40 protein-coding genes and 1 pseudogene are annotated in these 42465 nt (G+C 70.7%); 23 read left to right on the forward strand and 18 right to left on the reverse strand.

Annotated features, from left to right (window positions below; translation table 11 throughout):
• Window positions 1-243: 243 nt before the first annotated feature.
• The 3 genes from serB to D455_RS0122265 form a co-directional block, all read right to left on the reverse strand.
• Entirely contained in the window at window positions 244-1479 is a 1236-nt protein-coding gene (gene serB / locus D455_RS0122255) for a phosphoserine phosphatase SerB (RefSeq protein ID WP_026122880.1), read from the reverse strand.
• A 101-nt stretch (window positions 1480-1580) separates the two neighbouring features.
• The gene (locus tag D455_RS0122260) at window positions 1581-2234 is read right to left on the reverse strand and encodes a DUF1707 SHOCT-like domain-containing protein (protein WP_017572896.1); all 654 of its coding nucleotides are present in this window, start codon (window positions 2232-2234) and stop codon (window positions 1581-1583) included.
• Window positions 2235-2714: 480 nt separating this feature from the next.
• Window positions 2715-3491: a hypothetical protein gene (locus D455_RS0122265; RefSeq protein WP_017572897.1), complete on the reverse strand. Its 777-nt coding sequence runs from the start codon at window positions 3489-3491 to the stop codon at window positions 2715-2717.
• A gap of 56 nt (window positions 3492-3547) precedes the next feature.
• Between D455_RS0122265 and D455_RS0122270 the strand changes: the two genes are divergently transcribed.
• The 3 genes from D455_RS0122270 to D455_RS0122280 all read left to right on the forward strand — a co-directional run bounded on the left by D455_RS0122270 (window position 3548) and on the right by D455_RS0122280 (window position 6477).
• Window positions 3548-4333 (forward strand): ABC transporter ATP-binding protein, encoded by a 786-nt coding sequence (locus D455_RS0122270; protein WP_017572898.1) that lies wholly within the window; start codon window positions 3548-3550, stop codon window positions 4331-4333.
• 312 nt (window positions 4334-4645) lie between these two features.
• Entirely contained in the window at window positions 4646-5569 is a 924-nt protein-coding gene (locus D455_RS0122275) for an SPFH domain-containing protein (RefSeq protein WP_017572899.1), read from the forward strand.
• 149 nt (window positions 5570-5718) lie between these two features.
• Window positions 5719-6477, forward strand: coding sequence for a sulfite exporter TauE/SafE family protein (locus tag D455_RS0122280; RefSeq protein ID WP_017572900.1), 759 nt, complete (start codon window positions 5719-5721; stop codon window positions 6475-6477).
• Window positions 6478-6530: 53 nt separating this feature from the next.
• Here the strand turns inward: D455_RS0122280 and D455_RS0122285 are convergent, their stop codons facing one another.
• The 3 genes from D455_RS0122285 to D455_RS0122295 form a co-directional block, all read right to left on the reverse strand.
• Window positions 6531-7154 carry an HD domain-containing protein gene (locus D455_RS0122285; RefSeq protein ID WP_017572901.1) on the reverse strand — a complete coding sequence of 208 codons (624 nt, stop codon included), beginning with the start codon at window positions 7152-7154 and terminating at the stop codon, window positions 6531-6533.
• Window positions 7155-7371: 217 nt separating this feature from the next.
• Window positions 7372-8238, reverse strand: a complete 867-nt coding sequence (locus tag D455_RS0122290) for an alpha/beta hydrolase family protein (RefSeq protein WP_017572902.1) — start codon at window positions 8236-8238, stop codon at window positions 7372-7374.
• On the reverse strand, window positions 8232-8822 hold the full coding sequence (locus D455_RS0122295) for a TetR/AcrR family transcriptional regulator (protein ID WP_017572903.1): 591 nt from the start codon (window positions 8820-8822) through the stop codon (window positions 8232-8234). Before D455_RS0122295 ends, D455_RS0122290 begins: the two co-directional genes overlap by 7 nt.
• Window positions 8823-9214: 392 nt before the next feature.
• Here D455_RS0122295 and D455_RS0122300 point away from each other — a divergent pair, with 392 nt between their 5' ends.
• Window positions 9215-10666: an aldehyde dehydrogenase (NADP(+)) gene (locus D455_RS0122300; RefSeq protein WP_017572904.1), complete on the forward strand. Its 1452-nt coding sequence runs from the start codon at window positions 9215-9217 to the stop codon at window positions 10664-10666.
• Between the two features lie 381 nt (window positions 10667-11047).
• Here the strand turns inward: D455_RS0122300 and D455_RS0122305 are convergent, their stop codons facing one another.
• Window positions 11048-11647 (reverse strand): hypothetical protein, encoded by a 600-nt coding sequence (locus D455_RS0122305; RefSeq protein ID WP_241480322.1) that lies wholly within the window; start codon window positions 11645-11647, stop codon window positions 11048-11050.
• Between the two features lie 164 nt (window positions 11648-11811).
• Between D455_RS0122305 and add the strand changes: the two genes are divergently transcribed.
• Complete coding sequence (gene add, locus D455_RS0122310; protein ID WP_017572906.1) at window positions 11812-12870, forward strand: adenosine deaminase; 1059 nt, start codon at window positions 11812-11814, stop codon at window positions 12868-12870.
• 55 nt (window positions 12871-12925) lie between these two features.
• Here add and D455_RS0122315 read toward each other — a convergent pair whose 3' ends face one another.
• Entirely contained in the window at window positions 12926-14050 is a 1125-nt protein-coding gene (locus D455_RS0122315) for a CapA family protein (protein WP_017572907.1), read from the reverse strand.
• 970 nt (window positions 14051-15020) lie between these two features.
• Between D455_RS0122315 and D455_RS0122320 the strand changes: the two genes are divergently transcribed.
• From D455_RS0122320 to D455_RS0122330, 3 genes are all read left to right on the forward strand, one after another.
• A complete protein-coding gene (locus D455_RS0122320; protein ID WP_017572908.1) occupies window positions 15021-16046 on the forward strand; it encodes a chaplin in 1026 nt (341 codons plus the stop codon).
• A 114-nt stretch (window positions 16047-16160) separates the two neighbouring features.
• Entirely contained in the window at window positions 16161-17063 is a 903-nt protein-coding gene (locus tag D455_RS31355) for an SURF1 family cytochrome oxidase biogenesis protein (protein WP_040685059.1), read from the forward strand.
• A gap of 49 nt (window positions 17064-17112) precedes the next feature.
• Window positions 17113-17943, forward strand: coding sequence for a class I SAM-dependent methyltransferase (locus D455_RS0122330; protein WP_017572910.1), 831 nt, complete (start codon window positions 17113-17115; stop codon window positions 17941-17943).
• Between the two features lie 167 nt (window positions 17944-18110).
• On the opposite strand, the gene D455_RS0122335 is transcribed toward D455_RS0122330, so the two are convergent.
• Entirely contained in the window at window positions 18111-18659 is a 549-nt protein-coding gene (locus D455_RS0122335) for an RNA 2'-phosphotransferase (protein ID WP_017572911.1), read from the reverse strand.
• A 136-nt stretch (window positions 18660-18795) separates the two neighbouring features.
• Here D455_RS0122335 and D455_RS0122340 point away from each other — a divergent pair, with 136 nt between their 5' ends.
• The 9 genes and pseudogenes from D455_RS0122340 to D455_RS33200 all read left to right on the forward strand — a co-directional run.
• Window positions 18796-19602 (forward strand): TIGR02452 family protein, encoded by an 807-nt coding sequence (locus D455_RS0122340; RefSeq protein WP_026122881.1) that lies wholly within the window; start codon window positions 18796-18798, stop codon window positions 19600-19602.
• A 326-nt stretch (window positions 19603-19928) separates the two neighbouring features.
• The gene (locus D455_RS0122345) at window positions 19929-20384 is read left to right on the forward strand and encodes a GNAT family N-acetyltransferase (protein WP_017572913.1); all 456 of its coding nucleotides are present in this window, start codon (window positions 19929-19931) and stop codon (window positions 20382-20384) included.
• Between the two features lie 111 nt (window positions 20385-20495).
• Entirely contained in the window at window positions 20496-20747 is a 252-nt protein-coding gene (locus tag D455_RS0122350; RefSeq protein WP_017572914.1) for a Smr/MutS family protein, read from the forward strand.
• Between the two features lie 49 nt (window positions 20748-20796).
• A complete protein-coding gene (locus D455_RS0122355) occupies window positions 20797-21075 on the forward strand; it encodes a type II toxin-antitoxin system prevent-host-death family antitoxin (RefSeq protein WP_017572915.1) in 279 nt (92 codons plus the stop codon).
• Between the two features lie 29 nt (window positions 21076-21104).
• A complete protein-coding gene (locus tag D455_RS33195; protein ID WP_241480326.1) occupies window positions 21105-21383 on the forward strand; it encodes a type II toxin-antitoxin system RelE family toxin in 279 nt (92 codons plus the stop codon).
• A gap of 99 nt (window positions 21384-21482) precedes the next feature.
• The gene (locus D455_RS0122360; RefSeq protein ID WP_026122882.1) at window positions 21483-21812 is read left to right on the forward strand and encodes a plasmid mobilization protein; all 330 of its coding nucleotides are present in this window, start codon (window positions 21483-21485) and stop codon (window positions 21810-21812) included.
• Window positions 21809-22294, forward strand: coding sequence for a hypothetical protein (locus D455_RS0122365; protein WP_017572917.1), 486 nt, complete (start codon window positions 21809-21811; stop codon window positions 22292-22294). Before D455_RS0122360 ends, D455_RS0122365 begins: the two co-directional genes overlap by 4 nt.
• A gap of 169 nt (window positions 22295-22463) precedes the next feature.
• Window positions 22464-23258 (forward strand): VOC family protein, encoded by a 795-nt coding sequence (locus D455_RS0122370; RefSeq protein WP_017572918.1) that lies wholly within the window; start codon window positions 22464-22466, stop codon window positions 23256-23258.
• A gap of 152 nt (window positions 23259-23410) precedes the next feature.
• A pseudogene (locus D455_RS33200) lies at window positions 23411-23828 on the forward strand (pyridoxamine 5'-phosphate oxidase family protein); the annotation flags it as partial.
• 303 nt (window positions 23829-24131) lie between these two features.
• On the opposite strand, the gene D455_RS0122380 reads toward D455_RS33200, so the two are convergent.
• The 3 genes from D455_RS0122380 to D455_RS31365 form a co-directional block, all read right to left on the reverse strand.
• A complete protein-coding gene (locus D455_RS0122380; RefSeq protein WP_017572920.1) occupies window positions 24132-25703 on the reverse strand; it encodes a long-chain-fatty-acid--CoA ligase in 1572 nt (523 codons plus the stop codon).
• 252 nt (window positions 25704-25955) lie between these two features.
• Complete coding sequence (locus tag D455_RS0122385) at window positions 25956-26795, reverse strand: EamA family transporter (protein ID WP_017572921.1); 840 nt, start codon at window positions 26793-26795, stop codon at window positions 25956-25958.
• Between the two features lie 628 nt (window positions 26796-27423).
• The gene (locus tag D455_RS31365) at window positions 27424-27909 is read right to left on the reverse strand and encodes an Lrp/AsnC family transcriptional regulator (RefSeq protein ID WP_026122883.1); all 486 of its coding nucleotides are present in this window, start codon (window positions 27907-27909) and stop codon (window positions 27424-27426) included.
• A gap of 203 nt (window positions 27910-28112) precedes the next feature.
• On the opposite strand from D455_RS31365, the gene D455_RS0122395 reads away from it, so the two are divergent.
• The 4 genes from D455_RS0122395 to D455_RS0122410 all read left to right on the forward strand — a co-directional run bounded on the left by D455_RS0122395 (window position 28113) and on the right by D455_RS0122410 (window position 32445).
• On the forward strand, window positions 28113-29357 hold the full coding sequence (locus D455_RS0122395; protein ID WP_017572923.1) for an MFS transporter: 1245 nt from the start codon (window positions 28113-28115) through the stop codon (window positions 29355-29357).
• A gap of 116 nt (window positions 29358-29473) precedes the next feature.
• Window positions 29474-29965, forward strand: a complete 492-nt coding sequence (locus D455_RS0122400; RefSeq protein ID WP_017572924.1) for a VOC family protein — start codon at window positions 29474-29476, stop codon at window positions 29963-29965.
• A 20-nt stretch (window positions 29966-29985) separates the two neighbouring features.
• Window positions 29986-30744: a MerR family transcriptional regulator gene (locus tag D455_RS0122405; protein ID WP_017572925.1), complete on the forward strand. Its 759-nt coding sequence runs from the start codon at window positions 29986-29988 to the stop codon at window positions 30742-30744.
• Window positions 30745-31161: 417 nt separating this feature from the next.
• Window positions 31162-32445: an MFS transporter gene (locus D455_RS0122410; RefSeq protein WP_017572926.1), complete on the forward strand. Its 1284-nt coding sequence runs from the start codon at window positions 31162-31164 to the stop codon at window positions 32443-32445.
• Between the two features lie 224 nt (window positions 32446-32669).
• On the opposite strand, the gene D455_RS32320 is transcribed toward D455_RS0122410, so the two are convergent.
• Window positions 32670-32894 (reverse strand): fasciclin domain-containing protein, encoded by a 225-nt coding sequence (locus tag D455_RS32320; RefSeq protein ID WP_017572927.1) that lies wholly within the window; start codon window positions 32892-32894, stop codon window positions 32670-32672.
• 184 nt (window positions 32895-33078) lie between these two features.
• On the opposite strand from D455_RS32320, the gene D455_RS0122420 reads away from it, so the two are divergent.
• Window positions 33079-34683 (forward strand): OmpA family protein, encoded by a 1605-nt coding sequence (locus tag D455_RS0122420; protein WP_017572928.1) that lies wholly within the window; start codon window positions 33079-33081, stop codon window positions 34681-34683.
• Between the two features lie 202 nt (window positions 34684-34885).
• Here the strand turns inward: D455_RS0122420 and D455_RS0122425 are convergent, their stop codons facing one another.
• The 5 genes from D455_RS0122425 to D455_RS0122445 form a co-directional block, all read right to left on the reverse strand.
• Window positions 34886-35581 (reverse strand): hypothetical protein, encoded by a 696-nt coding sequence (locus D455_RS0122425; protein WP_017572929.1) that lies wholly within the window; start codon window positions 35579-35581, stop codon window positions 34886-34888.
• A gap of 226 nt (window positions 35582-35807) precedes the next feature.
• Entirely contained in the window at window positions 35808-37208 is a 1401-nt protein-coding gene (gene lpdA / locus D455_RS0122430) for a dihydrolipoyl dehydrogenase (protein ID WP_017572930.1), read from the reverse strand.
• Between the two features lie 237 nt (window positions 37209-37445).
• A complete protein-coding gene (locus D455_RS0122435) occupies window positions 37446-38288 on the reverse strand; it encodes a DedA family protein (RefSeq protein ID WP_017572931.1) in 843 nt (280 codons plus the stop codon).
• Window positions 38289-38432: 144 nt separating this feature from the next.
• Window positions 38433-40319: a hypothetical protein gene (locus tag D455_RS0122440; RefSeq protein WP_017572932.1), complete on the reverse strand. Its 1887-nt coding sequence runs from the start codon at window positions 40317-40319 to the stop codon at window positions 38433-38435.
• A gap of 177 nt (window positions 40320-40496) precedes the next feature.
• Entirely contained in the window at window positions 40497-41612 is a 1116-nt protein-coding gene (locus D455_RS0122445) for a winged helix DNA-binding domain-containing protein (RefSeq protein ID WP_017572933.1), read from the reverse strand.
• A gap of 176 nt (window positions 41613-41788) precedes the next feature.
• Between D455_RS0122445 and D455_RS0122450 the strand changes: the two genes are divergently transcribed.
• Window positions 41789-42385, forward strand: coding sequence for a GNAT family N-acetyltransferase (locus tag D455_RS0122450; RefSeq protein WP_017572934.1), 597 nt, complete (start codon window positions 41789-41791; stop codon window positions 42383-42385).
• Window positions 42386-42465 lie beyond the last annotated feature (80 nt).

Consider the following 42465-nt stretch of genomic DNA (forward strand, 5'->3'; position numbering starts at 1 on the left):
GGGTGGTTTGTGCGTTTGTGCACTGGGGTGGTTCCCAGGTGTGGGTGGTTCTTGGTCGCGCGGACGCCCTCCCAGGGGTGGGGAGAGTGGTGTTCTCTTTTCTTTGGGTTTCTTTTTCCTGGTGTGGGTTGGGTCTCGTGGGTGCACGGCGGAGTTCGGGGTGGACCATCACCACCCGCCCCACGGGAGCCTGATCCCACGGGAGCTTCGTCGCCGACACCGGTGTGCCGGAGGCTCGGTGGGTCAGACGATCGAAAAGGGCTCGGTCTGCCCGTGCAGGTCCGCGGCCTCGATCTCCTCGCGGGTGATCCCGAGGATGAACGCGATGGTGTCCAGATAGGGCACGTTCACCGACGTGTCGGCCTGCTGCCGCACGACCGGCTTGGCGTTGAACGCCACTCCCAGGCCCGCTACCTGGAGCATGTCCAGGTCGTTCGCGCCGTCGCCGACGGCGACGGTCTGCTCCAGGGGGACACCGGCCTCCTCGGCGAACCGCTCCAGTGTCGTCGCCTTGCCCTTGCGGTCGACGACCGGTCCCACCAGCTCACCGGTCAGCTTGCCGTCGACGATCTCCAGAGTGTTCGCGGCGGCGTAGTCCAGGCCCAGGCGCTCCACGAGCACATCGGTGATCTGTGTGAAGCCGCCGCTGACGATGCCGCAGGCGTAGCCCAGGCGTCGGAGGGTGCGTATCAGCGTCCGGGCACCCGGGGTCAGCTGGATCTCCTCGCACACCCTCTGGATGGCGGAGGCGTCCAGGCCCTTCAGTAGTGCGACCCGGCGACGCAGTGACTCCTCGAAGTCCAGCTCGCCACGCATGGCCTCCTCGGTGACCCGGGCGACCTCGTCCGCGCAGCCCGCGTGTGCGGCGAGCAGCTCGATCACCTCGCCCTGGATCAGGGTGGAGTCGACGTCCATGACGATGAGGTGCTTGCCCCGCCGGTGCAGACCGCTCGACTGCACGGCCACGTCCACACCCTGGGTGGACGCCTCCATGGCCAGTTCGGCGCGCAGCTGGTCGGCGTTACCACCGGAGATCTCCATCTCCACGGACGTCACCGGGTAGCTGGACAACCGCTCGATCCGGTCGATGTTCGCTCCGGCGCGCGCCACACACGACGTGAGGGCGCCGAGAGCGCCGGGGCGCAGCGGATCGGCCAGGACGGTCACGTGCAGGCGGCCGGGTCCGACCGCGTTCACACGGCCGTTGCCCTCCCCGTAACCGACCTCCATGTCGAGGTCGATGGCGGTCTTGTCGAGCGCGCCGCGGACCTCCTCGAAGACCCGCGTGGGGCTCACCCCGGGAGCGACCCGCTCGTCCACCTCCAGGACCGCGCCCAGAACGAGGCGTCCGGCGAGGACCACCTGTTCCAGGTCGACGACGGTCACCGGGAAGACGGACAGGGTGCTCAGAAGACGCGCACTGATGCCCGGACGATCGTGTCCGGTCACCGTCACCAACAGCGTGGATTTCTCATTCATGGCGTCATCCACGGTACTCCGCCGCTCCGGGACACCGTCGCGCAGGGCGGGCTCTTTTCCCAGCTAGTTCACTATGTGGACAACTGGGAGGGCGACGCACGTCACCTGTTCTTCCTGCTCTTCTTCTTCCGCTTGGGCCCCTTGGCCTTGATGTCCACCCCGCCCAGCATGCAGGTTCCCGTCAACCTGACGGTCGGTGCGTTCAGGTCCGTGACCTGGTCGGTTCCGTGCACGTCGGTGCCCCCCAGGATCGCCGACGTGTTGTTGATCACTCTGACCCCGTGCGGCACGGTGATGTCCACCCCGCCCATGATCACCGCGACCTGGATGGTCACCTCGTGCTGGCTGAGGACCGCCTCGCGCAGGTCCAGTTCCACCCCGCCGCACAGCACGGACACGTTCGTCCGGGGTTCGACCAGCCAGCGGCCCTTGCGCTCACAGCCGCCGAACACCGCGACCAGGTTCTCCGAGCCCTTGCTCTGCCCGGCCAGGTCGCGCGCCTCACTGCCCAGGATCTCCATGCCGCTGGGTGCGTCCGACCGCCGTTCCATGGCCGCGTAGTCGTACCCGCGCCCGGGAGAGGGCAGGTCCTCCACGATGGGGCTGAGTTCGCCCATGGTCTTGGCCCTGTAGAGGGTGTCCAACCGCTCCTCGTGCTCCACGGGAGTGAGACGTCCCTCGGCCAGGGCCTCCCGCAGCCGCTCGGCGACCTTGTCCCGGTCCGCGTCGGAGGCTCGGATGTGCTCGGGCTGCATGATGACGGATCTCCTCGTTCCATCCGTGGGACCAGGGTCCCGGACTGCCACACTTCCAGTATCGGCGTTTAGGGGTCAACGGGGATCAGGTATCTCCCCTGGCCCAACCCCGAGAATCCGTCCCCATGCCCCAGGGTGGGCGACCCCGCGCTGGACCCACCGCAGGTGTCCCCTGGGGCGGGCACCAGCGTGCCAGCGGCGTGGCGCGGTGTCCGGCGTGCGGATGACCGGGCCCGTGCGCGTGGGGACCGACCCCGGCGGGCCGCGTCGGTGCGCCTCCTGACCTACGCCGCGCCCCCTCTGCCGCTCGTCACCCTGCACGAGGTGATCGGGTGGCTGTACCGAGGAAGGGACGTGGCGTGGTTCCGGGTGCCCCATCTCTTCACGTCGCTGTGGGTGGTGCTCGTCGCGGTCGCGCCCTGGCCTGCGTGGTGGTCGTCCCGGCCCGCACCGTCCGCCTCGTGGCGCCCCGGGCCTGACTCAGGGCCTCGGCGGTCCGGGGTCGGGCAGGGCGATCGCCGCGTGCGCCGCCACCAGGGCCCGGCGCGCCGCCGCGTCGAGCCGCCGCAGCGCCTCGGACCGGGCCGTCGCCTGCTGGGCGGTCATCCCCCGCCCGGACGACGGCTCGGCGAGCTCGACCACCTTCGCCAGCCGTTCGGCCTGTGCGGCCACCCNGCGCGGCGGGTACCCGTGCGCCAGTGACGGTGAACTCCGGCCGTCCAGCTCACCCAGCTGGCGGTGTACGCCCGACGCGAACGACGTGACGTCGTCCACGCCCTCCATCAGTTCGGCGACCTCGATGAGGGTGAGTTTCAGCGACTGCTCCGCCTCGGGTAGGCCGGGTACCTGGGGCGGAGCGTCGTTCGCCGGATACGGTGTCAACGAAACGCCCACATAGGATGAACCACGCCGGTCGGCGGAGGGCACCAGGCCCACCTGCCGGTCGGCGAGCCGCACCAGTACCCCCTCCTGAGCCTCGACCGCGGCCTGGTTGAGTTCCTTCGGCCCCACCAGACCGAGAGGGTCTCCCCAGGTGGGCAGCGCCAACCGGAACGCGGACAATCCCAGGGGACGGAGCCGCGCCAGGGCGACCCGCAGCGGTACGCCGCTGTCGAAGGGCAGGTCCGTTGCCGGTACTGTCCCGATCAGGTGGGGGCCACCGCGCCGTTCGACGGCGTCGACGGCGTCGTCGAGCCCGACGTGTCCGGACAGCCAGGCGTTGCCCCAGGCGACGAGTGGTGCGGCCGAGAGATGCATTGCTTCAGGGTAGGGCGGCCCGTGCACCGGCGTGGGACGTGATGTGAGGGAGGACGATGGACGGGCGTGTTCTGGGCCTGAGCGGGGTCACGGTGCGGAGGGGCGACGCCCATCTGCTGGACGGCGTGGACTGGACGGTGCTGGAGGGCGAGCGCTGGGTGGTCCTGGGCCCCAACGGCGCGGGGAAGACCACGATGCTCAACGTGGCCTACAGCCAGACGCATCCGACCGGGGGCGAGGTCGAGATCCTTGGTGAGCGGCTGGGCCGGGTGGACGTGTTCGAGCTGCGGCCGCTCATCGGCTACGCGGGTGCCTCCGTGGCGTCGCGGATCGAGGAGGGCACCGAGGTGCTCGACGTCGTGATGAGCGCCGCCTACGGCTACGTGGGCCGCTTCCGCGAGGAGTACGACAACCCGGACTACGGCCGTGCCCGAGCCCTGTTGGGCCACTGGGGGGTCGGCGATCTGGCCGACCGCCGGTTCCACACCCTGTCCGAGGGCGAGCGCAAGCGTGTGCTGATCGCCCGGGCGCTGATGTCCGATCCGGAGCTGCTGCTCCTGGACGAGCCCGCCGCCGGGCTGGACCTGGGCGGGCGTGAGGACCTGCTGCGCCGACTGGGGAACCTGGCCCGCAACGAGGCCGCTCCCGCGCTGGTGATCGTGTCCCACCACGTGGAGGAGATCCCCGCCGGGACCACGCACGCGCTGCTGCTGCGCGGGGGCTCGGTGGTGCAGGCCGGTCCGGTCGACGGTGTGCTGACCGCGGAGAACCTGTCGGAGACCTTCGGGCTGCCGCTGAAGGTGGAGAGGGACGGCGAGCGCTGGAGCGCGCGGGCCGTCTGATCCGCGCGGCGGTCACAGCGGCGTCAACGATCTCCGCGGTCTCTCCTGGCTCTCTTTTATCGGATTGCGATAACGGCATAAACGTATTGACCATAAATAGTATTTCTGTCTGGATGTGGTCGCCCCGGCGCATATGGGGTAGCGTCAGCGAACGGTGAGCGGATCGCTCCATTTCGGCGCGCTTTATGATCTTCGGGTGGGCGGGGCCGCCGGGCGTGGTCCGTGCCCGCCTGTCACCCCCGTCAGGAGATCCGGAGCTGCCCAGATGCCGATGCCGAACGCCTCCCCCCGCCCGGAAACCGGGGTGGGCCCATGACCATGATCATCATCGTGGCGCTTTTCGTCGCGGTTCTGTTGATCGTCTTCTGGCGGAGCGTGCGTATCGTTCCGCACTCGATGGAGGACGTCGTCGAGCGTTTCGGTAAGTTCCACCGGACGTTGAGCTCGGGTTTCAACATCGTCGTCCCCGGTGTGGACCACGTGCGCGAACGCATCGACCGCCGCGTCCAGGTCGTGAGCTTCCCACCGCAGTCGGCCATCACCGAGGACAACCTCGCGGTCGAGGTCGACTCGGCGGTCTACGTCCGGGTCGTGGACGCCTACCGGGCCACCTACGAGGTCGCGAACTTCATCCAGGCCGTCGAGCAGCTGACCCTGGCCACGCTGCGCAACGTCATCGGCGGTATGAACCTGGAGGCGACGCTCACCTCCCGCGACGCGATCAACCGCGAGCTCAAGGCCGTGCTGGACGAGGCCACCAGCGACTGGGGCATCGAGATCAGCCGTATCGAGCTCAAGGGCATCGAGCCGCCGTCCTCCGTGCAGGAGGCGATGGAGATGCAGATGCGCGCCGACCGGGAGAAGCGCGCGCAGCTGCTCAGCGCCGAGGGTGAGAAGCAGTCCGCGGTGCTGCGCGCCGAGGGCGAGCGCTCCGCGGCGGTGCTGAGGGCCCGGGGCGCCGCCGAGGCCCAGGCACTCACCGCCAAGGCCGACGCCGAGGCCCAGACGACCCGTGCCCGCGGTGAGGCCGACGCCATCCACATGGTGTTCAAGGCCCTGCACACCAGCCGCGTCGACCCGGACGTGCTGGCCTACCACTACCTCCAGAAGCTCCCGGAGATCGCCCGGGGCGACGCCAACAAGGTGTGGATCGTCCCGGCCGAGATGGGCCAGGCCCTCCAGGGGGTCGGCAGCGCCTTCGAGCGGCTGCGCGACGAGGTGGTCCGGGCTCCCTGACGGCTTTCCCCGTACCGGTTCCGTCCGCTGGCCAAGGGCTCCGCCGCACGGTGGGGCCCTTCCCGCCTCCCGGCGTGATGACCAGATGACCCGCTTTCGTAGTCTGTTGTCGCCCGCGACCAACGGGGGCGGAGAGGAAAGCGGGGCAGATGGAACTCTGGGAGGCAGCGGCCATCCTCCTTGCCGGTGTGGCCGCTGGCGGGATCAACGCCATCGCGGGGTCGGGAACGCTGTTCACCTTCCCCGTGCTCCTGGCCCTCGGCTACCCGCCGATCACCGCGACCATCTCCAACAGCATCGGTCTGGCTCCGGGGACGCTCACCGGAGCCATCACCTACCGCCGGGAGCTGGCCGGACAGCGCACCCGGATGCTCCGCCTCGGCGGTATGGCCTTCCTCGGCGCGGTGACCGGTGCCATGCTGCTGATCTACCTGCCCCCGGGCGTGTTCGAGGCCGTGGTGCCGTTCATGATCGGACTCGCGTGCGTGCTGATCATCCTCCAGCCCCGGATCACCCGATGGGTGCGCTCACGCAGGCCCGCCCGTAGGGACGGCGGCCCGCTGCTGCCGCTGGGCGCCTACGTGACGGGGACCTACGGAGGCTACTTCGCCGCGGCCCAGGGCATCATCCTCATGAGCGTCCTCGGCACCGCCCTGGACGACGACCTCCAGCGGCTCAACGCGCTGAAGAACCTGCTCACCAGCATCGTCAACAGCACCGCCGCGGTGTTCTACATCGTCCTGGCCGAGCCCGCCTGGCCGGTGGTGGGCCTCATCGCCTGCGGAACCATCACCGGCGGATACCTCGGCGCCAGGTTCGGACGCAGACTCAGCCCGGCGGCCCTGCGGGTGTGCCTGGTCGTCGTGGGCATGTCCGCCGCGGTCCAGATCATCATGGGCGGGGTCTGAGCACCGGGCGGAGGTCTCCGCCCCGGTCCGACCGGCGGGGCGGGGNGGGCCTCTCAGGACCGGAAGTACCCGCGCCGGTCGGAGTCGTCGACCAGGGCGGTCGCGTACGCGCCCAGCGCCTCCGAACCCTCCTGGATCAGCTTGACCTTCTCCATCACCTGGGCCCGGGTGATGCCGAAACGCACCCAGGTGCCGCCCTCGTTGTGCCAGTTGGCGAGCATGGGCGAGAGCCGATCGACCGCGCGGGCGAAGCGGGCCTCGGGCGTGGTGCGCGCCTCGAACTCCTCCCACAGTTCGCGGGCTCGCTCCGCCTGGTCCTCGGGCAGGAGGGGGAAGATCCGGTCGGCCGCGGCGCGCTCGCGCTCCGCCTGGGTCTCGGAGTTGACCGGATCGAAGAGGTAGGTGTCCCCGGCGTCGATCTCGACGATGTCGTGGAGCACCAGCATCTCGACGACGCGTTCGATGTCGGTGCCCTCGGGCGCGTATTCGGCGAAGGTGCGGGCTGACAGGGCCAGGTGCCAGGAGTGTTCGGCCGAGTTCTCGCGGCGGGAGCCGTCCACCAGGAGGCACTGACGCAGGACGCGCTTGAGTTTGTCGACTTCCAGAAGGAAGCGGAGTTGCGCGTTCAACCGCTCGTTGTCGACCCCGCTGGCAAAGACCGGTGCCGGTTCCGTCACGTGGTTCGCCCTCCTGAAGGATGAGTCGAAACGGTCAGGTCGACCGCCCACTCGGTGCGGCCGCCACTGGATGATCCCATGGAACGCGCACCAGCTGTCGCGGCGGCGTCCGCCGAGGAGACGCGGGAGGAGATGACGGAGTGTACGCGGTGAACGACGGATGTCCTGCCCCGGCGGGGCGTGGCCGGGGCGGGGCGGACATCCTTCCGCGGGCCCGTCAGACCGTCCGGACCTGCGCGGAGGACGTGAGGTGCCGGTGGAACCACTCGGTCAGCGCACGGTCGGTGAGGACTCCGGCTGGGGTGAGCGGGCCGGGTTCGAGGCCGGGTTCCGGACCGATGGCGTGGGCCAGGTCGGGGACCACGATGTGACGGAGTGCATGCTCAGGAGCGTGCGAGGCCATGGCGTCGTGCAGTGAACGGCCCTGTTCCGGGGGCACGACCTCGTCCCGGCCGCCGTTGACGACGAGCAGGGGGACGCGGGCGCGGGAGACCTCCTCCGCGCGGTCGCCGAAGTCCAGCCAGCTCCGCGTGTGCCGGGCCTGCTCGCTCCACTCGTAGGGCGTACCGGTGCGTCTCTCCCGGGCCGAGATGACCAGGCTCGGGTCCACCACCGGGTTGACGACGGCGGCGGCGCTGACGGGCAGGCGCTCCTCGGCGAGGGCGAGCAGGACGGCCGCGGCGCCGGCCCCGACACCGACCAGGCCGGCGGGGTCGTCGGTGACGGGGAAGGTCCGGCGAAGCTCGTCGGTGACGCGGTGCAGCTCGGCGGCGGCCTCCTCGACCACCGGGCCGAACAGCTCGACGAGGTAGTCGCGTGCGCCTCGGCGGTTGACCTCGGCGACGCCGCCCTCGGGAAGCCTGGCGCCGAACAGGGGCAGCCCCAGGTAGACGCGCCAGGCGGGGAGCGGTGCCATGGGCACGGTTCCGGCCAGGGCGGCCTCGGCGCGGGGCGGCTCGAAGGCGTGCAGGCCGAGGACGAGCGGCGCGGGGACGTCACCGCTGGCGGGCGGCAGGGCCAGGAAGGGCACCCCTGCGGCCGTTCCGGTCACGGGTCGGGAGAGGATGCCGGCGTCGGCTACCACGGATGGTCGCCTCCGTTGCGTTGGGAGAATTGGGACAGGTAACTGCTGACCAGGAACTTGGCCTCGATGATGAGGTCCGGGTCGCCCTCGGGGTCGTCGCGGAAGGCGAGCTTGAGCACGGCGTCCGCGGCCTCGACGGCGACCTGGATGGCCCGGTCGAGTCCGTCATTGTCCGGGATGCCTGTGACAGAGACGATGATCCCGCGCAGGCGGATGGAGATGACGCGGTTGTTGTCGACGCCTCCGTTGAGGAGGTGGGGATCGACGATGTCGCCGAAGTGCAGGCTGCGAAAGCCCGGCACGTTGCGGTGCATGTCGATGTACTCGTCGATGATCGCGTCGACGGCCAGGGTCCAGTGGCTGAAGGAGGCGTCGGCCAGCCGTTCGGTGACGCGTGAACCGAACTGGTCGAGGAAGCGCAATCCGAGCGCCTGGGTGATGGCCTTCTTGTCCGGGAAGAACTGGTAGACGGAGCCGATCGCGACCCCGGCGCGCTCGGCGATCCTGGTCGTGGAGAGGTTGCCGTAGCCGACTTCGTCGAGGAGTTCGGCGCAGCAGTCGAGCATGCGCTGGACCCTGAGCATGCTGCGTTGCTGGGCGGGCAGTCTTCGCAGCGGCGCCTGGGCGAAGGCGAGTTCCTCGGGGGCGGCGCTGGCTCGTCCATGGTTCTCGCGTGACGCGTGGTTGTTCCCCGTGCTGCCTGGGGACCGGCGCGACCGCGGGGGCGTTGAGCTTCGGGAATGTGTCGTCACAGCTCCTATGATGCCTTTCCGGAATCACCTGGTTCCGGGGAAATTCCAGTTTCGTTCCGCGCTTCGTCCGCGTGGGCGCGGGCGTGGCCGGGGGTTCCTTCGGGGGGCGGCTTCCGGACGGTGCCGTCTCGGGCGACCGTTCGCTTGGATAGCGCTTTCCAGATGGGGCCGGACATGGTTGTATCGAGACCGAAGCAGCGTACACACCTCATGGAGGCTGAACCATGACCCCGGACACCACGCCCGAGGAACTCGACGCGGTCCTCGAACGGGCCGCGGCGGCGGCACCGCTCCTGGCCGCCCTCGCCCCGGGTGAACGCGCCGGACTGCTGCGGGCCGTCGCCGACGCCCTGGACGGCGCCGCTGACGACCTCGTGCCGGTCGCGATGGAGGAGGCGCACTACCCGGAGGCGCGCTGCCGCAACGAACTGGGACGGACCACCTTCCAGCTGCGCCTGTTCGCCGAGACCCTGGAGGAAGGCTCCTACCTGGAGGCGGCGGTGGACCCGGCCGACCCCGACTGGGGGACCCCGCGTCCGGACACGCGCCGCCTGCTGGTCCCGCTCGGGCCGGTGGTCGTGTTCGGCGCGAGCAACTTCCCGTTCGCCTTCGCCACGGCCGGAGGGGACAGCGCCTCCGCCCTGGCGGCCGGGTGCCCCGTGGTCGTCAAGGCCCACCCCGGGCACCCCCGACTGGCCCGGCTCACCGCGGAGACCGTCGTCTCCGCGCTCACCGGTGCCGGAGCCCCCGAGGGCAGCTTCGCCCTGGTCGAGGGGCTGGAGGCCGGTAAGCGCGCGGTCACCCACCCGCTCACCCGGGCCGTGGGCTTCACGGGTTCCATCCCCGGCGGCCGGGCCCTGTTCGACCTCGCGGTCTCCCGCCCCGACCCCATCCCCTTCTACGGGGAGCTGGGCAGCGTCAACCCGGTGTTCGTCACCCGCGGGGCCGCCGCGAAGCGCGGCGAGGAGATCCTCAGCGGGTACGCGGGGTCCGCCACCATGGGCGCGGGCCAGTTCTGCACCAAGCCCGGGGTGCTGTTCGTGCCGGAGGACACCAAGCTCGACACGCTCGTCGCCGACCTCGCCGAGCGGGCCGCCGCCCCGCTGCTCAACGAGCGGGTCGCGGAGGGTTTCGTGCGCGGTCTGGACACGCTGTCCTCCCACCCGGCCACCGAGGTCCTCGTCCGGGGGAAGCGGAGTGGTGACGACTGGACGCCGTCCCTGCTGCGCACCGATCTGGACTCCCTGTTGGAGAACGCCGACACCCTTCTGGAGGAGTGCTTCGGCCCGGCGACCCTCGTGGTCACCTATGCCGACGAGCGGCGGCTGCTGGAGGCGGCCGGGGTGTTCGGGGGCCAGCTCACCGTGACCGTGCACGGCGAGGAGGACGACGGGATCGCGCCCGCGCTGCTGGCCCTGGGCGCGTCCCTGGCCGGGCGCGTGATCTGGAACGGCTGGCCGACGGGGGTGGCGGTCACGTACGCCATGACGCATGGCGGCCCCTACCCGGCGACCACCGCGCCGCTGCACACGTCGGTGGGCACCACCGCGATCCGGCGGTTCCTGCGGCCGGTCACCTACCAGTCGGTCCCGCAGTCGCTGCTGCCCCGGGAGCTGCGTGACGACAACCCGCTGGGCGTGCCGCGCCGCGTGAACGGCGACGCGCCCTCCGCATGAGCCCACGGGGCCGGGCCGCGTCGACGGACGCGCGCCCGGCCCCGTGGCCGTGGGATTTGTGGGGCGCCGAAACCGTTGCTGGTGTGACACCAGGGGTTCGGGTCGGGGCATCCCGTGCTCGGTGCGGAACCCGGTCGGGTGGTTCGCGGCGGCTGGTTCGGCGGTCCCGGTGGGAGGTGCGGTACCAGGCCGGTGCCGCGTGCGGCCGTCTCCGGCCCCGGCCCCAGGTGATCGAGCGGGCCGGACGCCGGGGCGGGGTCTGGACCCCGCCCCGGCGTCCGAGGCGTCACGCACCCGCTCGGCGCCACGCGCGCTGATCCTGGCGGAGGGCCGGGGGCCGCGTCGGCTCCGGAGGGAGGAGGAGCGGCGGACCCTTCGCGGTCATCGCTCCCGGCCTCCGGCGGCGTGGTGGTCGTAGGCCGCGCGGAGCGACTCGGCGCGGTGCCTGTCACGCGCCGCAATGGACGGGTGCAGAAACGTGGCCAGCCCGTTGACGAGAACGGTGAAGAAGAGGAACACGGAGTCCACCGAGATGCCGTCCGTCACCAGCCACCACGTGAGCAGAGCGATCTGCACGCACGTGAGTACGGCCAGGCATGCCGACGTGCGACCGGGGAACAGGATCCCGTACTCCCTCAGTTTCTGATCGGCCCGGATCCGGGCCAACCTGTTGGTCTCCGGGTCCCCACCGAGCACTCCCTCCTCCACCAGTTTCTCAGCCACCGCCAGTCGGACCGGGTCCGCGTCGGGAGGCAGGGGTTCGTCACCGATGACACGACGTACTCCCGGGAGGGTGAGTTCGGCTATGAGTGCGGTCAGGCCGATGACCGGGAGCAGGCCGAGAGCGGCATAGGCCAGGAACCGCACGGAGGTGTCCGTGAAGTGGGCGGTCGGGATCAGACAGACCAGCCAGAGCAGGAGGAGGACGACTCCGAAAGGCCAGTAACCGAAGAACCGCGGGTTGTTCTGCTGGCGGATCATGCTCCGTGCGCGGAACACGGCGGAACCCGACGGTGGCTTCGGGAACGAGGGAGGGGGCGGGGGGACCATGCTCCTCACCGTATCCGTGCCCGCTTCTGACGGACGGGCGTGAACTTGGCCCGAAAGGGCTTGGGGCGGCCCACACGGGCGCGTAGCCTCGCGCCATGCACACCCATTCCGCTCCCACCGACGTCGAGGCGCTCGTCCGCGACCTGCCCAAGGTCGAACTGCACGTCCACCTCGAGGGCTCGATGCCCGCCGACACCCTGTTCGAGCTGGCACGCCGACACGGTGTCGACGACGTTCCCGACACCCTGGAGGCGCTCCGGGACTGGTACGTCTTCACCGGATTCCCGCACTTCGTCGAGGTCTACCTGGCCTCGGTCGCGACCCTGCGCGAGGAGCAGGACTTCGCCCGCCTGACCGCCGCGGTCGCCGAACGCCTGGCCGCGCAGAACGTGCGCTACGCCGAGGTGCACGTCAGCCTCTACACCCACCTCATGCGCGGGGTGCCCGCACGTGTGGTCTTCGACGGCATCGAGGAGGCCCGCCGCGCGGCCGAGAGCGAGCACGGCATCCAGCTGCGGTGGATCCCCGACTTCCCCGCCGACTTCGGTCTGGAGAGCGCCGAGGCGACCGTGGAGGCCGTCCTGAGGGACGCGCCGTCCAGCGTGGTCGGCTTCGGCGTCGGCGGGGTGGAGACCCCGTTGGAGCAGTACGCCGGGGTGTTCGGCCGGGCCCGCGCCGCCGGACTGGCCAGTCTGCCGCACGCCGGTGAGCACGGCGGCCCCGAGCGGGTGCGTGAGGCCCTGGACGCCCTCGGCGCGGAGCGCATCGGCCACGGCATCGACTCCATGCGGGACGAGGCGCTGGTCGGCCGCCTGGTGGAGGGGCGGATCCCCGTGGACGTCAGCCCCACCTCCAACGTGTGCACCAGGGCGGTCAGTGAGCTGGGGGACCATCCCCTGCCCCGCATGCTGGAGGCGGGTCTGCTGGTCACCCTGAACAGTGACGACCCGACCATGTTCGGCACGGACCTGACCAACGAGTACCGTGCCGCCCACAAGCTGGGTCTGGACGCGTTCGACCTGGTCCGACTCGCGGCGAACGGGGTGCACGCCTCCTACCTGGGCGCGGCCCGGCGTCACGCACTGCTGACCGAGATCGCCGACGTCGCCGCGCGCCACGGGGTCGACGCGGCGGGGCTTTCGGCGCTCCGGTAGGCCGGAAACACCACGGGGCCCTCCGCCGGGACGGCGGAGGGCCCCGGTCGGTCCGCTACGCGGGCGATCCGGTCAGCGGGAGCCCGCACTGGGCGCGCATGTCCACCCAGGTCTGGGTGGCCTGTTCGGCGGCCTGACCCTCGTAGGGAACGGGGATGCCGCCCTGGATCTGTCCGGGTGCCCAGTCCGACTGGGTCACGCTGCCCTGGTCGAAGGTGAGGGTGAGCACGCCCGTCTCGGCGGTGGGGCCGTCGAAGTTGTAGAAGACGAAGTTGCCCAGCCCGTAGTGCACGTACGAGTCACCCATGAACCCGCCCGCGGACAGCACGTGCGCGTGGCCGCCGACGACGGCGGTCGCGCCCGCGTCGACCAGTTCCTGGGCCAGGGAGGGAGCGTGCGGGAGCGGGCAGTGCGAACCCTCCAACCCCCAGTGCAGGAAGACCACCACGTTGTCGTACTCGGCGGCGGCCTCGGAGACGGCGGTGACCATCCGCTGCCTCATCTCGCCCTTGGTGGAGGCCAGACCGGGCTTGTCCTCGCCCGCCGTCCACGCCCCGATGAGGTGGTCGTCCAGGACGTCGGCGGCGCCGAACATGGCGACGCTCTGGCCGTTGACCTCGGCGACGTGGGGCGTGTACGCCTCCTCGGCGTTGTTTCCGGCACCGACCAGCTCGACGGGTGAGGCCTCGCCGTTCTCCAGGGTGTCCGTCAACCCGTCCACGCCGTAGTCCATGCCGTGGTTGTTGGCGATGCTGGCCACGTCCACCCCGGCGGCCTCCAGGGCCTCCAGGGCGCTGGAGGGCGCGCGGAACGTGTACGCCTTGTTGGGCGCGGGGGTGCCGCCCTCGGTGACGGCGGTCTCCAGGTTGACCATGGCCAGGTCGGCGGCCGAGAGCTGCTCCGAGACCGGCCCGAGTGCGGTCTGGGGGTCGGCCAGACGCGGTTCGAGCACGCCCTCGAACATCACGTCGCCGCCGAAGGCGATGGTGAAGGGCTCCCCGGCGTCCTCCGGTTCCGCGCTGGTCGACGGCGAGGCCGACTCGTCGGTGGGCGCGACCGCTCCCTCGTTCTGTTCCGGGGCCTCGTCGCCGGAGGAACAGGCCGCGGCGAACAGGAGGAGTGCCAGCGTGGCGGCGCTGGCTGCCGTGCGTGTGAGGGGACGCGGGGATACGGGTTGCATGCATGCTCCAGTGGGGCGGGGGAAACGGGGGGCATGTCCTGGGAGTAGGACGCGCGCCACACGTCTCCGGTTGGCCTTCGCGACTGGAGGAACATCCACGGGGTGTCCCCACCCGCCGTCGGCGAGGGCCACGAGCCTTCGGGTTGGTGTCAGAAACCGGACGCCGGGATCCGGCATCGACGAGCGTCGGCGCCCGCCGGCTCCAGGGTAGGCGCACATGACCAGCGCTTTTGCTGTTCCTGGTGAAGCGTGGGGCGGGGGAGCCGGGGTCGAGGGGCGGCACGCTCCTTGGTCGGTACACGGGTCGGTACGCGGATCCGGGGGCGCCCTCCCGGGGCCGCGCCACATGTCGGTGCCGCCGCCCTCGGGCACGTGCCATCGCGGCACCGCTGGTGGGGACGACGCGTGGCTGTGGACCGATCAGCCCTTGTTCGTGGTCTGATATCCCTTTTTGGTCTTTTTTCTCTTAAGTGAGTTTTCGGAGTGCGGAAGGAGGCGGAACACAGGGTTTTGGGCACCGCGGGGAGGCTTCACCACGAATATATGAAGTTGCTTAGTAGGTTCGTGTGTGGGGTTTACCCGAAAAATTTTCTTTTCCGCTTGCAACCTTGGGTGTGTGACCATGAGCGGAGGGTGGTTGGATGCGCATGCTCTGAGCTGTGGTTATCACTTTATGTTCTGAAGTAGTTGCGGGCTGTACTTATACTGGAGAAGCGTATTTCCCGAAACCGCATGCGAGCCCTCGATGGCTTGCTAACGTTTCGGTCCGTTGGTGGTTCCGGGAAACCCGGGGCCGCGACTTCACGCACGCGGGTCACCCCGCCGTCGCACGGCTTTCCTCGTTGACGGGCCCGCCCCGCCCGTGGTTGGCCTCGCCCGCGTCATGAAGCGGGCGTCCGGTCCCGCCACGGCACAGCGTCACAACCGGCGCGATCCCCAAGGCTGTATCCGTGAAAGGTCACATCCGCACATGCGCAACACACTCCGTTACTCCTTCGCCACCGTCATGACCGCGGGGCTGGTCGTCGCCCCGGTCACGGCGGCCCTCGCGGACGCGACCACCGACGGCTCCGGCGGCATCGGCAGCGGGAACCAGGTCGTCGTGCCCGTGGACATCGAGGCCGACCTGTGCGGCAACTCGATCGCGGTCCTCGGTATCTCCCAGGCCACGTGCACCCAGGTCTCCGAGGTCCTCTACGAGGCCAGCGGTGAGTCGGGCGAGGCCGACGCCGCCACCGACGGTTCGGGCGGCGTGGCCAGCGGCAACCAGATCATCCTCCCGGTCGACGCCGCCATCGACGCCTGCGGCAACGCGGCCTCCGTGGCCGGTATCAGCGAGGCCCAGTGCGTCGAGGTGGTCAGGGCCCTGGAGGAGGAGAGCGCCGACGCGCCCACCACCAGGAGCGACGGTTCGGGTGGTGTGGCCAGCGGCAACCAGATCGTCGTTCCGGTCGACGCCGCCATCAACGTCTGCGGCAACTCGGTGGCGGTCCTGGGCGGCTCCAGCGCCGACTGCACCACCATCATCAACGTCATCCAGGCCTCTCCCGAGAACGAGGGCGCGGAGACCGCCACCGACGGTTCGGGTGGTGTGGCCAGCGGCAACCAGGTCGTGGTCCCGGTCGACGCGGCCGTCGACATCTGCGGCAACGCCGTGTCCGTGCTCGGCATGGCCCAGGCCTCCTGCATGGAGATCATCTCCGAGGAGGAGAAGCCGGAGGAGGACAAGCCCGAGGAGGAGAAGCCGGAGGAGGAGAAGCCGGAGGAGGACAAGCCCGAGGAGCCCCGCGAGGAGGACAAGGGCGAGGACGACTCCAGCACCGGCGGCGGTGACGACACCACCGAGCCGCAGGCCGACGAGCAGCTCCCCGTCACCGGTGGTGCCCTGACCGGTCTGGTCGCCGCCGGCGTCGCCGCGGTCGGTGCCGGCGGCGCGGGTCTGTACTTCGCCCGCAAGCGCAGGGCCGCTGCCGTCGCGACCGGCGACGAGGAGTAGCCCCGAGGGGGTTCCCACACGCACACACGCGGGGCCGTCGGTGTCGGCGGCCCCGCACGCGTGCGTGGGAGGGCCGGTGCGAGGTGGCCGGGAGCGTCTCATAACCTCGAAGACGTGCTCAAAGTCCTGTTCTCGCAACGCATGCTGGCCTTCCACGCGCTGGTGCTGGTGCTGGTGCCCAGCTTCGTCTGGCTGGGCTTTTGGCAGCTGGACCGGGCGGAGCAGCGCGGTGCGGTGGTCGACCTCCAGCAGTCCAACCTCGCCGCGGCCCCCGTGCCGGTCGCCGAGCTGACCCGGGTCGGCGAGGACGTCGATCCCGACGACCGCTGGCGTACCGTCGAGGCCACCGGCACCTGGGACTCCGAGAACGAACTGCTCCTGCGCAACCGCGACGGCTCTGGGGGTGTGGGATTCCACGTACTGACCCCGCTGGTCACGGAGGAGGGGCCCGCCGTCCTGGTCAACCGCGGGTGGGTCGAGCGCGGTGCGACCGCGCGTGCCCAGCCCGAGGTGCCGCCCGCACCCGAGGGAACCGTGGAGGTGGCCGGGCGCATCCACTACTCCGAGACGGAGGAGAACACCGGTCTGCGCAGCCGCAGCGGGGACCTGCCCGAGGGGCAGCGGATGATCGTCGACGTGGAGGCGATCGCCGACGAGCTGCCGTATCCGGTCTACGGCGGATACGTGGTGCTCACCGACCAGGAACCGATGCCGGAAGCGGCGCCCGAACCGGTCGAACCGCACAAGGAGGACGCCGGGATGAGCGCGTCCTACGCCGTGCAGTGGTGGGTGTTCTCCCTCGTCGCCGTCGGCGGGTGGATCTTCCTCATGCGCCGCGAGCTGAGGGACGCCCGCGAGGCCGCCGCCGCACCGGAGGGAACCGGTGGGGGCCGGGACGCCGAGGGAACGGCTGACACGCCGGATTCCGGGGAAACCGGCGCCCCCGGGGGGTCCGCGGACGCGGACGGCGGCTCCGCGGAGATCGCGCACGGAGCGGCCCGGGGCCGGAACCTCTGAGATCCCTCTCACCGGGCACGACTCCTGTGGGGCTTCTGGAAGGTGGGTCATGGACGACGAGAACGGTTATCCGGATCCCGGACACGTCGAACGCCGTGCGGTGGACGCCCGGGAGAGTGCGCGTGCCGGGCGACTGTGGTGGGACGGCGCCGCCGACGCCTACCAGGCCGAGCACGGCGCCTTCCTCGGTGACGCCGAGTTCGTGTGGTGTCCCGAGGGGCTGACCGAGGCTGAGGCGCGCCTGCTCGGGGACCCCGACGAGCTGGTCCGGGCCCGGGTGCTGGAGGTCGGCTGCGGCGCGGGCCAGTGCGGGCGGTGGCTGCGCGCCCGCGGGGCGCGCGAGGTGGTCGGGTTCGATCTGTCGCTGCGCCAGCTCCAGCACTCGCGCAGGATCGACACGGAGACCGGTCACGCGCTGACGACCGTGCAGGCCGACGCCCAGCGGCTGCCGTTCGCCGACGCCGCCTTCGACGTGGTGTTCTCGTCGTTCGGGGCGTTCCCGTTCGTCCCCTCCGCGGACGACGCCCTGGCCGAGGCCGCGCGGGTGCTGCGGCCCGGAGGACGGTTGGTCTTCTCGGTGACGCATCCGCTCCGCTGGGGTTTCCCCGACGATCCCAGCGAGCACGGGCTCACCGTGCACGAGTCCTACTTCGACCGCCGCGCGTACGTGGAGGAGGACGACGACGGCAACGCGGTCTACGTGGAGCACCACCACACGGTGGGCGACTGGGTGCGGGGGATCGCCCGTGCCGGCCTGGTGCTGCGGGACCTGGTCGAGCCCGAGTGGCCCGAGGGGTTGGACCGGGTGTGGGGAGGCTGGGGGCCGGTGCGCGGCCGGATGATCCCCGGCACCGCGATCTTCTCCGCGGACCGCCCCTGAGCGCTCGGCGCTTCCGGTGCGGTGACCGTGAAGGCTCACCGGACCGCCTGTCCGTCGTGCCGCTTCCCGTGCTCGCGGCGAGGTTCGGCGCTCCGTCCTCGTCATGAGCACGGGATCATCCGGGGCCGGGGCACTCCATCACACCGGCGACGTGTCCGGTCAGCCCATCAGACGGGTTCGCCCAGGTACTCCGGGGGGACCGCGGCCACCAGCCACACGCCGTTGTCGGTCACCCGGAAGACGTGCCCGTCGTCGTGCATGCGTCCGGCGGCGACGGTGAGGACCACCGGCGTGCCGCGCCGGGCGCCCACACCGCGGGCGGTCTCCTCGTCGGGGGACAGGTGCACGTCGTGCCGCTTCATCGGACGCAGGCCACCGGTGGTGATGGCGGGCAGGAAGCGGCCCACGGTGCCGTGGTAGAGCAGGGTCGGGGGCGTACACGGCTCCAGGCCCAGGTCGACCCTGACGGAGTGGCCCTGCCGTGCGCGGATGCGGGTGCCGTCCGGGCTGAGGGCGAAGCGTCTCTTGTCGTTGGTGTCGACGATCTCCTGGAGGGCCGCGCGGCTGAGGTGCATCCCGCGCCGTCGGCAACCCGCGAGGAGTTCGTCCACCTCGGCCCATCCCTGCGGGTCGAGGCGTATCCCCGCCTGATCGGGGTCGTGGCGGAGTGCGCGCGACAGGAACCTGGAGGCGCGCACGAGTTCCCTCTGGTCCATGGCTCGATGATCCCGTGCCGGAACACGGACGGGCCAGGGGTTTTCGATCGGACGCGGCCCCGGGCCGGGTGGGGAAAACACCTTGGCGCGTCGGACGCGGCGGAGTAGGTTGCGTGGCCGGTGAAGGGAGGGGCGCGTGTCCCAGAGGTTGCGTGGCGTGTGGCAGGAGACCCGTGTCGCGTTCGAGGAGGAGAGCTACCGGATCGGTGACCGGAAGGTGGACCTCTCGGGAGCGTTGGCGGCGATGCGCGCGGGGACGCGTCTGTACACGCCAGCCGAACTGGAGGGGTTGATCGCTCCGGAAGGCGGGTGCGGGACCCGGTTCGAGGTGACCGGGGAGAGCACGCTCGCGTCCGCCGCTCGGCTGTCGGGCTCCGGCCACGTGGCGGTGCTCAACTTCGCGTCCGCCCGTAACCCCGGGGGCGGCGTGGCCAACGGCGCGCGTGCCCAGGAGGAGAGCCTGGCGCGGTCGAGTGCGCTGTACGCGTCGCTGACGCTGTGTCCGGAGTTCTACGAGTACCACCGGAGGGAGCGGAGCCTGCTGTACAGCGACCGGGTGATCTGGTCACCGGGCGTGCCGGTCTACCGGGACGACCGGGGAGGCTGGCTACCGGAACCGCTGACGGTCTCCTTCCTCACCTGTGCCGCGCCGAACCGGCGGATGGTGGAGCGCGACGGGCGGGAGGGAGCCGACGCCATCCCGCGGGTGCTGACCGCGCGGGCGCGCGGGGTGCTCGCGGTCGCCGCCGACCAGGGGGCCACCCGGTTGGTGCTCGGTGCCTGGGGGTGCGGCGTGTTCGGTAACCGGCCGACCGAGGTGGCGAGGGCCTTCGCCACCCACCTGCGCGGGGGCGGCACGTTCGCGGGGGTGTTCGAGCGGGTGGTGTTCGCGGTCCTGGACCGCGACGAGGCGGTGCGCCGGGCCTTCGAGGAGGCGTTGTAGCCGGGGTGGCGCGGTGCGTCGAGGAGCTCCGGGCACGGAGGCACCACGGGAGGGCGAGGTGGTGCGGAGCGCTGAGGCGGCGCGGGAGGCGGAGACGGTGCCGGACGCCGAGGCGGACTGGAGCTGGACGCGGAGGCGACGTGGGAGCGGGGGTTGTCCACAGCCCCTTTCGGCGGAGGCGCGGACCGGGGTTGATGGAGTGGAAAGGGGGTGCTGCGGCACCGCCGTCACCGGGCTGCCCTCCTACGGCGGAGGTGGCGCTTCGGAGGGGTCCAGCCGGGTATGTCGGGGCGGGTACCCAGCCTCCGACGACGAGGAGTTCCAGCGTGGCCGACGTCCGTGTCCGAACCGCCCTCCCCTCCGACCACCCCCGTATCGTGGCCGTCTGCGACGACTGGTGGGAACGTCCCGTGGCGCACATCCTGCCCCGGCTCTTCCTCGACCACTTCCACACCACCAGCCTCGTCGCGGAGTCGGAAGGGGAGCTGGCGGGCTTCCTCATCGGCTTCCCCTCGCCGTCCGTCCCCGAGGAGGCGTACGTGCACTTCGCGGGGGTGGCTCCGGAACACCGCAGAACCGGTCTCGCGAGCGCTCTCTACCGCCGCTTCACCGACGGGGCGAGGGCCGAGGGGCGCACGGTGGTCCGGGCGGTCACGTCGCCGGTCAACGAGCGGTCGATCGCCTTCCACCGCGCCCACGGCTTCACCGTCACCGGGCCCCACGCCGACTACGAGGGCCCCGGGGTGGACCGGATGGTCTTCACGATGCGTGTCGACGGGTGAGCGGAGGCGGCCGGTTTCGGCGGAGGCGGTCGTGGGACGGTCGCGCCGTGTTCCCCGGTGTCCGGTTCCGCGCCGCGTATGATCCGGGGCAACGGACGTGGAGGAGGCACGGTGCGGCTCAAACTCGACCTGCACGACATCTTCAACAAGGGCCGCGACATCGACCGAGCCCTCAACGACATCATGGACGAGGCCGAACGCACGAAGGCCAAGACCGTCGAGATCATCCCCGGCAAGGGTTCCGGACAGCTCAAGAAGAGGGTCCTGCGCTTCCTCGACCGCAAGGACGTCAAGGCCCGTTACCACCGGGTCGAGAAGGACTCGGTCAACTTCGGCCGCCTGTTCGTACATTTTCGCCACTGATACACACTCCAGGGTCGCCAACTTGGCCAACTTGGCGCACAATGGTGGCATGAGTGTCGATCGTGTCGAGCTGTCCGTAGCCCAAGCCCGTGACCACTTCTCCGAGCGTGTGAACAGAGCCGCTTATGGAGACGAGGTCACCTATGTGACGCGCGGGCGTAAGCATGAGCGGGTCGCGGCCATCGTTCCGATCGAGCTGGTCGAGGCCTACGAGGAGATGATCGATCTCGAGGACGGGCGAATCGCCCACCAGAGACTGGAGGAGATCCGGTCCGGTGACGCTGAAGTCGTGTCCGCTGAGGATGTGGCCAGGGAACTCGGCCTGTGACGAATGGAGGATCGCGCGTCTTCGAGGTCGTGTTCGACAGCCGGGCTCGCAAAGAACTCGGCAAACTGGACAAACCCGTCGCTCGCCGCGTGTACTCGGCCGTGATGGCGTTGGCGGAGGATCCGCGTCCCGATGGATGCCGCCAACTCACCGGTTGCCCGGGCCTGTGGCGTGTCCGGGTGGGCGACCACCGGGTGGTCTACTCGATCGATGACGGCCGACTCGTCGTTGTGGCTCTGCGTGTCGCCCATCGTCGTGAGGTCTACCGCAAGCTCCAGGACCGGCCTTCCGCAAGTGCATCGTGGTAAGAACTTCGGCCGCCTGTTCGTCCACTTCAGGCACTGACTCCCGGCGGGTGGAGCGGTTTCTGGTGGACGTGGCGTAATACGCGTATTACGCTAATGGGTATGGCAAAGGTTCGCATCAGCATCAGCCTTGACCCGGATGAGGCCGAGCGTGTCAGGTCGCATGCGGAGCGCGCGGGGATGGACGTGTCGTCCTACCTTGTCAACGCCGCTATTCGTCAGATGGCCGAGACCGAAGCGGCCGAGGCGGAGTTCGCGGGCGTCGACGCGCTGATCGCCGATGCCGAAGGACGGGCTGAGGACTACGGGCCCGTCGAGGAGGCAGGAGACGGCTCTCTGAGCGCGGATGAGCGCCGTGAGGTCGATGAGGCGATGCGCCTGGTCTACGGTGCCGGAGAGTTCCAGGCCCGGAATCGGGACGAGGTGGCGTGAGCATCCGTGTGCCCGTCTACGACACGGGAATGCTCATCGCCTTGTCGGCGCGCAAGGCCAAGGCGGTCCAGATGCACCTGGGGCTCGCGCGGTCTCCGCATCGTCCCGTGGTCCCCGGTCCTGTCCTGGCCCAGGTGTGGCGCCCGGATCCGGCGACCGTGCACGCCATGAGTGCGCTCCTGAAGGAGTGCACGGTTCCCCAGGCTCGATCGTCCCCGGCCGCGCTGCGGCCCACGTGCGCGGGACGGGTGGAGTGCGTCGCGTGTGCGACCGCTCCGGACGTCACCGACTGGCGGCGTATCGGTGCGATCCTGGGCACGGCAGCCCTTCCCGCGAAGAAGCGCCCGGACGCGGTGGACGCCCTCGTCGCCTGGACGGCCGTGAAGCACCGTAGTGCCGTGGTGTTCACCAGTGATCCGGGGGACGTCGCCGCCTACCTGGAAGCGATCGGTACCGACGACGTGCACCTGGTCGCGGTGTGAGCCCCGGCCGTCTGTTCGTCCACTTCCGGCCCTGAAAACCGTCCGCGCACACCGTCTGAGCCGCTCGGTGACGGTGAGTTGTGTGAGACTTTGCCGCTCCGATCCCCTGAGATCCACCGGCCCCGGAAAGACTCGGGGAGTGGTGTGCGCGTAACGGAGAGGGGCAGCGATGATCACCACCGACTTCATGCCCGGGGCGCCCTGCTGGGTCGAGGTGTCCTCGCCCGACGTCGACGTCTCGATCGCCTTCTACCGCGAGTTGTTCGGATGGGAGGCCCAACCCCTGGGCCCCGAGAACGGCGAATACATCGTTCTGCGTCTGGACGGTGCGGTGGTCGGCGGACTGGAACCCGTTCTGGTCGAGAGCGAGAGACCGTCGTGGAAGGTCCACTTCGCCGATCCCGACGTGGAGGACACGGTCCGCGCCGTGGAGCGCCTCGGCGGAAGTCTGTTGGTGGAGCCGTTCGACGTGCGGGGTCTCGGCTGCTCAGCGCAGTTCTTCGATCCCCAGGGTGGCCACTTCGGCCTCTGGCAGGCAGCCAAGTTCCGCGGGTTCGAGGTCACCGACCAGCCCGGCAGCCTGTGCTGGGTGGAGCTGTGGACACCCGACGGGGACGGGTCCCGTGAGTTCTACACCCAACTCTTCAAATGGGGCCTCACCCCCTTCGACCTGCCGGGAGAGGCCGGGACGTACATGGTCATCACTCCGGCCGGGGCCGGGCAGGAACACGCGCACGGCGGGATCATGGCGGCCGATCCGGCCCAGCTGACCGACAACAGCGGGTCCGCCGACTGGCGTCCGGTGTTCGCGGTCGAGGACTGCGACGCCGCCGTGGACAGGGTGAGGGCGGCGGGCGGCCAGGTGTACACGGGGCCGGAGAACACCCCGGGGGTGGGGCGTGTCGCCGTGTGCTCCGATCCCTTCCGGGCGGGGTTCTTCCTGCTCGCTCCGTCGCCTGGGTGACCGGCCCGGATATTCCGGCTGATGGCGGATTCCGGTGGTCGTCGCAGCACGTGAGGTCGGTTGGCTGCCGTCAACGGGGGTGAGTTCGGCGGCCACGGTCGCCGAACTCCTCCCCTGAAGGGGATGAGTTCCTTCGCTGATGCTCAGTCCCCCATCCCTTCGACACCGAAGTCCTCCCGCGACGTCCCCCGGTCGCCAGAGTGGCCACGAACAACTCCGCCGGTGCGCCCGCGGTCAGGCCGGTCTGGTTCCTGCGGGAGCAGAGCGCTCTGTGGTGGCTCACAGGCTCCTACTCGGTCGTGGCCGAACACCTGGCACGTGACGCGCGCCTCCGTGGTGGTGGACACCTGTGACCTGGAACGTATGGAGTTTCTCCAGGTGATCATGCACGGCAAGGCTGAGGTGGCGCCCTTCGGCCAGGCCCTGTCCAGACGTCTGCTGCGTCGCTACCTGGGTGAGGACGAGACGATCTGGCACCCGGACTTTCGGCACTACGCCGATGGCGGCCGCCTGGTTCGCTTCACACCCGATCGCACCATCGTCCAGGACCTGTCCAAGAGCAGCGAGTAGCGGAGCCCTCCCGGCCGCTGTGCGGTCTTCGACCGTTACGCCAGGTCTTGCCGGTGCGCGTCGGTCGTCCCCGACGATCCGGGGGCGTCTCCGTTGCCACGGCCCTGTGCCGGAAGTGTTCCTCCCGCTCACGGACGGTCCTCTCCTCGCCCTCGCCGGTCGTCCCCACTGGACACACGCGACAGGGCGTCTCCGCTCCTCTGCCGAGGAGCGGAGACACCGACGCACCGGACCGCGGCCCTCCGGCCCCCTCCCGGGACGGAGGGCCGCGGTCGGGCGTGGTCGGGCGTGGTCGACAGGCCGCTACTGCCGGGACACGGCGGACGCGCCCCCGCGCAGCACGAACTTCTGGATCTTGCCGGTGGCCGTCTTCGGCAGCTGATCCACGAACTCCACCCGCGTGGGCGCCTTGAAGTGCGCCAGGTTGTCCCGGGCGAAGGCGATGAGCTCCTCCTCGGTGGCCGTGGCGCCCTCGCGCAGGACCACCGACGCCTTCGGCGACTCGCCCCAGCGCTCGTGCGGCACGCCCACGACCGCCGCCTCGAGGACGGACGGGTGCCGCAGCAGCACGCCCTCCACCTCGACGGAGGAGATGTTCTCCCCGCCGGAGATGATGACGTCCTTGATCCGGTCCTGGATCTCCACGTACCCGTCGGGGTGGGTGACCGCCGCGTCACCGGTGTGGAACCAGCCGTCCCCCATGGCCTTCTCGGTGGCCTCCGGGTCGTTGTAGTACCCCTTCATCACCACGTTGCCCCGCACGGTGATCTCCCCGACGGTGTTTCCGTCCCAGGGCACCTCGGCGCCGTCGGCGTCCACCACCCGCAGTTCTCCGGAGGTGATCAACTCGACGCCCTGGCGGGCCTTGACGGCGGCCCGTTCACGCGGGGGCAGGCCGGCGTGCTCGGCGCGCGGTTCGCACACGGTGATGAAGGGCGTGGTCTCGGTCAGCCCGTAGACGTGGGTGACGGTCCAGCCGAAGCCGTCCTCCAGACGTTCGATCGTGTCGGCGGCGGGTGAGGCCCCGGCCGTGACCACGTGGACACCGGCCGGGACGTCGCCCCGGACGTCCTCGGGGGTGTTGGACAGCATGATCAGCACGGTGGGCGCCGCGCACAGCCAGGTGACGCGCTCGGAGCGGATCAGTTCGTACACGGTTCCCGGGTCCATCGCGGGCAGGCACACGTGGGTGGCCGCGGCGGCGGTCACCGTCCACGTGTAGGTCCAGCCGTTGGCGTGGAACATCGGCAGGGTCCACAGGTACCGGTCGCCGACGTCGATCCGCAGGTGGAGCAGGGTGCCCACGGAGTTCATGTACGCGTTGCGGTGGGTGATCATCACGCCCTTGGGCCGGGCCGTGGTCCCGCTGGTGTAGTTGATGGTGAGGAGGTCGGTCTCGGCGATCTCGGGACGGGTGAAGTCCGGGGTGGCCTCCGCGACGAGTGTCTCGTAGTCCTCCCATCCCGGGCGCGCGCCCTCCAGGGCGACGAACCGCTCCACGTCCGGCATCCGGTCGCGGACGCCGTCCACGGCGTCGAGCTGGTCGGCGTGCACGCACAGCACGCGGGCGCCGGAGTGGTTGACGATGTAGACGAAGTCGTCCGCCGACAGCCGGAAGTTGACCGGTACCAGCACCGCGCCGAGCTGCGGTACCGCGTAGAAGGACTCCAGCTGGGCGTGGGTGTTGGGGGAGATGTAGGCGACACGGTCGCCCTTGGCGACCCCCATGTGCTGGAGAGCCGAGGACCAGCGGTCGCACCGGTCGAAGAACTCCTCGTAGGTGAGCCGGAGGTCCCTGTCGACCACCGCCTCGCGCCGGGGGTGCAGTCTGCGGGTCCGGCGGGCGAACTCCAGGGGAGTCAGGGCGAGTTCCATGGTGCCGTGGTGCCTTTCTGCGTCGGCGACGGTCGGAGTACTGCGGAAGCCAGCGGTGGTCGGGGCGTCGGTGGTCCGGTCACCGGAGACCGGATTCTCGGGCGGGGGTCGGGCTCGGCGTCGGGCTTGGCGTCGGGCTCGGTTCTGGATGAGACTCACGTCACATGGAACACGATACGGGTATGCGGTGACTCGGGCATATCGCGTGGACGCGGGAGGTACACGGGGGTGCGGCCGGTCGGCGGTTCGGGGTCAGAGCGCCAGGAGGAGTACGCCGGTGACGACGATGACGGCGGCCGAGACCCGCACCCGTCCGAACCGTTCCCCGAACAGCAGGGTCCCCAGCACCGCGGCGAAGATGATGCTGGTCTCGCGTAGCGCCGCGATGCCCGCGACCGCGCCGGTCAGCTGGGCCCACAGCACGGTTCCGTAGGCGAACGCGCTGACAGCGCCGCCCAGGAGGCCGACCTTCCAGATCGGCTTGAGCTGACGGGGGAGCGCGCCGCGACGGGTGAAGGCCGCCACCAGGAAGAACACGGGTCCCTGGAGGATCATGATCCACGTGATGTAGCCCAGTGGATCCTGGGTCAGGCGGACCCCGTAGGCGTCGACCACGGTGTAGACGGCGATGCCCAGGCCGGTCGCGAAGGCCGCCAGCAGTGCGGGGAGCTGTGCCCGTGTGGGACGTCCGCCCGCGAAGACCAGGGTCATCAGCCCGGCGGAGACGACCAGGACTCCGGCGAGGTCGGACGCGGCCATCGACTCGCCGAGAAGGGCGGTCCCGCCCAGGGCGACGACCCACGGGGCCGTGCCCCGGGCCATCGGGTACACCTGGCCGAACTCGCCGGTGTGGTAGGAGAGCATCAGCAGGCTCAGGTACAGCAGGTGGGTGACCAGTGAGGCCAGCAGGACCGGCCAGGCCTCGCGGGGCGGCGGTCCCACGAACGCGAGCACGGGCAGGGCCGCGAGCATGCCGCCGAGGCCGATCAGGGCGAAGCCGAGCAGGCGGTCGGTGATGGCGTGGGCGATCGCGTTCCAGCCCGCGTGCAGCAACGCGGCGACCAGGACCGCGGCCACCACGGACGGGGTCATCGGAGGGGGCCGTGGTCGGAGCTGGAGCCGGAGCCGTGGAGGGAACCGGTGCCCGGGCCGGGGGTGCTGGAGGGGGAGGAAGGCATCCGCTCAGGCTAGGTGGTGGTCCACAGGCCGGGGATGGCGGGGTGGGGCCGGGGCGCGGAGGGCATACCTGTCACGGGGGACGTGTTCCACGGCGCGGAAGCCGAGCACCCCCATCAACAGCATGCCTCTCCCCGGCGCCGTCCACCGCCCCGCCGTCCCGCCTGTGGACAACCCTCCTGTTCCTCGCCTCCCCTCCGACGGGTACGCGCCGCGTCTGTCCTCCGTGCCGTGCCTCCCCGGGGCACCCTCTCGCGTTCCCCGCCACCCCCGGTGTTCCTTCGTGCCTCACTTCCGTCCCACGGGCCGGTCTGCGGCTCCGCTCCTTGGCGGTCCTTCGCGCCGGGATCCAGCCCGCCGAACCACGCTTTCCCGGGAAGCCCGTTCCCCGTACTCCGGTGGGCCGCCTCGCTTCTCGGGCCCGCTGGAAGGCCGCTTCCCGGGCCTGTCCACGTCCACGGGGTCCAGACCCCGCCCCACGGCGCCCCGAGGTCGTCGCGCCGCTCCCCGGCCCGGAGCCGCGCCTCGGCCCGGCGCCGCTCCCTCAGGTCCGGCGGCGGGTGCGGGCGTTGGTCGGGGCGATGTGGTGGTTGCGCAGGTGCTCGTAGACGATCGACGCGCGCACGTCGGCGACCTCGGGGCGCTCGGTCAGCTTGTCGATGACGAACGCGTACAGGCTGTTGTTGTCCGGCAGGGCCACGTGGATGAGGAAGTCCTCGCTGCCCGAGGTCACGAACACCGACAGGGTGTCGGGCAGTGAGCGCACCCAGTCGCGGAAGGCCTCGATGTTGTGCCGTGAGGGCTTCACCACGCTCACGGTGATGAGCGCCTGGACCGGTCGGCCGATCTTCTCCAGGTCCACGTCCAGGAGTGAGCCGCGGATCACACCCCTTTCCCGCAGCGCACGGGTCCGATCCAGCGCCGTCGTGGGCGAAGCGCCGACCGCGGCGGCCACGTCGCGGTTGGTTTTCCGTGCGTCCGACTGGAGTTCGGCCAGAATCGCCGTATCAAGTTCGTCAAGATCAGGCATGTGCGCACTATAGCCGATAGAAGTACGGATAGTTGTTTGCCTGTCCGGTTTATGGCTAACCTTTAAGGGCAAAGGTCGTATTTGGCTCGCCAGGAAGCGATCCTTCCGAGGCAGGCACCGTCGCCCCCGCCGGTCGGCCCCGCTCCGGTGCGATGACGCACCACCGCAGAGCATCACCGCAGAACACAAGGGACGTCCGTACCGTGAGACCTTCCTCCGTCGCGGCCATCACCGACCGACCGTCGGTTCGCCCGCGCATCACGGGCCGCATCCTGGCCCTGGCCGCCGTCGTCTGCGCGGCCCTGAACCTGCGCCTGGTGGTCACCTCCCTGTCACCCCTGCTGACCACCGTCGGCGGGGAGCTCGGCTTCACCACCGCCGTCGTCAGCGTCCTCGGCACCCTGCCCCTGGTCGCCTTCGCCGTCTTCGGCCTGGTCACGCCCCTGATCATGCGCCGCCTGGGTGCCGAGTCCACCGCCGTGCTCAGCATGCTGCTGACCGGACTCGGCCAGCTCCTGCGCGCCTTCTCCCCGGGGACCGGCACCCTGTTGCTGCTCACCAGCGTCGCCCTCGCCGGCGCGGCACTCGGCAACGTCGTGATCCCGCCGCTGATCAAGCAGTACTTCCCCGACCGGCTGGCCGCCCTGAGCACCGTCCAGATGGTCGCCATCCACGTCGGCGCCCTGTTCCCGCCGCTGGTCGCCATCCCCCTCGCCGAGGCCGCGGGCTGGCGCTTCGCCCTGGGCTGCTGGTCGGTCGTTGCCCTGGCCGCCGCCGTGCTGTGGGCGGTTCAGCGCGGGCGCCCGCGTCCGGTGGCCGCCACCGCACCACCGGCCGGCGGTCCCGCCCTGGCCCGTCCGATCTGGCGGGTCGGTATGGCCTGGCGGATGGCCCTGCTCTTCGGCATGGTCACCTGGAACGTCTTCGTCCTCTTCACCTGGCTGCCCACCCTGGTCACCGAAGCCGGGCACACCCCGGCCATGGCCGGGAGCATGGTCTCCCTGATGGTCGGGACCAGCCTGCTGTTCGGCCTGGTGGCGCCCACGGTCACGCTGCGGGCCGCGAACACCTTCCCGATCGTGGCGCTCGGCCTGACCGGGTACGCGGTCGGTTACCCGGGCATCGCCCTGACACCCCAGTGGACGCCCCTGTGGGTGATCGCCCTGGGGCTGGGCACCAGCCTGTTCGTGGTCACCATGACGATGATCAACGCGCGCAGCACCACACCGCAGGGCGCGGCGGCCCTCTCCGGGTTCGTGCAGGGCGCGGGCAGCGGCGTCGCGCTGGGCGGCCCGCTCCTGTTCGGCCTGGTCAGCGAACTGACCGGAGGCTGGACCGCCTCGTACGTGCTGGTGGCCGGTGGTTCCCTGGCCGTCGCGTTCGTCGTCGCCCACATCGAGCGCACGCCCTGGAGCATCGAGGCCGCGGCGGCCGGACGCCGCCCCTGAACACCTTCCCGGGGCTTCCACGGGGGGAGTCCCGGGGCCGGTGTCCCCGCCGCGGTGCCCGGGGGTCGCCGAACCGGCTTGACCCTGCCGTAGCGTCAACTTCTAACGTCGGCGGCATGAGTGAGCACACCGTACCCACCATCGACCGGACCATCTACCCCATGCCGATGTTCGCCACCCTCCAGGTCGCGGACGTCGCGGCGGCCGAGGCGTTCTACCAGGCCGTCGGCTTCGTCTCCCTGGCCGCCATTCCGGGGCCGGACGGGAGCCCCGCCGTGGTCCACCTGCGTCGGGAGAGGTACCAGGACCTCCTGATCACACCCGGCGAGCCGAGATCCGGCAGCACCACGGTGAGCTTCAACGCGGCGGGGCAGGACCTCGGGGCGCTGGCGGACGCGCTCCGTTCCGCCGCGCCGGAGGGCGCCCACGTCGAGGGCCCCGCGGACACCCCCTGGTTCACCTCCGACCTGACCATCGACGATCCCGACGGGAACCGGGTGATCCTCACGGCACCCCGCGAGGCGGAGATGGGGCACGCCCGGGAATGGGCCCGGGAGAACATCGAGGGCGACTTCGTCGTCGAGGACCGGCGGGGCGAACGCCCCTGAGGCCCGGGCAGGAGGACTCCGTGGAGTGGACCATCCAACAGGTCGCGCACAGCGCCGGTGTGAGCAGCCGAACGCTGCGCCACTACGACGACATCGGCCTCCTTCCCCCCTCCCGGGTGGGTGACAACGGCTACCGCTACTACGACGCGGCCGCGGTGGCACGTCTCCAGCGCGTCCTCCTGCTGCGTGACCTCGGCCTGGGCCTGCCCGCCATCGCGGACGTCCTGGACCGGCAGCAGGATGAGGAGGCGGCCCTGCGCAACCACATCGGGCTCCTCGAAGCCGAGCGTGACCGCCTGGACCAGCGGATCCGAGCCGTCCGGCGCACCCTCGACGCCCGGCGCTCCGGCAGGGACGGCTCCATGGAGATGATGCTGGAGGGCTTCAACGACCCCTACCGGGACGAGGTCATCGCCCGCTGGGGCGAGCGCGTCTTCCAGGAGAGCAACGACTGGTGGCACGGGAAGAGCCTGCGCGAGCAGCGGGACTGGAAGCAGGACACCGACCGCCTGGTCGCGGGGTGGATCGAGGCCTGGGAGGACGGGGTGTCGCCGACCTCGGACCGCGCGCAGGCGATGGCCGCCCGGCACGTGGAGTGGCTCCGCCGGATCCCGGGGACCCCGGTGGCCGAGGGGGACCGCGAGCGTTCCATCGAACTCGTGCGCGGTCTGGGCCGCCTGTACGTCGAGGATCCGAACTACGCCGCCACCTACGGGGGCACGGACGGCGCCGTGTTCGTCCGCGACTCCCTCGACGAGTACGTCCGTCTCTCCATGTGACGGTCCGCACGCCCCGTGGCCGGACCCGGCCACACATGCGCGTGCACCGCGATGCCGTTCCCGGCTCCTTCCCGCGTTTCCCCTGGCAGCCGTGGCCTTCCGGATTCCCCGGGTTTCCCACCGACCGCGGGGAGGTCCACGTCACGGACGGAACCGGGGGTGCGCGGGAGTTCCGGTCCCACCTGGTCAACGACCGCGGTCGGCTCCGTGCGGCGGCCGCCGTCACACCGTTCCGGGTGCCGGGGAAACGGGGACTACACCATCGCCGGAGTGGATTTTTCCGGACGAGCTTCTCGATACTCTCCGTGTAGAGAACAAAGCTCGCTAATACGGTCAATGCGCGCATAATGACGGCATGAGAACCACACCCCTCGACAGGTTCGCCCTCCGGGCCTGCGGACGGGGCAGTCGATCGCGATGACGGCGGAACAGGCCCGTCCATCCCGATCCCCCGGCCAGGACCCGCCGGTCGACGGCGTGGAGCGGTTCGTCCCCCTCGTCCGCAACCGCGACTTCCAGATCCTCTGGAGCAGTCGGTTCCTCGCCGGACTCGGCAAGGAGAGCGGCGAGATCGCCTACCCCCTCCTCGCGCTCCTCATCGCGGGATCGGCGACGCAGGCGGGCGTCATCGGGGCCGCCCAGGTCACCACCGCCATGGTCACGGCCGNCTCACTCGCCGACCGGGCCAACCGCAGGACGGTACTGCTGTGCTGCGACCTCGGGCGGCTCGCGCTGCTCTCGCTCTTCGCGCTCCTGCTGGCCACCGACAACGTCACGCTCCCCGTGATCGTGGGCGTCGCGGCCTGCTCGGCGGCGATGATGGGCGTCTCCAACCCCGTCGCGATGGCCTCCGTCAAACAGCTGGTCCCGGCCCCGCAGATGGCCGAGGCCTCGGCCCAGAACCAGATCCGCCTCTTCACCACGACCGCACTCGGAGCGCCCCTCGCAGGATCCCTGTTCGGCCTGGGGCGGGTCTTCCCCTTCGCCGCCGAGGCCCTCACCTATCTGGTGTCGGCGCTCCTGATGCTGCTCGTCCGCCGCCCCATGCAGGCGCACCGCGAGGACACCACCGAACAGTGGACCCCGCACGGCATGGTCAGCGGTTTCACCGTGCTGATCCGGCACCCGATCCTGCGCCCGATGATCCTGTGGATCGTCGGCTTCAACCTGTGTTTCGCCCAGACCGGCGCCTTCCTGGCCCTCATCGCGACCGCCGAGAGCCAGGGCGCCAGCCACCTCCAGACGGGGCTGACCGTCTCCCTGGCCGGGACCGGCGGCCTGCTCGGCGCGCTGGCCGCCGGTGCGGTCGTCAGGTGGGTCCGCCCGTCGGCCACCTTCCTCACCGCGGCCTGGTCCGCCCCGGTGTGCGCGCTAGGACTCCTGGTCGCGCCCAACGTGATGTCGCTCGGAGTGCTGGTGGGCTGTGTGTTCGCCATCGCGCCGTGCGTGAACGCCGTGTTCTACGGTTACGTCGCCGCTTCGGTCCCCGACGCCTACCAGGGGCGTGTGCTGGGCGCGGTGACGTTCATGGCCCTGGCCTCCCAGCCGCTGGGCATCCTCGGGACCGGCGTGATCTTCGACCACGCAGGACCCACCTGGGTGTTCCTGACGATGGCGCTGGTCTCGGCGCTCGCCGCCCTGCTCAGCCTCTCCCCGGTCATACGTAACCTGCCCCGCCCGGAGGAGGTGGCCGTGGCCTGACCCGCGGCCCCGCCTCCGCTGACCCGGGCCGCTCGACCTCGCGGCCCCCGTGGCCCGACCGGTCAGCCCTCGAAGGGCATCGCCATGATCGGCTCGGAGGTCGGCTGCTCCGACCCCCTCGGGCTCGGTGATGACCTCCCCGCCCTGGAGTGGGGCGAACGCGCCGTCCTCCGGGTCGGACGGGGCGTGGCGCCCCTCGACCACGTGGTGGATCAGCGACCCGGTCAGCTGCTCCTGGTCGGCGGGCAGGGCGTCCGGGTCCTCCTGCGGGATCTCCCGAACGCGGCGTTGGCCGGGGCGAGGACGGTGATGTCCTCGGCCGAGTCGAGCGTGTCGACCAGCTCGGCGGCGCCCAGTGAGGCGACCACGGTGAGCAGCCCCACGACCGTTCCGACGACGACCCGTCGCCTGTCGCGTGGCGGGGTGTTCCCGCGTGTCTCGGTGATCACGTGGGGGATTCGTGGCCGACGCGGGGGCGGATGGGTCGTCCCCGAAAGATTTTCCCGGACGGCCCTCCGAGGGGACCGGAGGGCCGGTCATATCCCGCCAACACGGGACAGTCCGGTCGGTTCGGCTCCGCGAGTGCAGGAAGATGTTGCCCGTACGTCTCCTCAATGATCGGAGTTCCCCCACATGGCGCGGAAGTCGCCCCTCACCCTGGTCGCGCTGACGCTCTCGGGCAGCCTCCTGCTCAGCGGATGCACGGTCACCGCGGACATATCCGACTGGTGGTCAGAGACGTTCGGAGACGCGTCGGGGCCGCCCGAGGTCACGGAGGAGTTCCCCTACGTCCGCGAGGGCCGGATCTTCCAGGACACCGGGCGGGACAACGAGATGCGCTTCGCCATCACCGGCCTGGAGCGCACCGACGAGTACACCGTCATGTACTACGAGGTCACCTACCTCGACGAGTTCTCCGGCGCCAACCGGAACCTGAGCATGGCCCACACCCTGGTCGACCCGCTCACCGGACGCGTCTACCGGGAGTTCCTGGACGAGGAGGGCCTCAAGTACGGTTCCGAGAGCCCCAACCAGGACGGCCTGTACCCGGTGTTCGACGGGGTCACCAACGAGTACGTGCGCTACTACCCGCGCCTGCCCGACGAGGTCGGGCAGGTCACCTTCACCGGCAGCGGCCTCGGCGCCATGACCGGCATCCCCGTCCAGGACGTGGAGGAGGAGCGGACGGACCCGGAGGACCCCAACGGGAGCGAGCACCTCACCCCCGACAACCCGCCGCCGTCCGGTGAGAACCTCACCTTCGCCAACCGCCGCCCCGACGAGGAGGCCGTGGCCGACCAGGGCTGGGTGCAGAGCTTCGTCGACTCCGAGCTCGCCTCCACCACCCGCGACGGTGACCGGGAGATCATCTCCCTGCACTCCGACGTCATGTTCGAGTTCGACCGCGCGGACCTGACCCCCGAGGCCGAGGACGTGGTGCGCCGCGCCGCCACCACCCTGGCCGAGAACGTCGACCCCGAAGAGCCCGTCATCACCGTCATCGGCCACACCGACGGCATCGGCGACGAGGCCTACAACGACAACCTGTCGGTGGAACGCGCCGAGAACGTGCGCGACCTGCTCGCCGAGGAGCTGGGCGGCGGTTACGAGCTGGAGGTGGAGGGGCGCGGCGAGGACGAGCCCATCGCCCGCGAGGGCGGCCCCGACGACGAGCAGGCGCGGGCCCGCAACCGGCGCGTGGAGTTCTCCTACGTCTTCGACGACACGGTGGCGGCGACGGAGGAAGAGGAGTACGACGACGACGGCCTGGGCGCGGCCCAGCGCAACGTCACCTGGCCCGCGCCCTACGAGGACGACCCGGGCTCGGTGGTGGCCGAGGGCGAGCTGGACGGGGTGCGCCTGGAGGTCCACCCGCTGCGCCGCGACGGTGCCTACCTCATCGGCACCGTGGCGCTGACCAACACCACCGACGAGCCGACCATGCCCGAGATGGGCGGCCGTGAGGCCCTCCAGGCGGGCGGCCCCGAGCAGTTCAACAAGGGCACGCTCGGCGGCTTCCAGCTGCTGGAGCCGGAGAGCGGCCTGGTGCGGTACGTGGCCCGGATGGACTTCGGCGACGGACGCTACAGCAGCTTCGCCGAGGAGGTCCACATGCTCCAGCCCGGCAACACCTACAGCCTGGTCGCGGTGTTCCCCGCGCCGCCGGTGGACGTGGAGGAGCTGACCCTGCGAGCGGGCCCGTTCGGTGAGTTCGAGGAGATCCCCGTGGAGTACTAGCAACCGGCCGGAGGTGTCGCGGCTGTGACACGAGGGACCTGACCTGCGCTGATCCCGTACCTATCGGCCCGCCTCGACCGTGGGGCCCCGCCACGGGTACGGGACCACGTGCGGGGCGCCGGGACGGGGAGACCCGACCGGGGCCGTCCGGAGGACACGGGAGGGGGTCACCGCACGGTGGCCCCCTCCGGTGTTCGCGCTGTCAGCCCCGGACCTGCTCGGCGGCCAGCATGACCACCCGCTCCAGGTCCTCACGCGGCACCTCGTCGCCGTAGGCGATCGCCGTGACGTACATGTCGCCGGGCAGTGACAGGTACAGGTGGCGGCTGGAACCGTCCACGGTGCCCACGTACTCCAGGTCACCGCCCAGGGAGTCGGCCTCGTCGGTGTGGTAGGTGTCCACGTCCACGTCGATGTCCACCTCCCAGTTCATCTGCTCCTGCTCGCCCGGCACCCGCACCACGTCCGGGTTGGTGCTCGGGTCCGCGTTCAGGGTGAACACGAGGGTGAACGAGGGCGTGCCGGGCTCCGTGCCGCCGTCGCTGAACGAGCACACCACCTGTTCGGCGTCGTCTACGCCCTCCACCCCGCCGATCTCCTCGGTCAGGACGGTGCCGGGGGCCAGGTCGCCGACGACCTCGGCGGCACCGGCGGCCTCGCACGACTCGGGCAGCGCGTACTCCGGGGCGGCCTGCTCCTGCGCCTCCTCCTCGGGGCTCGGGCTGGCACTGGCCTCCTCCTCCGGCGGCTCATCGCCGTCCCCGGCGGAGAGGCTGAGGTCCATGTCGAACTCGTCGAGGTCGATCACGTCGAAGCCGACGAGGACGAAACCGCCGACGACGGCGACGACGGCGGGCGTGCCCAGGCACGACAGGGGAGTGGACGGGATCAGGCGCATGGGTGGCTTTCGGTTCGGGGAGCGCCGGGCGGAGGGAGAGGCTCCGGCGGGGGACACACGCAACCTAGCAAGTTCCCGACACGGTCACGTCGGTGGTGGTTCGCCCGATGCGTCCGACGTGCGCTTCCCCGTCGCGTCCGTCCGGTGACTCCGTGCGGAACCGGCGCACGGAGGGCGTCCCCGCCGCCTCTTACGTAGGGCGGCGGGGATGGCGCGAACCGGTGCGCTACATGTTGATCATGTGACCGGCCAGGCCGTGCACGGCCTCCTTGACCGCCTCGCTGAGCGTGGGGTGCGCGTGGATGTTGCGCGCGACCTCGTGCACGGTCAGGTCCCACTGCTGGGCCAGGGTGAGCTCGGGCAGCAGCTCGGTGACGTCCGGACCGATCATGTGCGCGCCGAGGAACTCCCCGTACTTGCCGTCGGAGAGGATCTTGACGAAGCCGCGGGTGTCCCCGAGCCCGTGCGCCTTGCCGTTGGCCATGAACGGGAACTTGGCGACCTGGACGTCGTAACCGGCCTCCTTCGCCTCCTTCTCGCTGTAGCCGAAGCTGGCGATCTGGGGCTGGCAGTAGGTGGCGCGCGGAATGAACCGGTAGTCGATCTCCTGGGTCTCGGCGTCCGCGATGGTCTCGGCGGCGACGATGCCCATGGCCTCGGCGGTGTGGGCCAGCATGAGCTTGGCGGTGACGTCACCGATCGCGAAGACGTGCGGGACGTTGGTGCGGCCCCGGGAGTCGATGGCGATGGCTCCCCGCTCGGTCAGCTCCACACCGGTCTTCTCCAGGCCGTAGCCCTCCACGTTGGGGGAGAAGCCGATCGCCTGGAGGAGCTTGTCGGCCTCCAGGACCTGCTCCTTGCCGTCACTGCTCACGGTGACGCGGACGCCCTCGCCGGTGTCCTCCACCGACTCCACGCGGGTGGAGGTCATCACCTTGACGCCCAGCTTCTTGTAGGCGCGGGCCAGCTCCTTGGAGACCTCCTCGTCCTCCGTGGGCACGATGCGGTCGAGGAACTCCACGATCGTCACGTCCACGCCGTAGTTGGCCAGGACGTAGGCGAACTCGACGCCGATGGCGCCCGCGCCGGCGATGACGATGCTCTCGGGCAGGGTGTCGGTGAGGATCTGCTCCTCGTAGGTGACGACCCGCTCGGACAGCTCGGTGCCGGGCAGCAGCTTGGTGGAGGAGCCCGCCGCGATCACCGCGTGGTCGAAGGTGACGGTCTCGGCGCCGTCCTCACCGCTGACCTCGATGGTGTGGTCGTCGGTGAAGGTGCCCCGGCCCTCGATCTCGGTGATCTTGTTCTTCTTCATCAGGTAGTGGACGCCCTTGACGCGGCCCTCCGCCACCTCGCGGCTGCGGCTGTGCGCCTTACCGAAGTCGAACTCGACCTTGCCGTCGACCCTGATACCGAAGAAGTCGGCGTCGTTGTGGAACAGGTGGGCGAGTTCGGCGTTGCGCAGCAGTGCCTTGGAGGGGATGCAGCCCACGTTGAGGCAGACTCCGCCCCAGTACTTCTCCTCGATGACGGCCGTGTTGAGGCCGAGCTGGGCAGCCCGGATGGCGGTGACGTAGCCACCGGGTCCCGCGCCGAGAACCACCAGATCGAAGTGTCGTTGTCCCATGACGGGATCTCCTTGAGCGTGTTTGTGACGCACCCAGCGCAGTCGGCTTGCCCGGGTTGTCGGATTGCCGAACGCCAGCCTAGCCGGGTGCCCGTCGCACGTGGGTGACCAGCCGCGTCCATGGTGGCATGTTCCGTGATCATGCCTGGTCACGGCGGGCCTCGTGTGTGCGGAGACGGACGGATCGGCGGTCGGTCGGGAACCGCGCGGGGGCGGGGCGGGGTCCGGCCTCCGGCGTCAGCCCCGTGCCTCCTCCTCCTCCTTCTCCTTCTCCTTCGCGCGCTTCCTCTCCGCGCGGTTCTGCTTGATCACGGGAGCGAAGGCCATGACGAAGACGATGCCGAGGGTGAACCAGAGGGCGTACCTGTCGACCATGAGGACGATGTCGACCCCGGCCTGCCCCGCCGCGTAGCCGACGGAGGCCACGACCCCGGTGAGGAGCAGGGCGCCGAGGGCGTCCCACAGGAGGAGGGGCACCAGCCGCATCCCGGTCCAGCCCGCGCTGACGAGGACGAGCATGGTGGGAACGCCCGGCACGTAACTCAGGACGATGGCGCCCCGCATGATCCACGGGTTCATGTTCTGGGCCCTGTCCGCGAAGCGCTGCGCCTTGTCCCCCGGCGCGACGAGGTTGATGAAGTTACGACCCCATCGCCGTCCCATCCACCAGAACAGCCAGTCGAACTTGATCTTGCCGACGACACCCGCCACCACGACGAGCCACAGCGGGATCTCCCCGATCCGCGCGAACGCCGCGGCGGCGCCGATACCCGCGTTGCTGCCGGTGACGAACTCCAGCAGGACCGGGTGCTCGGCGATGAGGAGGGGCTTCAACGGCGTCATCGCGAGGAGGAAGAGGGGAATGACGACGAAGAAGGTCAGCAGGGCCTTGTCCTGCCGGGCCGCCTTGCCCTTCCAGAGCTTGATGGCCTCCAGGGCCTCCCTGGCCTCCTCCTCCTTCTGTTTCCTCCTCCGCTCCTCCTCCGACAGGGGAGCGTCGTTCCCGTCCGAAGGGTCCCGTTCGGTTCGCGCGGCCTCGGAACCGGTGTCCGGGGGGTCGCCGTTCGCTGTCGTCGCCATACCACCAAGCCTCGCTGATCGAACGGTGCGTTCGTAGACGCGGGAGTCACCATGTCGGTGTGAGAGCCGACGGTCCCACGGCATGACACATGTCATACGACGGTGGGGTCGCGTCCGCCGGGCCCCGGTGCCCGGGCACCCGGGTCAGTGCGGGGAGTCGGGCGGCGTGGGCCACTTCCAGCCCGGAGCCCACGCCCAACTGTCCGAGACACCCGGCGGCATGGGCGGGAGCAGGCGCGCGCCGGGGCGCTGGTCGTCGGCGGGCTTCGCGGCCTCCACCGGTTCCCCGCTTCCGGCCCGGTCCACCGGAGTCGGGGAGCGCCGGTCCTCCCACGGCTCCGCGGCCCCGCCCGTGTGCGCGGTGCCGCGGCCCCCGGCCCGTTCCGCCGCTTCCGGGGGACGCCAGTCATCGTCCAGGGGGCTGGGGGACCGCCGGTCGTCCAGGAAGTCCGTCGGCTCCGGGGACCGCCAGCCCTCACCCAACGGGTCCGGGGCCGGTTCCGGGGTGTGCCAGTCGTCCCACGGCTGTGCGGACGCGTGCGGGGCGCCCCGTTCCCCGGCCTGCTCGGCCGCCCTCGGGGACCGCCAGTCCCCGTCCAGCGGATCCGCCTCTCCCGGGGACCGCCAGCCTCCCAGCGGATCCGCGAATTCGTCCGCGCCCACCGGTCCGGCGGTGTCCACGGGCTCCGGGAGCGGCTCGGAGGGCGGTGGTTCGGCGGCCCACGGACGCGGTTCGGGTTCCTCCTCGGAGGGCGCGTCGCGGAACGGCTCCCCCCACGGGTCGGGCGAGGGCGACGGGGCCTGCGGCTCGGACGGCGTGGAGGCCGACCGCCCCTCCTCGGGGTCCGGTTCCATGGACCGGAACGCGGCCGACATCGGTCCCGAGTCCACCTCGGCGAAGTGCGCGGCCACACCGAAGTGGCGGGGCGCCGGTGTCCGGTGGGACCCGGTCTCGTGCTCGATCGGCGGCGCCAGCGGATGGCGCACCGAACCGGCCGGGTGCATCCGCGCCCACCACGCCGCCGCCTCGTCGTGGCCCAGCTCCTCCAGGACCCTCAGCGATCCCCGGATGTGCGGGTGCCTGCGCCCCGCGCGCCAGGAATGGGTGAGCGACTGCGGCTCCAGCACCAGCACACGCTCCCCGCCGACCACCGGGACGTCCCCCGGGCACGCCTCGTTGCCCACCCACGTGCCGTCGCCGCCGACCAGGTCCCACTCGCCGCGCACGACGTCGGCCAACGGGTCCACGGGAGCGTCCAGGCACGCCGCGGTCCACCGGGGATCGGGCCGGGTGCCCGCCAGCAGCCTCCCCTCCTTGCCGATCAGCGCGTCCGCGAGCAGCGTGTGCAGCTGGAAGTTGTCGCCGATCCCGTCGAAGCGCACCCGGAAACCCCGCCACGAGGCCCGGTCCAGCACCAGGAGGGTGTCCGCCTCCGCCATCCGCAGCAGCTCGTTCACCTCGACGAACTCGCTGAGCTGTGTGGACAGCGCGTGCACGATCTGGGTGAGCCCCTCCAGGGCGCTGGCGTCGGCGCGCACGGCCGCCCGCACCTCGGAGTCGCCCAGCATGGCCTTGGCCGCGAGCCCGTAGCGCAGTGACGTCCACCAGCCCACGGTGGCCAGCGGCGCGTTGTCCCCGAGGACCTCCTCGACCCGGTGCTCGTCCGTCTCCGACACGTCGTTGGGCGTGGGCAGCGAACCGCCGCCGGTCTTGTCCCACGCGTGCATGAACGCCACCGCGGCCTGACCGTAACTTCCGAGCTGGCGCAGTACCTCCAGCCCCACCTGTCCCGCGGGGGCTCCTGCCTCCACCAGGGCTCCGGCCAGCACGGAGAGGTCGGCCGCGATGCCCGCGGCCGGTTCGCTGTCGCTCAGGACCGGCGCCAGAGCCTCCATGGCGATGGCGAGCTCTTCCACGGGCACCTGGGAGGACAGCCGGAACACGTCGTGCACGGCCGCCGGGAACCCGGGGGCCTGACTGGCTGCGGTGTCGAGCACACGTTGGAACGCGGCGCGGAACTCATCGGTCACCCGAGAATCCTTCCATATCCACACGTGGTGTCCGTTATCTGGTCACATGCGCCCATGCTGGACGCCACAGAGGGCGCCACGGAACGGACGTGCTCCCGCGCGTCCGGGCGGAGGGAGGCGCGCCGGGGCGGGCCGCGTGGCCGGTGGGGCCGGAACCGGAGCGAGCGGGTGCGGGGGTCAGCCGACTGTGGTGAACCGGACCTCGTGCCCGCCGCGGTCGGAGGCCAGGAAGTCCAGCAGCCGCAGGCCCTCCGTCTCCACCTCCTCGCGGTCGTCGCCCTCGATCGGCCGGAACGCGATGACCTCCAGGGCCGCCGTCCGCCTGTCGCGGACCACCTTCCAGGCACCGCGCACCTCGCCGTCGACCAGCACCGTGGCGGGCGGCATCCCGTTGCGGGCGGAGATCCGTCCCAGATCCTCGGCCGAGACCACCCGGCCGCGGTCGGCGTGGCCGCGTAGCAGGTTGTCGAAGTCGTAGAGGAAGCGCACGGGCGCGGGGACGTCCGGACCAGGGCGCGGGGCGCCGGGGAGGTCGAACAGTTCGGCGCCGTCCTCGCCGCGCAGGACCACGAGCCTTCCGCGCAGGCGGTCCACGACCTCGCGCAGCCGGGTCAGCCCCGACCACGCCTGCACGTCCTTCACGGTGGCCGGGCCGAACGCGGCCAGGTAGCGGAGCACGAGTGCGTCCGGGTCCGGACCGGCGGCCGCGGGCAGCCCGGTCCAGGTGTCGGCGGGCGCGAGCGCGGGCGGACCGGAGGCGCCCCAGACCCCGCGCGGGGGCACCTGGACGACGGGGAGCAGACAGCGGACCAGGTACGCGAGGTGGTTGCCGGGTACGTCGGGCCACCGCTCGGCCAGGTGCGCGCCCAGCTCGGTGGGGGTGAGCGGACCCTTCTCCAGGAGGGCGCGACCGGCCTCCACGACGGCCTCCGGGTCGACGCCCGCGGTGGCCCTCCCGTGGCTGCTGCCCGCCAGGTCCCTGGTCATGGCGGCCTGGACCGTGGGGCGCAACCAGCGCTGGTCCTCCGGGGTGACCAGATGGAGGGTGGAGCGCATCAGGGAGGTGCGGATGAGCTCGCCGTCGGTGAGCTGACGCCCGACACTCTCGGGGGAGAGGCCCTCGATCCGGTTCTGGAGGCCGACGTACCAGGTGTGCGTGGTCTGCGCCTGGAGGCCGACCAGGTGGGTGACGACCTCGGTGACCGGGCGGTCCACGCGCCGGAGGAGGAACTGGCGGGCGAGGGTGGCGCGGTTCAGTGCGCGCCGGGAGAGAACGGTGTCGGTGGCGGCCATCGCTCGGCTCCTCCAGGATTGCCTGTCGGTGGGGGAACCGTACCGGGCGGATAGGACGGAACGGGAGGAAGCGGAGAGGAGAGCGGTCCGTGTGGGGTGCCCCACGTGACCGATGGCTCATGGGACGACACTACAATCCGCAACGGACGTAACGACGTATACCGGAGGAGTTGCCCATGTCGTGGTCCGAGCAGTCGCGTGTCCAGTTGGAGAACGAGCACGTGCTGCTCACTCCGCTGGTGGAGACGGACCGCGAGGGGTGGCGTGCACAGGCCATAGACCCGGACATCTGGACGCACTTCGTGGTCCGTGTGGACGACGAGGCGAGTTTCGTACGGTTCTTCTACTCCTATCTGGCCGCCAGTGACGAGGGGAAACGCACGACGTTCACCATCACCGACAAGGCGAGCGGGCGCATCGCGGGCAGCACGAGCTACGGGAACATGTCCGAGGGCGACCAGCGCCTGGAGATCGGCAGTTCCTGGCTGGGGCGCGACTTCCGCGGTCGCGGGATCAACCACTGGTCGAAGTACCTGCTGATGCGGCACGCCTTCGAGGAGATGGGCACCGAACGGGTCGAGTTCAAGACCGACGTACTCAACGAGCGGGCCCGTCGCGGCCTGCGCGCCATCGGTGCCACGGAGGAGGGTGTGCTGCGCAGCTACAACCCCATGCCCGACGGTCACCGCCGGGACGCCGTGTACTACTCGGTGCTGCGCAACGAGTGGCCGGACGTGCGCGAGCGCCTGGAGGAGGGCCCGCGCTTCCGGTGACCCGGAACGCCGTCCGCCGACACCGATGACGTGACCGTCGCCGGTGCCGGGGACATCCGCGGCGGGCGCCCCCCGCCCCC

The sequence above is a fragment of the Nocardiopsis halotolerans DSM 44410 genome, assembly GCF_000341065.1.
GTDB classification, from domain to species: domain Bacteria; phylum Actinomycetota; class Actinomycetes; order Streptosporangiales; family Streptosporangiaceae; genus Nocardiopsis; species Nocardiopsis halotolerans.

Coding starts and splice junctions, on each gene's coding strand:
- D455_RS0122280 (WP_017572900.1), top strand. CDS start 5,719: ATGGAACTCTGGGAGGCAGCGGCCATCCTCCTTGCCGGTGTGGCCGCT.
- lpdA (WP_017572930.1), bottom strand. CDS start 37,208: ATGGGACAACGACACTTCGATCTGGTGGTTCTCGGCGCGGGACCCGGT.
- add (WP_017572906.1), top strand. CDS start 11,812: ATGCACACCCATTCCGCTCCCACCGACGTCGAGGCGCTCGTCCGCGAC.
- D455_RS0122420 (WP_017572928.1), top strand. CDS start 33,079: ATGGCGCGGAAGTCGCCCCTCACCCTGGTCGCGCTGACGCTCTCGGGC.
- D455_RS0122385 (WP_017572921.1), bottom strand. CDS start 26,795: ATGACCCCGTCCGTGGTGGCCGCGGTCCTGGTCGCCGCGTTGCTGCAC.
- D455_RS0122320 (WP_017572908.1), top strand. CDS start 15,021: ATGCGCAACACACTCCGTTACTCCTTCGCCACCGTCATGACCGCGGGG.
- D455_RS0122295 (WP_017572903.1), bottom strand. CDS start 8,822: ATGCTCAGGGTCCAGCGCATGCTCGACTGCTGCGCCGAACTCCTCGAC.
- serB (WP_026122880.1), bottom strand. CDS start 1,479: ATGAATGAGAAATCCACGCTGTTGGTGACGGTGACCGGACACGATCGT.
- D455_RS0122370 (WP_017572918.1), top strand. CDS start 22,464: ATGATCACCACCGACTTCATGCCCGGGGCGCCCTGCTGGGTCGAGGTG.
- D455_RS0122425 (WP_017572929.1), bottom strand. CDS start 35,581: ATGCGCCTGATCCCGTCCACTCCCCTGTCGTGCCTGGGCACGCCCGCC.
- D455_RS31365 (WP_026122883.1), bottom strand. CDS start 27,909: ATGCCTGATCTTGACGAACTTGATACGGCGATTCTGGCCGAACTCCAG.
- D455_RS0122380 (WP_017572920.1), bottom strand. CDS start 25,703: ATGGAACTCGCCCTGACTCCCCTGGAGTTCGCCCGCCGGACCCGCAGA.
- D455_RS0122360 (WP_026122882.1), top strand. CDS start 21,483: ATGGCAAAGGTTCGCATCAGCATCAGCCTTGACCCGGATGAGGCCGAG.
- D455_RS0122315 (WP_017572907.1), bottom strand. CDS start 14,050: ATGCAACCCGTATCCCCGCGTCCCCTCACACGCACGGCAGCCAGCGCC.
- D455_RS0122445 (WP_017572933.1), bottom strand. CDS start 41,612: ATGGCCGCCACCGACACCGTTCTCTCCCGGCGCGCACTGAACCGCGCC.
- D455_RS0122450 (WP_017572934.1), top strand. CDS start 41,789: ATGTCGTGGTCCGAGCAGTCGCGTGTCCAGTTGGAGAACGAGCACGTG.
- D455_RS0122355 (WP_017572915.1), top strand. CDS start 20,797: ATGAGTGTCGATCGTGTCGAGCTGTCCGTAGCCCAAGCCCGTGACCAC.
- D455_RS0122260 (WP_017572896.1), bottom strand. CDS start 2,234: ATGCAGCCCGAGCACATCCGAGCCTCCGACGCGGACCGGGACAAGGTC.
- D455_RS0122305 (WP_241480322.1), bottom strand. CDS start 11,647: ATGATCCGCCAGCAGAACAACCCGCGGTTCTTCGGTTACTGGCCTTTC.
- D455_RS0122330 (WP_017572910.1), top strand. CDS start 17,113: ATGGACGACGAGAACGGTTATCCGGATCCCGGACACGTCGAACGCCGT.
- D455_RS0122300 (WP_017572904.1), top strand. CDS start 9,215: ATGACCCCGGACACCACGCCCGAGGAACTCGACGCGGTCCTCGAACGG.
- D455_RS0122435 (WP_017572931.1), bottom strand. CDS start 38,288: ATGGCGACGACAGCGAACGGCGACCCCCCGGACACCGGTTCCGAGGCC.
- D455_RS0122275 (WP_017572899.1), top strand. CDS start 4,646: ATGACCATGATCATCATCGTGGCGCTTTTCGTCGCGGTTCTGTTGATC.
- D455_RS0122270 (WP_017572898.1), top strand. CDS start 3,548: ATGGACGGGCGTGTTCTGGGCCTGAGCGGGGTCACGGTGCGGAGGGGC.
- D455_RS0122335 (WP_017572911.1), bottom strand. CDS start 18,659: ATGGACCAGAGGGAACTCGTGCGCGCCTCCAGGTTCCTGTCGCGCGCA.
- D455_RS0122400 (WP_017572924.1), top strand. CDS start 29,474: ATGAGTGAGCACACCGTACCCACCATCGACCGGACCATCTACCCCATG.